Annotated in this window: 53 protein-coding genes, 5 tRNA genes and 1 riboswitch (1 of these 59 running past the window's edge); of the genes, 33 read left to right on the top strand and 25 right to left on the bottom strand. The window is 53.2% G+C overall.

Going from position 1 to position 57,671, the window contains the following annotated elements; all coding sequences use genetic code 11:
* The 10 genes from gcvPB to K9G39_RS07140 all read right to left on the bottom strand — a co-directional run.
* A protein-coding gene (gene gcvPB, locus K9G39_RS07185; protein WP_292004245.1) for an aminomethyl-transferring glycine dehydrogenase subunit GcvPB crosses the window boundary here: on the bottom strand, positions 1-910 show its 5' portion. The gene continues 551 nt to the left of window position 1, outside the view; the window shows 910 of its 1,461 coding nt (coding positions 1-910); it begins with the start codon at positions 908-910; the stop codon falls past the left edge of the window.
* Between the two features lie 97 nt (positions 911-1,007).
* Positions 1,008-1,829, bottom strand: coding sequence for a ribonuclease III (gene rnc, locus K9G39_RS07180; protein WP_292004244.1), 822 nt, complete (start codon positions 1,827-1,829; stop codon positions 1,008-1,010).
* A gap of 16 nt (positions 1,830-1,845) precedes the next feature.
* Positions 1,846-3,099 (bottom strand): beta-ketoacyl-ACP synthase II, encoded by a 1,254-nt coding sequence (gene fabF, locus K9G39_RS07175; protein ID WP_292004243.1) that lies wholly within the window; start codon positions 3,097-3,099, stop codon positions 1,846-1,848.
* A gap of 52 nt (positions 3,100-3,151) precedes the next feature.
* Positions 3,152-3,388 (bottom strand): acyl carrier protein, encoded by a 237-nt coding sequence (acpP, locus tag K9G39_RS07170; protein ID WP_292004242.1) that lies wholly within the window; start codon positions 3,386-3,388, stop codon positions 3,152-3,154.
* A gap of 87 nt (positions 3,389-3,475) precedes the next feature.
* Positions 3,476-4,213 (bottom strand): 3-oxoacyl-[acyl-carrier-protein] reductase, encoded by a 738-nt coding sequence (gene fabG / locus K9G39_RS07165; protein ID WP_292004241.1) that lies wholly within the window; start codon positions 4,211-4,213, stop codon positions 3,476-3,478.
* Positions 4,214-4,258: 45 nt separating this feature from the next.
* Entirely contained in the window at positions 4,259-5,167 is a 909-nt protein-coding gene (fabD, locus tag K9G39_RS07160) for an ACP S-malonyltransferase (protein WP_292004240.1), read from the bottom strand.
* 34 nt (positions 5,168-5,201) lie between these two features.
* Positions 5,202-6,191 carry a beta-ketoacyl-ACP synthase III gene (locus K9G39_RS07155; protein ID WP_292004239.1) on the bottom strand — a complete coding sequence of 330 codons (990 nt, stop codon included), beginning with the start codon at positions 6,189-6,191 and terminating at the stop codon, positions 5,202-5,204.
* Positions 6,192-6,283: 92 nt separating this feature from the next.
* Positions 6,284-7,309, bottom strand: a complete 1,026-nt coding sequence (gene plsX / locus K9G39_RS07150) for a phosphate acyltransferase PlsX (RefSeq protein ID WP_292004238.1) — start codon at positions 7,307-7,309, stop codon at positions 6,284-6,286.
* Positions 7,310-7,332: 23 nt separating this feature from the next.
* On the bottom strand, positions 7,333-7,524 hold the full coding sequence (gene rpmF, locus K9G39_RS07145) for a 50S ribosomal protein L32 (RefSeq protein WP_012465151.1): 192 nt from the start codon (positions 7,522-7,524) through the stop codon (positions 7,333-7,335).
* A 25-nt stretch (positions 7,525-7,549) separates the two neighbouring features.
* A complete protein-coding gene (locus tag K9G39_RS07140) occupies positions 7,550-8,077 on the bottom strand; it encodes a DUF177 domain-containing protein (protein WP_292004237.1) in 528 nt (175 codons plus the stop codon).
* Positions 8,078-8,264: 187 nt separating this feature from the next.
* Between K9G39_RS07140 and K9G39_RS07135 the strand changes: the two genes are divergently transcribed.
* The 5 genes from K9G39_RS07135 (at position 8,265) to K9G39_RS07115 (ending at position 12,280) form a co-directional block, all read left to right on the top strand.
* Positions 8,265-8,336: transfer RNA gene (locus tag K9G39_RS07135), tRNA-Asn, on the top strand.
* 78 nt (positions 8,337-8,414) lie between these two features.
* Positions 8,415-8,843: a GIY-YIG nuclease family protein gene (locus K9G39_RS07130; protein ID WP_292004236.1), complete on the top strand. Its 429-nt coding sequence runs from the start codon at positions 8,415-8,417 to the stop codon at positions 8,841-8,843.
* Between the two features lie 54 nt (positions 8,844-8,897).
* The gene (locus K9G39_RS07125) at positions 8,898-9,557 is read left to right on the top strand and encodes a uridine kinase (RefSeq protein ID WP_292004235.1); all 660 of its coding nucleotides are present in this window, start codon (positions 8,898-8,900) and stop codon (positions 9,555-9,557) included.
* Positions 9,558-9,661: 104 nt separating this feature from the next.
* Positions 9,662-11,881 carry a PAS domain S-box protein gene (locus tag K9G39_RS07120; protein ID WP_292004234.1) on the top strand — a complete coding sequence of 740 codons (2,220 nt, stop codon included), beginning with the start codon at positions 9,662-9,664 and terminating at the stop codon, positions 11,879-11,881.
* Between the two features lie 12 nt (positions 11,882-11,893).
* Complete coding sequence (locus tag K9G39_RS07115) at positions 11,894-12,280, top strand: response regulator (protein ID WP_292004233.1); 387 nt, start codon at positions 11,894-11,896, stop codon at positions 12,278-12,280.
* A gap of 57 nt (positions 12,281-12,337) precedes the next feature.
* Here the strand turns inward: K9G39_RS07115 and rd are convergent, their stop codons facing one another.
* Positions 12,338-12,514 (bottom strand): rubredoxin, encoded by a 177-nt coding sequence (rd, locus tag K9G39_RS07110; protein ID WP_292004232.1) that lies wholly within the window; start codon positions 12,512-12,514, stop codon positions 12,338-12,340.
* Positions 12,515-12,764: 250 nt separating this feature from the next.
* A riboswitch (FMN riboswitch) is annotated at positions 12,765-12,918 on the top strand.
* Positions 12,919-12,972: 54 nt separating this feature from the next.
* Between rd and ribB the strand changes: the two genes are divergently transcribed.
* The 3 genes from ribB (at position 12,973) to K9G39_RS07095 (ending at position 14,844) form a co-directional block, all read left to right on the top strand.
* Positions 12,973-13,632, top strand: coding sequence for a 3,4-dihydroxy-2-butanone-4-phosphate synthase (ribB, locus tag K9G39_RS07105; RefSeq protein WP_292004231.1), 660 nt, complete (start codon positions 12,973-12,975; stop codon positions 13,630-13,632).
* A gap of 134 nt (positions 13,633-13,766) precedes the next feature.
* The gene (locus tag K9G39_RS07100; protein ID WP_292004265.1) at positions 13,767-14,261 is read left to right on the top strand and encodes a thermonuclease family protein; all 495 of its coding nucleotides are present in this window, start codon (positions 13,767-13,769) and stop codon (positions 14,259-14,261) included.
* Between the two features lie 139 nt (positions 14,262-14,400).
* Positions 14,401-14,844: a C-GCAxxG-C-C family protein gene (locus K9G39_RS07095; protein ID WP_292004230.1), complete on the top strand. Its 444-nt coding sequence runs from the start codon at positions 14,401-14,403 to the stop codon at positions 14,842-14,844.
* A 24-nt stretch (positions 14,845-14,868) separates the two neighbouring features.
* Here the strand turns inward: K9G39_RS07095 and K9G39_RS07090 are convergent, their stop codons facing one another.
* The 3 genes from K9G39_RS07090 to dapF form a co-directional block, all read right to left on the bottom strand.
* Positions 14,869-16,179, bottom strand: a complete 1,311-nt coding sequence (locus K9G39_RS07090; RefSeq protein WP_292004229.1) for a Glu/Leu/Phe/Val dehydrogenase — start codon at positions 16,177-16,179, stop codon at positions 14,869-14,871.
* 60 nt (positions 16,180-16,239) lie between these two features.
* Positions 16,240-17,097, bottom strand: a complete 858-nt coding sequence (amrB, locus tag K9G39_RS07085; protein WP_292004228.1) for an AmmeMemoRadiSam system protein B — start codon at positions 17,095-17,097, stop codon at positions 16,240-16,242.
* 127 nt (positions 17,098-17,224) lie between these two features.
* A complete protein-coding gene (dapF, locus tag K9G39_RS07080; protein ID WP_292004227.1) occupies positions 17,225-18,031 on the bottom strand; it encodes a diaminopimelate epimerase in 807 nt (268 codons plus the stop codon).
* Between the two features lie 431 nt (positions 18,032-18,462).
* Here dapF and K9G39_RS07075 point away from each other — a divergent pair, with 431 nt between their 5' ends.
* From K9G39_RS07075 to K9G39_RS07065, 3 genes are all read left to right on the top strand, one after another.
* A complete protein-coding gene (locus tag K9G39_RS07075) occupies positions 18,463-20,658 on the top strand; it encodes a photosystem I reaction center subunit IX (protein WP_292004226.1) in 2,196 nt (731 codons plus the stop codon).
* Between the two features lie 92 nt (positions 20,659-20,750).
* Entirely contained in the window at positions 20,751-21,422 is a 672-nt protein-coding gene (locus K9G39_RS07070) for a 4Fe-4S dicluster domain-containing protein (RefSeq protein WP_292004225.1), read from the top strand.
* Positions 21,423-21,529: 107 nt separating this feature from the next.
* Entirely contained in the window at positions 21,530-22,297 is a 768-nt protein-coding gene (locus tag K9G39_RS07065; protein WP_292004264.1) for a polyprenol monophosphomannose synthase, read from the top strand.
* Between the two features lie 54 nt (positions 22,298-22,351).
* Here the strand turns inward: K9G39_RS07065 and fusA are convergent, their stop codons facing one another.
* Positions 22,352-24,427: an elongation factor G gene (gene fusA / locus K9G39_RS07060; protein ID WP_292004224.1), complete on the bottom strand. Its 2,076-nt coding sequence runs from the start codon at positions 24,425-24,427 to the stop codon at positions 22,352-22,354.
* Between the two features lie 386 nt (positions 24,428-24,813).
* Here fusA and eno point away from each other — a divergent pair, with 386 nt between their 5' ends.
* The 16 genes from eno to rpoC all read left to right on the top strand — a co-directional run bounded on the left by eno (position 24,814) and on the right by rpoC (position 41,619).
* Complete coding sequence (eno, locus tag K9G39_RS07055; RefSeq protein WP_292004223.1) at positions 24,814-26,127, top strand: phosphopyruvate hydratase; 1,314 nt, start codon at positions 24,814-24,816, stop codon at positions 26,125-26,127.
* A 165-nt stretch (positions 26,128-26,292) separates the two neighbouring features.
* Positions 26,293-26,544, top strand: a complete 252-nt coding sequence (locus K9G39_RS07050; RefSeq protein WP_292004222.1) for a septum formation initiator family protein — start codon at positions 26,293-26,295, stop codon at positions 26,542-26,544.
* Between the two features lie 40 nt (positions 26,545-26,584).
* Complete coding sequence (ispG, locus tag K9G39_RS07045; RefSeq protein WP_292004221.1) at positions 26,585-28,621, top strand: (E)-4-hydroxy-3-methylbut-2-enyl-diphosphate synthase; 2,037 nt, start codon at positions 26,585-26,587, stop codon at positions 28,619-28,621.
* Positions 28,622-28,682: 61 nt separating this feature from the next.
* Complete coding sequence (locus tag K9G39_RS07040; RefSeq protein WP_292004220.1) at positions 28,683-29,456, top strand: SDR family oxidoreductase; 774 nt, start codon at positions 28,683-28,685, stop codon at positions 29,454-29,456.
* A gap of 69 nt (positions 29,457-29,525) precedes the next feature.
* Positions 29,526-29,598 (top strand) — tRNA-Thr (locus K9G39_RS07035).
* An 11-nt stretch (positions 29,599-29,609) separates the two neighbouring features.
* Positions 29,610-29,692, top strand: a tRNA-Tyr gene (locus K9G39_RS07030).
* 29 nt (positions 29,693-29,721) lie between these two features.
* Positions 29,722-29,794: transfer RNA gene (locus tag K9G39_RS07025), tRNA-Thr, on the top strand.
* Between the two features lie 26 nt (positions 29,795-29,820).
* Positions 29,821-29,893: transfer RNA gene (locus K9G39_RS07020), tRNA-Trp, on the top strand.
* A gap of 46 nt (positions 29,894-29,939) precedes the next feature.
* Positions 29,940-30,131, top strand: a complete 192-nt coding sequence (gene secE, locus K9G39_RS07015) for a preprotein translocase subunit SecE (RefSeq protein WP_292004219.1) — start codon at positions 29,940-29,942, stop codon at positions 30,129-30,131.
* Positions 30,132-30,153: 22 nt separating this feature from the next.
* Positions 30,154-30,729, top strand: coding sequence for a transcription termination/antitermination protein NusG (gene nusG / locus K9G39_RS07010; protein WP_292004218.1), 576 nt, complete (start codon positions 30,154-30,156; stop codon positions 30,727-30,729).
* Positions 30,730-30,769: 40 nt separating this feature from the next.
* Entirely contained in the window at positions 30,770-31,195 is a 426-nt protein-coding gene (gene rplK, locus K9G39_RS07005; RefSeq protein ID WP_292004217.1) for a 50S ribosomal protein L11, read from the top strand.
* 68 nt (positions 31,196-31,263) lie between these two features.
* Positions 31,264-31,953: a 50S ribosomal protein L1 gene (gene rplA / locus K9G39_RS07000; RefSeq protein ID WP_292004216.1), complete on the top strand. Its 690-nt coding sequence runs from the start codon at positions 31,264-31,266 to the stop codon at positions 31,951-31,953.
* Between the two features lie 18 nt (positions 31,954-31,971).
* On the top strand, positions 31,972-32,490 hold the full coding sequence (gene rplJ, locus K9G39_RS06995) for a 50S ribosomal protein L10 (RefSeq protein WP_292004215.1): 519 nt from the start codon (positions 31,972-31,974) through the stop codon (positions 32,488-32,490).
* Positions 32,491-32,557: 67 nt separating this feature from the next.
* Positions 32,558-32,935 carry a 50S ribosomal protein L7/L12 gene (rplL, locus tag K9G39_RS06990; RefSeq protein ID WP_292004214.1) on the top strand — a complete coding sequence of 126 codons (378 nt, stop codon included), beginning with the start codon at positions 32,558-32,560 and terminating at the stop codon, positions 32,933-32,935.
* Positions 32,936-33,150: 215 nt separating this feature from the next.
* Positions 33,151-37,056 carry a DNA-directed RNA polymerase subunit beta gene (gene rpoB, locus K9G39_RS06985; protein WP_292004263.1) on the top strand — a complete coding sequence of 1,302 codons (3,906 nt, stop codon included), beginning with the start codon at positions 33,151-33,153 and terminating at the stop codon, positions 37,054-37,056.
* Positions 37,057-37,125: 69 nt separating this feature from the next.
* The gene (gene rpoC / locus K9G39_RS06980) at positions 37,126-41,619 is read left to right on the top strand and encodes a DNA-directed RNA polymerase subunit beta' (RefSeq protein ID WP_292004213.1); all 4,494 of its coding nucleotides are present in this window, start codon (positions 37,126-37,128) and stop codon (positions 41,617-41,619) included.
* 89 nt (positions 41,620-41,708) lie between these two features.
* On the opposite strand, the gene accC is transcribed toward rpoC, so the two are convergent.
* From accC to efp, 3 genes are read right to left on the bottom strand one after another with little or no spacing between them, the layout of a single operon-like run.
* On the bottom strand, positions 41,709-43,052 hold the full coding sequence (gene accC / locus K9G39_RS06975) for an acetyl-CoA carboxylase biotin carboxylase subunit (RefSeq protein WP_292004212.1): 1,344 nt from the start codon (positions 43,050-43,052) through the stop codon (positions 41,709-41,711).
* A gap of 22 nt (positions 43,053-43,074) precedes the next feature.
* Positions 43,075-43,563 (bottom strand): acetyl-CoA carboxylase biotin carboxyl carrier protein, encoded by a 489-nt coding sequence (accB, locus tag K9G39_RS06970; RefSeq protein ID WP_292004211.1) that lies wholly within the window; start codon positions 43,561-43,563, stop codon positions 43,075-43,077.
* 53 nt (positions 43,564-43,616) lie between these two features.
* Positions 43,617-44,183 carry an elongation factor P gene (gene efp / locus K9G39_RS06965; RefSeq protein WP_292004210.1) on the bottom strand — a complete coding sequence of 189 codons (567 nt, stop codon included), beginning with the start codon at positions 44,181-44,183 and terminating at the stop codon, positions 43,617-43,619.
* A 143-nt stretch (positions 44,184-44,326) separates the two neighbouring features.
* On the opposite strand from efp, the gene K9G39_RS06960 reads away from it, so the two are divergent.
* Together K9G39_RS06960 and K9G39_RS06955 are read left to right on the top strand one after the other, a co-directional pair.
* Complete coding sequence (locus K9G39_RS06960; RefSeq protein WP_292004262.1) at positions 44,327-44,656, top strand: HU family DNA-binding protein; 330 nt, start codon at positions 44,327-44,329, stop codon at positions 44,654-44,656.
* A gap of 136 nt (positions 44,657-44,792) precedes the next feature.
* Positions 44,793-45,797, top strand: coding sequence for an acetyl-CoA carboxylase carboxyltransferase subunit alpha (locus K9G39_RS06955; RefSeq protein ID WP_292004209.1), 1,005 nt, complete (start codon positions 44,793-44,795; stop codon positions 45,795-45,797).
* A 116-nt stretch (positions 45,798-45,913) separates the two neighbouring features.
* Here the strand turns inward: K9G39_RS06955 and K9G39_RS06950 are convergent, their stop codons facing one another.
* From K9G39_RS06950 to K9G39_RS06940, 3 genes are all read right to left on the bottom strand, one after another.
* Positions 45,914-46,942 (bottom strand): 2-oxoacid:ferredoxin oxidoreductase subunit beta, encoded by a 1,029-nt coding sequence (locus tag K9G39_RS06950; RefSeq protein WP_292004208.1) that lies wholly within the window; start codon positions 46,940-46,942, stop codon positions 45,914-45,916.
* A 2-nt stretch (positions 46,943-46,944) separates the two neighbouring features.
* Positions 46,945-48,828 carry a 2-oxoacid:acceptor oxidoreductase subunit alpha gene (locus tag K9G39_RS06945; protein WP_292004207.1) on the bottom strand — a complete coding sequence of 628 codons (1,884 nt, stop codon included), beginning with the start codon at positions 48,826-48,828 and terminating at the stop codon, positions 46,945-46,947.
* Positions 48,829-49,051: 223 nt separating this feature from the next.
* On the bottom strand, positions 49,052-49,324 hold the full coding sequence (locus tag K9G39_RS06940) for a hypothetical protein (protein ID WP_292004206.1): 273 nt from the start codon (positions 49,322-49,324) through the stop codon (positions 49,052-49,054).
* Positions 49,325-49,576: 252 nt separating this feature from the next.
* On the opposite strand from K9G39_RS06940, the gene alaS reads away from it, so the two are divergent.
* Genes alaS through K9G39_RS06920 form a run of 4 tightly spaced genes read left to right on the top strand, consistent with a single transcriptional unit; the run spans position 49,577 to position 54,477 of the window.
* Positions 49,577-52,243 (top strand): alanine--tRNA ligase, encoded by a 2,667-nt coding sequence (gene alaS, locus K9G39_RS06935; protein WP_292004205.1) that lies wholly within the window; start codon positions 49,577-49,579, stop codon positions 52,241-52,243.
* A gap of 21 nt (positions 52,244-52,264) precedes the next feature.
* Positions 52,265-53,623: an FAD-dependent oxidoreductase gene (locus tag K9G39_RS06930; protein WP_292004204.1), complete on the top strand. Its 1,359-nt coding sequence runs from the start codon at positions 52,265-52,267 to the stop codon at positions 53,621-53,623.
* A 23-nt stretch (positions 53,624-53,646) separates the two neighbouring features.
* On the top strand, positions 53,647-54,141 hold the full coding sequence (locus K9G39_RS06925; protein WP_292004203.1) for a ferredoxin family protein: 495 nt from the start codon (positions 53,647-53,649) through the stop codon (positions 54,139-54,141).
* 27 nt (positions 54,142-54,168) lie between these two features.
* On the top strand, positions 54,169-54,477 hold the full coding sequence (locus K9G39_RS06920; protein WP_292004202.1) for a 4Fe-4S binding protein: 309 nt from the start codon (positions 54,169-54,171) through the stop codon (positions 54,475-54,477).
* Positions 54,478-54,532: 55 nt separating this feature from the next.
* On the opposite strand, the gene K9G39_RS06915 is transcribed toward K9G39_RS06920, so the two are convergent.
* The 4 genes from K9G39_RS06915 to serB form a co-directional block, all read right to left on the bottom strand.
* Complete coding sequence (locus K9G39_RS06915) at positions 54,533-55,489, bottom strand: HipA domain-containing protein (protein ID WP_363319369.1); 957 nt, start codon at positions 55,487-55,489, stop codon at positions 54,533-54,535.
* A gap of 4 nt (positions 55,490-55,493) precedes the next feature.
* On the bottom strand, positions 55,494-55,817 hold the full coding sequence (locus K9G39_RS06910; RefSeq protein ID WP_292004200.1) for a HipA N-terminal domain-containing protein: 324 nt from the start codon (positions 55,815-55,817) through the stop codon (positions 55,494-55,496).
* 3 nt (positions 55,818-55,820) lie between these two features.
* A complete protein-coding gene (locus K9G39_RS06905; protein ID WP_059138877.1) occupies positions 55,821-56,027 on the bottom strand; it encodes a helix-turn-helix transcriptional regulator in 207 nt (68 codons plus the stop codon).
* 310 nt (positions 56,028-56,337) lie between these two features.
* The gene (gene serB / locus K9G39_RS06900; protein ID WP_292004199.1) at positions 56,338-57,555 is read right to left on the bottom strand and encodes a phosphoserine phosphatase SerB; all 1,218 of its coding nucleotides are present in this window, start codon (positions 57,553-57,555) and stop codon (positions 56,338-56,340) included.
* Between the last annotated feature and the right edge of the window lie 116 nt (positions 57,556-57,671).

Genomic DNA, 57,671 nt, shown 5'->3' with positions numbered 1-57,671 from the left:
GAAGCCGTTCGACAACCGGCACAGGGAGGTAGGGGATGAGCTTTTCGCTCACGCCGACCGGACCGCTTCCCGGCCCCCCGCCCCCGTGCGGAGCGGAGAAGGATTTGTGGAGGTTGTAGTGTACGACGTCGAAGCCCATGTCGCCGGGACGGGTGATGCCAAGCAGTGCGTTCATGTTCGCTCCGTCCATGTAGAGCAGGCTGCCGTTTTCATGCACCATCCGCGAGATGGTCAGGATATCCTTTTCAAAGAGGCCTATAGTATTCGGGTTTGTGAGCATGAGTGCAGCTACATCACCGTCAAGTTTCGCCTTGAGATCCTCGATATCGGTGCGGCCGTCGGATGCGCCTTTCACCGATACGATTTCGTAGCCGGCGATAGCAGCAGATGCAGGATTGGTGCCGTGAGCCGAATCAACGACAAGCAGTTTTCGGCGCCTGGAGCCTCTTTCCTCGTGGTATTTTTTTATGAGAAGAATTCCGGTAAGCTCCCCGTGCGCACCGGCTGCCGGCTGCAGGGTAACGGCAGCCATACCGGCAATTTCGGCCAGCATGCCGCCGAGCTCGTACATCATCTGCAGGGCGCCCTGAACCGTCTCTTCCGGCTGAAGCGGGTGCAGTTCGCTGAACCCCGGAAGGTCGCAGGCAGCATCGTTGACTTTAGGGTTGTACTTCATGGTGCAGCTGCCCAGCGGGTACATGTTCTTGTCGACATGGTAGTTCAGGTTGGAGAGCCTGATGAAGTGTCTGACCACCTCGCTTTCCGGCACTTCCGGCAGATCGGCAGGTTCTTTTCGCAGGAATTTTTCCGGAAGAACGGCTTTCACTGACAGTTCGGGAATGTCGTTGCGTGAGAGGCTGTACCCTTTGCGGCCTTCCCTGGATAAATCGAAAATCAGTTTTTCTCTCATGGTTGCACGGCGTCGTGAGGTGTCTGAATGGCTTGATGATAGGCAATATAGAGCACTGGGGTGAAATGCTCAAACCCTGAGGGAGTTAAAAGAATCTTTACGCCTCAGGCGAAGGGTGTTGGCCGGCCTGCAGCAGCGTAACGAGGGCTTCTCTGGCGGCAAGCTGCTCCGCGTCCTTTTTTCTGGGTGCGGTTCCCCGCCCGCAGACGATGCCGTCACAGGCCACTTCGATCGTGAATATCTTTTCATGTTCGGCTCCCTCCTGCGCAATGACGGTGTAGGCCGGAGGAGGAATGTGATGAGACTGGGTATATTCGATCAGGCGGCTTTTGTAGTTGTGTTCCGAAGCGACAATACTCTTGAAATCCACATGTCCGATAACCTGTTTCATGACAAACGAACGGGCGGCATCAAGTCCCTTGTCGAGATAGATGGCTCCGGTAAGCGACTCGAATGCATCGGCCAGAGCAGATTCACTGCAGCGTATTTTGTTTTTGTCGGCTGATTCCCCGATGATGAGATACTTCCCGAGTCCCATGCCCAGAGCAAAGCCTGCAAGCGATTTTCGGTTGACGATTTTTGAGCGGTTGCTCGACAGGTCGCCCTCGGCGCTTTCAGGGAAGGCGCGGTAAAGATATTCCGAAATGACCAGATCAAGTACGGCATCACCGAGGAATTCGAGGCGCTGGTTGGACTGGGTTGACGATGTCAGTGGATCGTGTGTGACGGAGCGGTGTGTGAATGCCGTCAGGTAAATCTCCGGGTTATTTCCCGGTCCGCCGGTAACCTGCTGAAGAAATGCATGGAGATTTTCGGGCAGAAGAGCTTCCGGCCTCTCGACGGAAGCTTGTTCACCATTGTCGCCAGAGAGAGTACGGTGAAAGGCAAGGGATGTCAGTTTCTGCCAGAACTGCTCCATAAGCGGAGGATCATAGTCAGAGATTGGACGCGTTTTTGAAAATCAGGGTTGCGTTATGGCCGCCGAAACCGAATCCATTGTTGAGCGCGTAACCGATCGATCGCTTTTTCGGCTTGTTGGGCGTTATATCGAGATCGATCTGGGGATCGAGATTATCGTTATTGATGGTCGGTGGAACAGTGGCATTCTCCATGGCCAGCAGGCAGACGATCGATTCCACGACGCCGGCTGCTCCGAGCAGATGGCCGGTCATGGATTTTGAAGAGCTGATGCTAAGCTTCGGGGCATGTTCGCCGAACACCTTCTTGATAGCAGTTATTTCAGCGATATCGCCAAGAGGTGTTGCCGTGCCGTGCGTGTTGATGTAGTCGATCCTGTCCGGGTCGATACCCGCGATTGAGAGCGCGGCTTTCATGGCGTTTACCGCTCCGGCTCCTTCCGGATGCGGCGCAGTCAAATGATAGGCATCGGCAGTTGCTCCGACACCGGCGATCTCACCGTAGATTTTTGCTCCGCGTGCTTTTGCCGATTCAAGGGTTTCAAGGATGAGCGATCCGGCGCCTTCTCCCATGACAAATCCGTCGCGGTCGCGGTCGTAGGGGCGGGATGCCTTTTCAGGTCTGTCGTTTGCTGTCGAAAGGGCGCGGGCCGAATTGAACCCGCCGACACTCATCTGGGTGATCGGGGCTTCCGAACCGCCGCAAACCATGTAGTCTGCCATGCCGAGCTGCAGGATCATCCACGCATCGATAATGGCGTGCAGGGATGTGGCGCAGGCTGAAGCCGTCGCATGGTTGGGGCCCATAAGGCCGAATTTCATGGAAATCTGTCCGGCTGCGATGTCGGGGATCAGCATGGGAATGAAAAACGGGCTGATTCTTCTCGGTCCCCGCTCGAGATAAGCTCTGAACTGCTGGTCGTAGGTGGTCATGCCCCCTATGCCCGAACCGTGCACGACGCCGATCCTGAGGGGATCGATTGCCTGCAGGTCAAGCCCCGAATCTTTCAGGGCCTGCTCTGCGGCAATAACGGCATATTGACAGTACGGGTCCATGCGGTCGGCTGATTTCCTGTCGATATAATCAACTGCGGAAAAGTTTTTCAGCTCGCAGGCAAACGTGGTCGCAAAATCAGATGTATCGAAATAGGTAATAGGCGCAGCGCCGCTTCTGCCCTCGACCAGCCCGGTCCAGAACTCGTCCTTGCTGAGACCTATGGGGGCTAAAACTCCGATTCCCGTAACGACAACTCTTTTGCGTTCCTGACCCATCTGTGCGATTTTAATGTTGTTTCAGGCGGTGATGCCCGAAGAGAAAGTACAGTTACTTTTTAACGATGTAATCGATAGCCTGCTGAACGGTGCTGATCTTTTCAGCATCTTCATCAGGAATCTGAACACCGAATTCGTTCTCGAGTTCCATGATCAGTTCGACGGTATCGAGAGAGTCTGCGCCGAGGTCATCGGAAAACTTCGATTCCGGTTTGATCTGGTCTTTGTTGACACCCATTTTACTGACAATAATATCGTATACCTTATCTCTGATTTCGGCGTCGCTCATTGTTGTGTTCTCCTTTTTGGTGGTTTGTTATGGATAAAAAAAAATAAAATCGTTAAGTAATATACAAAGAAAATAGGCTTGCCCAAATTACATGACCATGCCGCCACTGATGTTGATTACCTCTCCGGTGATATAGGCGGCATCGCTTCCTGCCAGGAACGAGACGACCCTTGCAACATCTTCGGGCTGACCGAATCGAGCCAGCGGTATGACGGCAAGCATTTTATTGCGTACCTCGTCGGTGAGTGCATCGGTCATTTTCGATGCTATGAACCCGGGAGCCACGGCATTGACACGGATATTGCGTGAAGCGAACTCCTTTGCCACCGATTTGGTGAAGGAGATCACTCCTCCTTTCGATGCGGCATAGTTTGCCTGTCCGGCGTTGCCCATAAGGCCGATAACCGAGGCGATGTTGACGATTGCGCCCGAACGCTGCTTCATCATGATACGGGTCACGGCTTTCGTACAGGCAAAGGTGCCTTTCAGGTTCACGGTGAGTACCGCGTCCCAGTCTTCTTCGCTCATCCGCATCAGGAGCCCGTCACGGGTGATGCCGGCATTGTTGACAAGAACGTCTATTCTTCCGGTGGTTTCGGCGATTTCTCCGAAGACCTCCTGTACCGCAACGGTATTGGTGACGTCAAGCTCCCGGCACCAGACTTCGCGTCCTCGATTTCTGACTCCCTCGGCGGTTTCAGCCAGCCACTCCTCCTTGATGTCACAAACGACCACTCCCGCGCCTTTTTCGGCGAGATCGAAGGCTATAGCCTGCCCGATCCCTCTTGCCGCGCCGGTAACCACTGCAATTTTTCCTTCAAACATGGTAGGTTCTCTTCTGTTAATGAATATGCCCTTTTTCACTCAAGTTCAGATAAATCGACGGATATCCTCAGCGGTATCGATGCCGCTGCCTGTGACCGATTTATCAATCCTTTTGATCAGTCCCTGCAGAACCTTCTGCGGGCCGATCTCGATGAACTCCCTGATGCCGTTGCCGACCATCGACTCTATGGACTGTGTCCAGAGAACCGGGCTGGTTAGCTGCATGATCAGGTTTTTTCTGATTTCAGGAGCGGCGGTGACCGGCATGGCAACAGCGTTCATGCAGACCGGAATCCGGGAGTCCCTGATTTCAACATTTTCGAGGGCGGCAGCAAGTTGCTCTTCGGCAGGTTTCATCAGGGGCGAGTGGAATGCACCTGATACGACCAGCTCCTTCGCCATTCTCGCGCCATGCGAAGGGGCCAGTTCAATGGCCTTTTTTACCGCGGCAACATCACCTGAAATAACCACCTGACCCGGAGAGTTGAAGTTTGCCGCCTGGACGACTCCGGCTGAAGAGGCCTCCGCCAGCAGGTTTTCAACAGCGCTGTCCTGCATGCCGATAAGGGCCGCCATGGTGCCGGGATTCTGCTGTCCTGCATTCTGCATCAGTTCACCTCTTCTGGCCACGATGCGCATGGCGTCATCGAAACTGATCGCTCCTGCAAAGCAGAGCGCGCTGTATTCGCCGAGACTGTGCCCTGCCGTCATGGCGACGCCTTCGCTGTCGAGCAGCGACGCTATGGCGATACTGTGCAGGAAAATGGCCGGTTGGGTATACCGGGTCTGTCGCAGTTCCTCCTCACTGCCGGTGAACATGATGTTGCTGATGGAGAATCCAAGGATCTCGTCGGCTTTCCGCATCAGCTCTTTTACTGCCGGAAAGGCTTCGAAGATATCCCGGCCCATGCCGCAGTATTGGGAACCTTGTCCCGGAAAAACAAATGCTTTCATGAATGCCCTGTTTCTGTGCTGAGGTAAGTGTCTGTTACTGCCATTTGATGTACATGCCGCCCCAGGTGTAGCCGGCCCCGAAACTGACCAGAACAAGGTTGGAGCCCCGGTTCAGTTTCCGCTGTTCATCCAGTTCTGCAAGGCAGATGGGAATCGTGCCGGCAGTGGTGTTGCCGTAATGGGCGATGTTCGATATTACCTTTTCCATGCCGAGGCCCATTCGTTCGGCGGTGGCCTGGATAATGCGCTGGTTTGCCTGGTGGGGAATCAGCCATGCGATGTTTTCGGCATCGAGATTGTTGCGCTGCATGATCTCTGCAGCGGTATCGGCCATTGCGGTGACAGCCGATTTGAAGACCTGGCGTCCATCCTGGTGGATGAAATGCATGCGCTTTTCAACGGTCTCATGGGTCGCTGGATGGAGGCTTCCTCCTCCGCTCATGAGCAGATGATCCTTGCCGTTGGTGCCGTCGGAATAGAGTCTGGCGTCAAGAATGCCGTAGCCTTCCGACTCGGCCGGTTCAAGAAGAACACCTGCCGCACCGTCTCCGAAAAGTATGGCCGTCGAACGGTCGGTATAATCGACGATGGACGACATCTTGTCTCCTCCGATGACCATTACCTTTTTGTGTGCCCCTGATTCAATAAAGCGGGCTGCGGTATTGAGTGCGAAAATAAATCCGGAGCAGGCCGCATTAAGGTCGAAGGCCCACGCACCGGTCGCTCCGATTATGTCCTGGACAAGGCAGGCTGTCGAAGGGAACAGCATGTCGGGCGTCATGGTCGCAACAATGATGAGTTCTATCTCCTCAGCGCTGATTCCCCGTTTATCGAGAAGCTGTTTTGCAACTTCACCGCACAGGAACGATGATGCCTTGTCGGGATCTTTCATGATCCGTCGCTCACTGATGCCGGTTCTTGAACGGATCCACTCGTCGTTGGTTTCAAGCATCCGCTCAAGGTCGTGATTGGTGACCACGCCGTCGGGTAAATATTTGGCTGTTGCCGTTATTGCAGCTTTCATGCGTTCTATGCGGTTATTTCATACAGGATTGTTCTTGATCAGCTGCCTGGCAGCGAGCCATGCGGTTTCGGGTTGTGACGGAAGAACAGGTATCAGGCTTCGGAAAGTACCTCGGCAATGCGGGCGTTGACCTGTTTTTCGATCATATGCTCGGCCATGAAAATCATGTTCTTGATAGCTCGTGACGAAGAGCGCCCGTGACCGACAATTGAGATGCCGTCCACTCCGAGAAACGGAACGCCACCGAATTTTTCCACGTCGAAAGGTTCGAACATGCTTTTAAAGAGCTGAGTGGCAAGGGCTGCTGCTTTTTCATCGAGATCTCCCGCGCCAACCAGCTTTTGCACCGCCGGCTTGAAAAGCGAACCCAGAAATCCGGGAATGCTTTCGCCGAACTTCAGGATGGTGTTGCCGACAAGTCCATCACAGACGACGATGCTGACATTACCCTTGAGTATGTCGTGGCCTTCGATGTTGCCGGCGAAACTGATTTTCCCCTTGCTGTCGGCCTCTTTGAGCAGCTTATATGCCTGTTTCAGTACTTCGGAGCCTTTGCCCTCTTCTTCACCGATGTTGAGAAGACCGGTTACCGGGTTTTCGATACCGGCACCATAGCGCTGGTAGATGGTCAGCATTTCGGCGAACTGAACCAGATGTTCAGGTTTGCAGTCCATATTGGCGCCGACATCGACAATGTTGGTGAGGCCGTCCTGTATTCTTGGAAAGTAAGCGTAAATCGTCGGTCGCAGTACTCCCGGCAGTCTGCCGAGTACAAAGAGCGATGCGGCCATCTGGGCCCCGGTATTTCCGGCGCTGACATAGGCATCGGCCTCTTTGGCTTTGCACATTTTCAGTCCCCTGACCAGAGATGATTCCTGTTTGGTTTTAACGGCAATGGCAGGAATGTCGTCCATGGTCACTACTTCAGGAGCGTGCATGAATCTGAGGTTCAGGCCTTCGGTGTCCTGCAGCGCAAGAAGGGGTTCAACTTTTTCGGACTGTCCGATCAGCACAACAGAAAATCTGTTACCGCTTTCCCGTAAAGCCTGAATGGTTCCCTCGATTACACAGGCGGGAGCATTGTCTCCGCCCATGGCATCAACAGCAATGGTCAGCATGAAGGGGTTGTCCTGTGGTGTTATCAGCTGTTGGCGGATTTGGTGACAACGGCTCTGCCGCGGTAGTGGCCGCAATGGCGGCAGGCACGGTGCGGAAGGGTAGGCTCTCCGCAATTCGGGCAGACAACGGTCGTTGCCGCTTTCGTGCGGGCGTTGAACTGGGCGCGTCTTTTATCCCTTCTGGATTTAGACATTTTGGCTTTTGGATTTGCCATGGTTGTCCTCTGATTTTATAGTCGGTTAACGATACTTGTTTTTCAGCTGTTCAAGAGATTCCTGCCATGAACTTCTCTCATCGACAGGGAATTCATCCTTTCCTGATTCGTTGCTGTAAAGCCGGCAGTCCGGATTTCCGCTGCAGGTAACCTTCATCGGCAGAGAGAGCAGCAGGGTTTCGCGCACATCCTCCGTCAGATCGATGGATACCGTATTCGTGTCGATCAGGCGGTGATCCTCATCGATGTCTTCCGTGCTCTCTTCTTCAGTACTGTATAAATAATAAACCCGGTACTCTCCCTTGATTTCCCTTTCCAGGGGTGCAAGACAGATATCGCAGGTGAAATCGGCTACCGTCGCAGTCCGTATGGTGACCGTCAGTTCATTTTCGGTCTTGTCTGCAATTGCTGTTACGGTAATATCCCTGGCAAATACGTTTTCAGCCAGTTCCCGGCCCCTGAAGTCTCCGGCTCTGCAGGTAAAATCAAATGTATGGGTTCCCTGCATAAGACCCGCGATCCGGATCTCTATCAATGCCTTTTCTTTATGCATATACCCCCCTTTTCAGTAAAAGAACACCAATGTACAAAAATTATTATGGAAAATGAAAGACGCATGACCTGCAAACGGGAGAAAAATCGAAAAAAACAGGGAGGCTTCGTTTGGAAATCACGAAAAGGGTCGTATATTTACAACCCGTTCGCCGCAGAATCGACAAGATTCGAAAGATTCGGGAGATTCCGCGATAGCTCAATGGTAGAGCATTCGGCTGTTAACCGAAGGGTTGTAGGTTCGAATCCTACTCGCGGAGCGCAAAAAGGCAGAAGTAACATAACGAGCTTCTGCCTTTTCCTGTTTATTGCGCCCCCGCAAATCAAGCGAGATTCCGATGACATTGTCTGACTCGGCAATCTGCTATGTCTGTATCCTTTATTCCGAACGGGGTGACCGATGCTATATAGGGATACCTTCTGATTCCGTGCGCCGTCTTGTATCACATAACAGCAGGGAGCGTGGCTTTACGTCACGATATCGTCCGTGGAAGCTGGTGTTCATGCGGCAGTATGCATCGCGATCACCGGCACCGGATGCCGAAAAAACGCTCAAGAGCAGGAAACGCAGGGTGATTATTGAACATCCTGTATCCGGGACAGTTCCGTTGCAGCGGCTGTTATCCCGACCTTTCGGAATGCAGGTTCGAATCCTGTTCGCGGAGAGTGACCTTCATTCCGGAAGGGGGTTCCGAATGATCATACGTTTTTTCTATATTACCGGTACGTTGCAGTGTATGTCGGCCGCTTCTTCCTTTCTGCAATGATACCCCTTGCCTGTCGTGTGTCTTTGACTTGCAACATGATAATCCCCAAATACCGTGTTAAGTGACATTCTGCTAATCAGCAACAAACACAAAAAAGCCGCCGAGGCGATTTCCGAAAGAGTGCTCGTTGAAAGAGAGGCAAAAGAGGAAAAGTGTCCCGGGTACCGGTTCATTGTCGCTATTTCGGGAGAGTCCGGTGCGGGGAAATCCGAGCTTGCCCATTCCCTTGCCCTTGTACTGAAGAAAGCCGGGATAAGGGTTAAGATTCTTCATACCGACAACTACTACAGGGTGGAGCCGCAGAAGAGGCGTGAGGAACGCGAGCGCAACAATTTCGAATCGGTCGGTCCAGACGAGTATGATCATGCCTGGCTCCACCGCAATATTGAGGATTTTCGTAAAGGCCGCAAGGCAAGTATGCCCTGTGTGGATATTATCACCGAAGAGGTCGATCTTCTGATTACCGATTTTTCCCCCATTGAACTGCTCATCATTGACGGGCTTTACGCTATTTCAACAGACGGCATCGACCTTGGCGTGTACATCGATCTTACCTATTACGAGACAAAAAAGAACCAGAGGCTCAGAGGAAAGGAATCAACCGACGAGCATCGATGGAAGGTGCTTGAAAAAGAACACCAGAGTGCTCTGAAGCTGAGGCGTCTTGCCAATACCTTTGTCAGCAGGGAGTACAAGGTGCTTTTCTGCGACTGAGGAGGCCTGCCTTTGGCAGGGGAAAGTTCTTCAGGGTTTTTCGGTAATGGTTCCTCTCCTTTCCGGCGGGTATTTGATCAGGCAACCCACCAATCAGTTGCCCTATGCGGAATATTGACGATCACACAACGGTTTTGATTGCCGACGACAGCGAGCTGGTACGAAATACGGTTTCCCGTATTGTAGCACGGCTCGGTTATCATCCGGTTACTGCATCCGGAGGGAATGAAGCCGTTTCGATGCTCCAGTCCTCACTGTTCGACGCGCTTCTTCTCGATATCACGATGCCGGGAAAAGATGGTATCGATGTGCTGCGTTTTCTGATGGAGAACAATTATGCGCTCCCGGTTATTATGATATCCGGTTCCGGAGATATAGACCAGGTGGTGCAATGCATCAAAATCGGCGCGTATGATTACCTGACCAAGCCCGTCGATGCCCAGCGGCTGGAAATCGTTCTGAAAAACGCTTTTTCGGAATCCGCACTCCGAAGGAAGGTGCGGTTGCTGTCGGCCGCAGTCGATCAGAGTCCTGTGGCGGTCGTCATTACCGATAACAGGGGGCATATTGAGTATACCAATCCGTCGTTTACGGCTTTTCGGAATGCTCTGAGCGAAAGCAGTGCGCCACAGGAAAATATTTTCGACGACGAGGCTCAGCCGGAAAGCCTGTCGATGAAATTCAGGAATTCCATTGTTTCAGGAAAGGTCTGGCAGGGGGATTTCTGCAATCATAAGCGGAACGGGGAACTTTCCTGGGAGCATGCCATTATCAGCCCGGTTGCAAGTCAGGACAAGTCCGTATCCCATATTCTTGCGTTTATTCAGGATATTACGGAAGTAAGAAAAAACCGGGAAGCCCTTCTGAAAAGCAATCGACGGTTCAGGGAACTGGCCGATCTTCTGCCGCAGCCGGTTTTTGAAACCGACCGTAAAGGCTTTATTACCTATTCGAACCGGGCGGGGTTCAGCACCTTCGGGTACAGCAGGAAAGAACTGAAGCGGGGTCTTCATGCACTTCAGTTTTTTGCTCCCGAAGATAAAAGTCGCCTCATGCACGCTCTTCGCGTGAAAAAGACTTCCAGACCTCTCGGTGCTCATGAATTTACGGTGTTCAGGCACGATGGCGCAGGATTTCCTGCATTGGTTTACAGTGCGCCGATAACCGGAAGAAACGGTTCGGGAGGGTTCAGGGGAATAGTGATCGATATTACCGAACTGAAGGATACCGAGCGAAAACTTCGTGAAAACCGGAAAAAATATCTTGATCTTTTTCAGGCTATTCCTGACGCCATTATTGTGGCAGATGCCGAAGACGGTGTTCTTGTCGAGTGGAACCGTCAGGGTCAGCTCTTTTTCGGATACACTCCCGAGGAGTTTTCCCGTCTGCATATCGGAGACCTTTATCCTGATGAGCTTCGTGATGAGGGGGTGGCCTACTTCAGGAATGCCTGCAACGGGAGGGCGGGAACACTGGAAACCCAGATCGTGACCCGCCATGGAATACGCATCGATGTGCACATCAGTTCAGCGACGTTCACGACGGAGCATTTTCACCGTTTTGTCGGCATTTTCCGAGACATCACCCAACAGAAGCATTCAGAGAGGCTCGTCAGGGACAATATCCGGATGAAAAACGATTTTATTTCCACGGTATCGCATGAACTGCGTACGCCGCTTTTTTCGATTCTCGGGTTTACCGGTACGCTTCTCCGGGAACAGGATGAACTCGAACGTGATACCAGGATGGAGTTTATTTCGATTATCCACGAAGAGAGCAAAAGACTTTCCGCCCTGATCGAGGATGTACTGATGATATCGAGAATTGATTCAGGCAGGGTTTCCTACAAAAAAAGCGAACTTGATCCTTCAATCACCATTTCGGATGTATGCCGGAGTCTGAAAATCAGGGCAGATGAAAAAAACATCGAACTGCGTCTGAGGGTGTGTGCACCGATGGAGCATATTTTTGCCGATCAGGATTCCCTGAAACAGGTTGCCATCAACATCATAGGCAATGCGCTGAAATTTACGCCCCACGGAGGGCTCGTTCAGGTACGTCTGTCCTGTGATGCCCAGTCGCTGCTCTTTAGTGTGGAGGATAACGGTCCGGGCATTCCGGCAGAGGATATTGAAAAAATATTCGGAAAATTTTTCAGGGTTGAACGTCCCGGAGATGCCGTCGATGGAACAGGCCTCGGGCTTTCCATCGTGAAGGAGATTGTCGCAGCTCATGATGGAACGGTCGAGGTACACTCCATCCCGAACCGGAGTACGGTATTCCTTGTCAGACTGCCGTTATTGATGAAACCATGCTGCAAGTAAACAGGAGCGCTCATGAAATCGCATACCATACTCATTGTCGATGATTCCGCTAACATCAGGCGTCTTCTTGCCCATAACCTCGGCAGGAAGTTTACCGTTCTTACTGCCGGAGATGCGGCTGAAGCACTCGATATTCTGGCTCGGGGTGAAAAAACCGACCTGCTGGTTGTCGATATCACCATGCCCGGTATGGATGGTTTTTCGTTGACGGCTCTCATCAAAGGCAATCCTGCATACGAGGGCATTCCTCTTGTCATGCTTACAGCGAAGGACGGCAGTGAAGATCGTGAAAAAGGGCTCCAGCTCGGTGCAGCCGATTACATTACCAAACCGTTCAATCTTGAGGAATTTGCCGAAAGGATAGAGGCTCTGCTCAAACGAGGCTGTGATATGGTTTGAAAAACGGGTAAAACAGAAACAGCGCCTGTTGAGGCGCTGCATCTGTTTCAATGGCAATTACCTTGCGCTGCGTTCGTCGTAAGGTTCGAACAATGTTTTATCTACGCCGCATACCGGACAAACCCAGTCATCCGGAATGTCTTCGAAAGCGGTTCCCGGTTCAACCCCGCCGTCAGGATCGCCTACTTCAGGATCGTAGACATAGCCGCACGGTACACATACCCATTTCTGCATATTGTTATCTCCGTTTATGTTTGGTGTTCTGGTTGTGAAACGTTCTTTACAGGGCGGTAGGGCAACCTCCTACAGTTTCCGTATACTGTCCTGCCGGAAAAATAACATTTCCTGAGCGGAAAAAAGTTCATGCTCTGATGTATCAAAAAAGTTTTCATGTTCAGCGTATCTCCCTGAACATGAAGGTGCGACGTTTCAGGGCTTTGAAGATCGGTTTCCGGCGCGTATCTTTTCATGTTATTTTTTCAAGCTTGTTTCTCAGGGCGGGGCGTGATTCCCCACCGGCGGTATTCCGGGAGCTTTATCCGGAGAGCCCGCGAGCGCTTCCGGTGTATGGCGGAAGGTCAGCAGATTTGGTGAAAAGCCAAAGCCGACGGTCAGAGTCCGGATGAAAGAGAATGAGAATGCCTCAAGGGCATTCCTGCGCCCTGATTCATGCAATTTTTAATACAGCAGCCATGAATCAGATGCTTTCCGAACAATCCCGCAGTGCTTTTTCCCGTGTCGAGCAGGCGCTTCTTTCCCTCCGCAAGGGACAGGGAGTGCTTGTTGCTGATGATCCCGGTCGCGAAAACGAGGCCGATCTCATTTTTCCGGCAGAATCCGTCACGGTTCCGCAGATGGCCATGCTCATTCGCGAGTGCAGCGGTATTGTCTGCCTATGCATGACCGAAGAGAAGATCCGCTCCCTTGAGCTTCCCATGATGGTTGAGCACAATACCAGTGGATTTCAGACTGCATTCACCGTTTCCATCGAGGCCGTCGAAGGGGTTACGACCGGCGTTTCCGCCGCTGACCGGGTGAAAACAGTCAGAACCGCTGCTGCTGAAAATGCCCGGCCATCCGATCTCCGCCGTCCGGGCCATATCTTTCCGCTCAGGGCAAGGCCGGGAGGCGTACTTGAACGTCCCGGCCATACCGAAGCCACGGTCGATCTCATGAGGCTTGCCGGTCTTAACCCTGCAGGGGTACTCTGCGAGCTGACCAATCCCGACGGGACGATGGCCGGTATCGAAGAGACCGTTGCCTTTTCACGGCAGTACGGGTTTCCGGTACTGACCGTAGGGGATATCGTGGCTTACATCGAACAGAGTGCCTTTGAGGCTTCCGTGAGGTGAATTCAGGCGGCTGCGCACCGGGGTTTCATCCGGTGCGGCAGCTTTTTTCCCGGAAAAACCGGCTGATCGCATGACCTGAGAGGAAAAAACGCCGTCGAGCGTCTGTTCATGAAATTTCAAGTAGTTCATTAGTGATGGTTTACCCCCGGTTTCGCTGTTTCGTTTTCTTTTTTCTGCTGATTTTTCTCCGCATATCCTCTGCTCATGCCCTGGAACTCGAAGGGCGGGTTGTCAGGGTCAGGGACGGCGACACCATCGTGATGCTCGATGCCGGCCGTGAACTTCACGTTATCCGTCTGGCTCACATCGATACCCCGGAAAAAAACCAGCCCTACGGCAACAGGGCAAAGCAGTTCGTCTCTTCGCTGGTTTACGGAAAAACGGTAAGGATCGATGTGACGGACCGGGACCGGTATGGGCGTCTCATCGGGGTGGTCTATATCGGCGCTACCAATGTCAATCTCCAGCTGGTCAGGCACGGATATGCCTGGTGGTACAGGGAGTACTCCAGGGATGTTTCCTACGGACGCACGGAACTCGATGCGTTCGAGCGGCGCAGCGGCCTGTGGGCCGATTCCCGCCCGGTTCCTCCCTGGGAGTGGCGGCGGAAAAAACGTGAGGCTTCGTAGTTGCCTCTTGCAGGGAGGATTGTCGTTTTCCGGAGAGATTTTTTGCCGGAAGCAGGAATAATAATAAAGCGGAGGGGGTTTTCCTGAATCCTGCCGGGTGCGCCGGCTGCTGAACGATATCGGAAAGGAGGATATAACGATGACAAGAGGTGACCATGCGGTTTCGATTTTTTCGGAAGGGTACAACTGTGCCCAGTCGGTATTGTTCGCCTTCAGCGACGATCTCGGAATAGCGGGGAATACCGCACTGAAGATCTCCTCGGGGTTCGGCGGCGGGATTGGACGGATGCAGGAGGTCTGCGGTGCCGTGACCTGCGGCATCATGGTTATCGGTGCCAGGTATGGCCGTGGGGAAGGCGACGACAGGTCGGCTTCGGTCATCATATACGCAAAGACCAGGGAGCTCATGTGCCGGTTTGCCGAACGGCACGGCTCCTGTTGCTGCAGCACTCTGCTGAACGGATGCGAGCTCATGATCGACGAAGGACGAAAGTCTTACTCTGATAACGGGTTTTTCAGCAAGGTATGCACTCCCTGCGTACGCAGCGTTATCGAGATACTCGAGCATATATTATTATTATAATAATACCCGTTGGCCGGGCCTGCGTCATATCCACCCTCTCAGCTTCATGGCATCCGCCACGCGTCCGACACCTACGATATATGCTCCGAGGCGGTTATGAACGTTGTATCTGCCGGACGTTTCGTTCACGCTCCGGAATGCGGTTTTCATCTTTTTTTCAAGCCGCCGGTATACCTCATCCTCGTCCCAGTAGTATCCGTAGGTGTTCTGAACCATTTCGAAGTAGGATACCGTGACGCCGCCTGCATTGCAGAGAAGGTCGGGTATGACGAGGATTCCTTTGCTGTAGAGGATGCTGTCGGCTTCGGGAGTGGTCGGTCCGTTTGCGAGTTCCGCAACGATTTTCGCCCTGATGTTTTCTGCGTTCGAGCCGGTTATCACCGATTCCATCGCTGCCGGAAAAAGTACGGCAACGTCGAGTTCAAGCAGTTCTTCGTTCGATACCGCCAGGGATCCGGGAAAGCCGGTTACCGAACCGGCAGCCTCCTTGTGGGCACTGACTTCGGCGTGGTCGAGACCTTCGGGATTGTATATGCCGCCTTTAGAGTCCGATACACAGACCACCTTCATGCCGAGCAGTTCGGCGGCAAGTTTATGTGCATGACTGCCTACGTTGCCGTATCCCTGGATTGCAGCTTTTTTTCCGGAAAGGTTCAGGCCGATGACCTCGGAGGCTTCCCTTACGCAATAGATTCCACCCCGTGCCGTGGCATCTCCTCTCCCTGCCGATCCACCGATGGCAAGGGGCTTTCCGGTTATGACTCCGAATTCGTTGTTTCCCTGCATAAAGGAGTATTCGTCTGCCATCCAGGCCATAATCTGGGGCGTTGTGTACAGGTCGGGCGCGGGAACGTCTTTTTCAAGGCCAAGCATACGGCCGACCTGACGGATATAGGCGCGTGAGAGGCGTTCGAGTTCGCCGCTCGACATGGATTTCGTATCGCAGATCACCCCGCCTTTTCCTCCCCCGAGAGGCAGGTCCATGACGGCTGTTTTCCAGGTCATCCATGCTGCCAGCGCCCTTACCGTATCGATGGTTTCATCAGGGTGAAAGCGGATGCCACCCTTGTTCGGCCCGCGCGCATCATTATACTGTACCCTGAAACCATGAAAGATTTTTGTGCACCCGTTATCCATTTTAACCGGCATGGTGACGTGGAGTTCCCGGAGCGGCCAGCGGAGCAGCTCATGGGTAGCAGGATCGAGTTTCATGATAGCTGCTGCTTCGTCAAGCTGTTTTCGGGCAAAGATGAAAGGGTTACGCTCTGATGCGGATTCCGTCTGCATAAGCATGTCGGGAAGTGTGCACCGAACGGATTCGTTTCTTTCGATCATGGGTTGTGGCGTGGTTTAACTCGGGAAGAAAGCCGCGCAAGCGGGGTTGAATTAACTTGCTCAGGACTCGAAGAAGATGACGGTGCCAAAGCCTACGACACTCATTTTGTCGTCATAAGGGCCTTCGCCACTGTTGTTATAGCACAGTTTTTCGGCCTGCCAGCCAAGCTTTCCTGCTATGACCAGCAGGGTTTTCAAGGCATCGGGACTGCAGTAGAGGCTTATCTCGCCGGTAGTGCCGTGATTGATGGTTCTGCGTTCGTGCTCTTCGAGACCATCGATGTTACCGCTTACGACATGCTCAAGGGTCAGGCGATCTATCGTATTGGCATCGCGGTATGCGGGATAGTGCGACAGGTCGGTACTGACAACGATCAGGTCGTCATCTTCCAGCAGGGAGAGCAGCAGTTCGGCTGTTTTTTGGTGGATATCCCCGGTGTTTTCGCCGAAAAGCATGGGGAGGATGGAGAATCCTGGTTTGAGTGTGCGCCGCAGAAAAGGTAGCTGGATTTCCAGCGTATGGTCGGAATGGTGGGCGATATTCAGCTCGTGAATCAATTTCGGTTCCTTCTGCAGGAGTTTCCGGTTCAGGGTCGTATTGACAGGGATGTTGCCGAGAGGAGAGTGCCATGCTTTATGCGTGTCGAGCGCGATGCCTTCGAAAAGATAGGCATGGGCATTGCCCATGAGAAAAACAGTTTTGAACGAGTGGCCGATTATGGCTTTGTAGGCACATGCTGCGATTGCTCCGCTGTAGAGGTAGCTCGAATGGGGAGTGATGATTGCCCTGATTTTTTTTCTTTTTTCGTATTCAGGTGCAGCATGTTGAAGCAGGGTGGTGATCAGGGTTTCAAGTTCTCGGGTATCTGCAGGATAAAATGCCTCGGCTACGGCAGGATATCGTATTTCAGGATTCATGAATGGTTGTGCGGGAGTTTGCTTGCCGGTCTTTTAAAAAGATAGGGAGGATTTTCCGTTTTTTCGAGTATTTCCCCGTGAATGCCCTCTGGGAAAGTAATCCGTTACGCACTACGGGGAGAAGAAGCTACGGGAGTTCGACCGTGCCCTGGTAGATGATTTTTGCCGGGCCGCAGAGGGTTACGGTTTTCAGATTTTCACTGAAGGCGACTTCAAGGATGTCGCCGCTCCGGACTTTAACCTTCACGGTGGGCGAGGTTACCTTCCCAAGCCGGTAGCTCATCAGCGCAGCAGCAACCGCTCCGGTGCCGCAGGCAAGGGTTTCATCCTCGACGCCTCTTTCAAATGTTCTTACACTGAGACTGTCCGGAGAGGTTATTTCAAGAAAGTTGACATTGGTTCCCTCCGGAAAAAGATCCTTTCGGTGCCTTACCGTGCATCCCTCGGTATAGACATCGAGACTGTCGAGTTCACCAGGGGAGGTATAGATTACAGCGTGGGGGGATCCCGTGTTGACATAATGGCAGAGGCCTCCTTCCACAGGCAGACCGTCACGGAAATCCTCAGGGTCGAGCATGTGCAACCTTACCAGCTCAGGGCCGATGATGGCCGCATCATAGCGGTTGCCGTTTGCCTCGAAAGAGTAGCGTCCCTTTTCTGCAGACGGAACTCCTGAGGCATAAGCGAAATAGGCTGCACATCTTCCTCCGTTGCCGCACATCGATCCCGGCAGTCCGTCGGCATTATAATATTGCATGCTGAAGTCGAAGCGTGCCGATGGTTCCATGAGGATGAGGCCGTCGGCACCTATTCCGGTTCTTCTCCTGCACAGGGCATTGATTTGATGCCCTGTGAGCTGCAGGGCCCTGCTCCTGTTGTCGATGACGATAAAATCGTTTCCAGCTCCCGAGAGCTTTGTGAAATTGATCTGCATTCAGTTATCTGCCGGTTGTTGCGGGGTCTGTTTTTAGTGTCTTGTCCGGGGTCCATTCGATGAACCACCAGGGGTTCCGGTAAGTTAGAATGGCTAAAATACAGCCGCTGCGGGTGAAAGCCGCGCCAAAAAAATTTATTAGTTAAATAATTTTTCTTATTTTGTCTGCTACTATGTCAATTGATTTGTCGGGCATGCGACTTGTGACGGCAATAGTGATTGATTTTGTTCTGTATTCCTTGCTGATTTTTATGGAATTCGCACATGATAGCAGCCCAGCGCTGTTGATCCCGTTCAAGAGCAGCATTGATCCATGTGCTTTTTTATCTGAAATCCGGACTGGTGGCTACCAGGCTTAGTAAGGCACAACGCACAGATTTTCTTTTCGGTTTCTTCAACCTGAAATACGACCAAACAAAGGAGAGAATACAATGGCTGAACAAGTGAATCCTGCAGGAGTCAAGCCAAAGGGATCTGTCCCACCTCCCAAGGGGAATGCTCCTTCTCCCAAGGGAAACGGCGCACCCGGCGGTCCGTCCGTTATCAAGGAACAGGACGCTGCCAAAATGAGGAGATTTCTGTTCCAGAGGACAGAAACCAGAACCACGAAGTGGTATCAGGTCTTTGATACCGAAAAGCTGGACGACGAGCAGGTAGTCGGCGGCCATCTTGCGCTTCTTGGCGTCATGGGTTTTCTGATGGCCATCTACTACATTTCCGGAATCCAGGTTTTTCCGGGCGGTTATGCGGGTTTTCACGATAACTGGTTCTACCTTACCATCAAGCCGAGGATGGTATCCCTCGGTATCGACACCTACAGCACAAAAACCGCCGATCTCGAACAGGCGGCGATCAACCTTCTCGGGTGGGCTCTCCTGCATGTCGTTTCCGGTTCCATTCTGCTTTTTGGCGGATGGAGACACTGGACGCACAACCTGACCAACCCCTTTACCGGCAGGGCTGGTAACTTCCGCGACTTCCGTTTCCTCGGCAAGTTCGGAGATATGGCTTTCAACGGCACCAGTGCAAAGACCTACAAGGACGCCCTCGGCCCTCACACCGTATACATGTCGCTGCTATTCCTCGGCTGGGGTCTTGTGATGTGGTTCGCTCTCGGTATTCCTCCCGTACCCGATTTCCAGACCATCAATTCAGAGCCGTTCATGTCGTTCGTTTTTGCGGTTATCTTCTTCGCGCTCGGAATCTACTGGTGGAATAACCCTCCCAATGCAGCCATTCACCTCAATGATGACATGAAAGCTGCATTTTCGGTTCACCTGACCGCTATCGGCTACGTAAACATCGCGCTCGGCGTCATTGCTTTCGTGGCTTTCCAGCAGCCATCTTTCCATGCCTATTACAAGGAACTTGACAATCTCGTATTCTATCTCTACGGTGAACCATTCAACCGTGTCAGCTACGACTTCGTTCAGGAAGGCGGCAGAATCATATCCGGCAAAAAGGAATTCGCCGAATTCGCTCCTTATGCAATTCTTCCAAAGAACGGTCAGGCATTCGGCATGTCGAGGGTGGTCATCAATCTGATTACCTTCAACCATATCATCTGCGGCGTTCTCTATGTTTTTGCAGGTGTCTATCATGGCGGTCAGTACCTCCTCAAGATTCAGCTGAACGGTCTGTACAACCAGATCAAGTCCATATGGATCACCAAAGGCCGCGACCAGGAAGTTCAGGTCAAGATTCTTGGTACCGTCATGGCACTATGCTTCGCCACCATGCTTTCCGTTTATGCGGTTATCGTCTGGAACACCATCTGCGAGCTGAATATTTTCGGCACCAATATCATGATGTCGTTCTACTGGCTGAAACCTCTTCCGATGTTCCAATGGATGTTTGCCGATCCGAGTATCAACGACTGGGTTATGGCTCATGTCATTACTGCCGGTTCGCTGTTCTCCCTTATCGCGCTCGTGCGTATCGCATTCTTCTCGCACACCTCTCCACTGTGGGATGATCTCGGTCTGAAAAAGAACTCGTATTCTTTCCCCTGTCTCGGCCCGGTTTACGGTGGTACCTGCGGCGTATCCATTCAGGATCAGCTCTGGTTCGCCATGCTTTGGGGAGTCAAGGGTCTTTCAGCTGTCTGCTGGTATATCGATGGCGCATGGATTGCTTCGATGATGTACGGTGTGCCTGTTGCCGATGCGAAGGCATGGGATTCGGTTGCCGGACTGGCTCATCACTATACCTCGGGCATCTTCTATTATTTCTGGACGGAGACCGTGACGATCTTCTCGAGCTCTCATCTTTCGGTGATTCTCATGATCGGCCACCTGATCTGGTTCATCAGCTTTGCCGTATGGTTTGAAGATCGCGGTTCCCGTCTTGAAGGTGCCGATATCCAGACCCGCACCATACGCTGGCTTGGCAAGAAGTTCCTCAACAGGGACGTGTCTTTCCGCTTCCCGGTTCTGACGATTTCCGATTCGAAGCTTGCCGGTACCTTCCTGTATTTCGGCGGTACCTTTATGCTGGTCTTCCTCTTTATCGGTAACGGTTTCTATCAGACAGATTCTCCGCTGCCTCCTCCTGTCGCTGATGCTACCGTATCCGGACAGCAGATGCTGACACAGGTTGTGGACTTCCTGATCAAGCTGGTTGCCTGAGTTTAGTCCATCCCGGGGGGCCTCAAAAACCCTCCGGATCTCTTTTGGCCTGTCAATACTTTTACCATTGTCAATTTAAGAGGAGGGTTTTTATGGCCGAGCCTGTTAAACAGCCAGATATATCTCCAAAGCCTGCCGCTCCAGCAGCGAAAGCAGCACCGGCCGCACCCAAAGCTGCCGCGCCGGCTGCAAAGCAGGATCAGGCTAAACCGAAGGCATCAGCGCCGAAGCAGACATCAGGAAAGCCTCGCCTTGAAGCCTTGAATGTCAATCTTGGAAGAACCGGTATCCGTCAGGAATCCGCGCTTCCCGTAAAGAAAGCAGCTCCGAAGCCTGCGCCAAAACCGGCACCGGGGGCAAAGCCTGCAGCCCCGGCAGCAAAAGCCGCACCGGCATCGGGAGCCGCTCCTGCCGCAAAAGGGGCGCCGGTTGCCAAGCCTGCGGCTCCAAGAGCGAAAAAGCACTATTTCATTATTGAAAATCTCTGTGTAGGATGCGGACTTTGTCTTGATAAATGTCCTCCCAAGGTCAATGCCATCGGCTACAAGTTTTACGGAGATGTTCAGGAAGGAGGATTCAGATGCTACATCGATCAGGTTGCCTGCATCTCCTGTTCGGCCTGCTTCTCCGGTGACGAGTGTCCGTCGGGGGCCTTGATCGAGGTACTGCCGGATGGTCAGGTGCTCGACTTTTCCTATACGCCTCCCGAAAGGCTTGATTTTGATCTTCGCTTTCTTCACCGCTTTCATCGGGAAGTCCGTTAGGAACGTTCGCGTTTGCATGAAATACCACAAAAGCATTGCCCCTGTCAGCGGGCAATGCTTTTTTTTTGAAGAGTGACTATTGCATTATGACGGAAATCACATCTCTGATGACCTCCTCCGCCGAATCCCGTCCGTTTCCGCCCGAAGGTGGAGACCCGGATATCCTTGTCATCATTCCAACCTACAACGAGTCCGAAAATATATCGAGGGTGATTGAAAAGGTGTTTACCCTCTATCCTTCAGGACTCGATATTCTGGTTATCGACGACAAATCGCCTGACGGAACGGCAGCAATCGTAACCTCCCTGCAGCCCGGAAGGCCCGGTCTGAGGCTCATGGAAAGAAGCGGCAAGCAGGGTCTTGGCACTGCCTATCTTGCAGGATTCCGTTACGCCCTGCAGAAAGAGTACCGGTTTATTATAGAGATGGATGCAGATATGTCCCATGACCCCGAGATGATTCCCTCGCTGGTAGGGGGTATGGACTCCGCTGATCTTGTGATAGGTTCCCGTTATGTGAACAATACGGTCAATGTGGTTAACTGGCCTCTTGGAAGGCTGGTGCTCTCAAAACTGGCAAGCGGGTATACCCGCATGATAACCGGTATTCCGGTTTTCGATCCTACCAGCGGGTTCAAATGCTTCAGGAGAGAGGTGCTCGAATCCCTCGATCTTCAGCGGGTTAATTCCCAGGGGTACTCTTTTCAGATAGAAATGAATTTCAGGGTATGGAAAAAGGGGTTCATTATCCGGGAGGTTCCGATAGTTTTTACCGACCGGACGGTCGGTAAATCCAAAATGACCCGAAAGAATATCCGTGAAGCGGTCTGGATTGTCTGGTGGCTTAAGATCAAGTCGATTGCGGGATTGCTTTGAGCGTCGTTCTCCGGAAGGATTTTACGCTTCCGGAGAACGTCACCGGGAAACGTTTCAGTGCTGGCGGTTTTCTGCAATGATTTCCTGCATGATCTCCTGGGGAGCCTCTTCGTAGTGGCTGAAGCCGTAGGAATATTTTGCCCTGCTTTGCGTCAGCCTCGTCAGGGAGTGGTGGAACGAGGAGAGCGAAGCCTGAGGAATCAGTGCTTTGACGATCTGAAAACGTGCATCAGTGTCCATGCCGATAATCTTGCCTCTTCTGCTGGAGATTTCACCTACGATTTCGCCGGTGTACTGCTCTGGAGCATAAACCTCCAGGGAGTAGAACGGCTCAAGGAGAAGAGGCTTTGCTTTTTCGAATGCCGATTTGAATGCCATGCTGGCCGCTATCTTGAAGGCGAATTCGGAACTGTCGACCGGATGGAAGGATCCGTCGTAGGCGACAGCCTTGAGGTCGATAACGGGAAAGCCTGCAAGAATGCCGGTCGAGATGGACTCCCGGACACCTTTCTCGACTGCGGGCAGATAACGGGTAGGAACCACACCGCCGACAACTTCGCTTGAAAATTCGAAACCGCTGTCTCTCTCTTTTGGTTCAAGTCTCAGCCAGACATCTCCGTACTGGCCCCTGCCGCCAGACTGTTTCTTGTATTTTCCCTGGGCTGTAGCGGCAACACGGATGGTTTCGCGATAGGGGATTTTTATCGGAGCGGTCTCGACCTGAACGTTGAACTTGTTCTGCAGGCGGCTGATGATGATGTCAAGATGGGTTTCGCCAAGGGTTTTAATGATCGTCTGGTTAAACTCTACATCATGGATAATGGCAAAACTCGGGTCTTCTTCATGCAGATGATGCAGACCGGCGGAAATTTTCTCTTCGTCACCCTGTGCAACCGGGATGATTGCCGAAGCGAAAACCGGCTGCGGAAAGACTATCGGACTGATCCGGCAGTTTTTACCCTTGTCGGTAAGCGTATCGTTGGTGTGGGCGTCCTTTAGCTTGACAACCATGCCGATGTCACCGGCAAGAAGTTTTTCGACAGGCAGTTTTTTCTGGCCGAGCACGGTGTATACCTGGCCGATTTTTTCAAGCTGTCCTGTCTGCACATCGATAAGTTCATGGCCGGTTTCGATATGGCCCGAATAAACGCGGAGATATGAAACCTCTCCTACCCTCGGTTCCGACATGGTTTTGAAAATGAAGGCGACCGTCGGACCTTCCGGATCGGGTTCGAGAAGGTTTTCCGTATCGTCGATCGTGCAGAGCGAATGTTCGGGCCCCCTTTCGATCGGGGAGGGACAGAGGTTGACGATGCCGTTGAGAAGCCGTTCGGTGCCGATAAGGTGTAGCGGCGAACTGCAGAATACGGGGAAAAAGGTTCTGGTGAGCAGGGCCGATTTGATGCCGGAGCGCAGTTCGTCCTCGGTGAGGGTTCCTACTTCGAAGAAACGGTTCATCAGCTCCTCGTCGGTTTCGGCGACGGCTTCTATGAGCTGCTGATGAAACTCCTCGGCCAGTTTCAGATGGACGGCGGGTATGTCGGATACGGTCATGTTGCCCGGCTTGTCCGGGTTGAATTCCAGCTGTTTCATCAGCAGCACGTCAACGAGGATATGGTGGCCGAGCCCTTCTTCAGCCGGGAACTGGATAGGAGTCACAAGGTGGCCGAAATGCTCCCGCAGCTCTTCCAGAGAGTTGCTGAAGTTCGTGCGGTCGGCGTCGAGCTTGGTCAGCACGAACATGGTCGGTTTGTAGTACTCCTGGGTATATTCCCAGACCGAATCGGTACCGACCTCAACGCCGGTTGCCGCATTGACGGCGATAAGAACGGTATCGGCTACACGCATGGCAGATTTGACGTCTCCGTGGAAGTCAACCAGGCCCGGTGTATCGATAATATTGATTTTATGGTCATTCCAGAACCCGTTAAGGATACTGGTATTGAGACTGTGTTTTCTCTGTACCTCGTCGGCTGAATAGTCCGAAATGGTGTTTCCGTCGTCGATGCTGCCCAGGCGGTTGATCACTCCCATCGAAAGGGCCAGTGATTCACAGAGCATGGTTTTACCGGATCCGGCATGGCCGGTTACGACAATGTTTCGCAGTTGTTCGGGTTGGACGGCTTGCATGGCGGCACTCCTTGGTTGAATTGATTGTTGGGCGCAACTGAAAAACCTGTTGTGTATGCTCCCGGCTTCCAGGAATCGGCGTGCATCTCCGGGTCCACTCCGGTTCCTGCGCTATGGCGGCATCGACCTCGAAGCGCATGCAACGGTTTTTCAACGGCGGCCCGTTTTCTTTGCGGGCCAGGATAAAAGAAGTCTGGTGCTGTCTGATCTCTTCAGGTGAAAAACAGCTTATCATTCAATAAACAAAAAAAAGCTTTATTTGATGGTGCGGCAGCAATGAAATCGCATGGAAATTGGATAAATTTATGCATTGTGATCCGGTAACGGAACCGCTTGTTCCGCCCGGCTTTGTCGCCTGTTTCATAAAACAAAAACCCAAATCCGCTATGCCCATAATCAGGAAAGTTCTTGCACGCCAGATTCTTGACTCGAGAGGTAATCCTACCGTTGAAGTCGATGTATACACTGAAAACTCGTTCGGCAGGGCGGCCGTGCCGAGCGGAGCATCTACAGGAGTTCATGAGGCGGTAGAGCTCAGGGACGGCGACGCAGGAATCTATCTTGGAAAAGGGGTGCTGAAGGCCGTCGGGAATGTCAATACCGTCATCAACGAGGCCCTCTGCGGCATGCTGGTGACCGAGCAGGAGGAGATCGATGAAATGCTGCTTGCTCTTGACGGCACGCCGAATAAAGCAAAGCTTGGGGCCAACGCCCTGCTTGGCGTATCGATGGCCTGCGCAAAGGCCGGCGCCGAATATTCCGGCCTGCCACTCTTCCGCTACATCGGCGGCACCATGGCCAATACGCTGCCGGTTCCCATGATGAATGTGCTCAACGGCGGCGCTCATGCCGACAATACCGTTGATTTCCAGGAGTTCATGATTATGCCTGCCGGTTTCGCCTGCTACAGCGATGCGCTTCGCTGCGGTGCTGAAATCTTTCATGCCCTCAAGGCGCTGCTCAAAAGCAAGGGACTGAGCACGGCGGTCGGCGACGAGGGAGGGTTTGCGCCTAACCTTCGTTCGAACGAAGAGGCAATCGAGCTGGTGATAGAGGCGATCGGCAAAGCCGGTTATAAAGCAGGCTCCCCGACCGACAAAGGCGGGCTCGGTGATGCCCAGGTCATGATCGCTCTCGATCCGGCCAGTTCCGAGTTCTACGATTCTGCGAAACAGCGCTATGTGTTCAAGAAATCCTCCAAACAGGAGCTGACCTCCCTTGAGATGGCCGAGTACTGGGAAAAATGGGCCAGCGCCTATCCCATTATTTCCATTGAGGACGGTATGGCTGAAGATGACTGGGAAGGGTGGAAACTGCTGACCGACAAGATCGGTTCGAGGGTGCAGCTTGTCGGTGACGATCTTTTCGTCACCAACAGCAAGCGGCTCGCTTCGGGCATCGAGCGCCGGGTTGGTAACTCGATTCTCATCAAGGTGAACCAGATCGGCACCCTTACCGAAACGTTGCAGGCTATCGATCTGGCAAAGCGCAACGGATATACCGCCGTTATCAGCCATCGGAGCGGAGAGACCGAGGACAGCACCATAGCCCAGATCGCCGTAGCTACCAATGCCGGGCAGATCAAAACAGGAAGCATGTCGCGTTCGGACCGAATGGCCAAATACAACGAGCTGCTTCGGATTGAGGAAGAGTTGGGAAGCCAGGCGAAGTACCCGGGCGGTGCAGCCTTCAGGGTATGAAAATGCAGGGAGGGAACCCGTTGATCCGGGTTCCTTCTGCGTTTCTGCAGGAACATACCGTTTTACGGATAGAATAGGTTCAGCCAATCTCAAGCCAGCAGGTACAGAGCAATGAAGCTTTTTTATGGTTTACGGGATTTTATCAGTTCCAGTCCGAAAAAATTTTTGTTTCTGATTTTGTTCGGCTTCATCGTTATCTGGTTTCTTTTCGACGATTACGGACTTCTCAAGCGCATCAGGATGGAGGCCGAATACCGTATGTTGCTCGAGCGTTCCCGCCAGGAGCAGCAGCGCATTGTCGACAACGAACAGCGTATCAGAAACGCATACAGTGCCGACAGTATCGAAAAAGCCGCGAGGGAGAAGTATAATTTCCGCAGGGAAGGGGAGACCCTCTATATTATCCGCAGCAAGTAGCCGGTCAGTCAATCACAAGAGATCAATTTTCCTTTTTTCAATGTATCACTATCGCCGTCGTTATACCAGGGAAGTCGCCTTCGGGCCCATATCGCTTGGGGGATACCAGCCGATCAGGGTGGAGTCGATGACCAATACCCATACCAGGGATACCGCTGCTTCCGTCGAACAGTGCCGGCGCCTTTATGAGGCGGGGTGTGAAATTATCCGTCTTACCGTTCCGACAGAACGGGATGCCGAAAACCTCAGGCAGATCCGGGACCAGCTCCGCCATGACCGCATCGACACGCCTCTGGTTGCCGATATTCATTTTTCGGCTCGTGCGGCCCTGAAAGCCGTCGAGTATGTGGAGAACATCCGGGTAAACCCCGGTAATTATGCCAACCGGCAGAAGTTTTCAAGCGAGGGTTATTCGGAAGATGAGTTCCGGCGTGAGCTCGATGCCGTTCGTACGGAGTTTGTGCCTCTGGTGACAAGGGCCAAAGATCTCGGCGTCTCCATGAGAATCGGCACCAACCACGGTTCCCTTTCCGACAGAATAGTCAGCCGTTACGGGAATTCTCCCGAGGGCATGGTTGAGGCGGCTCTGGAATTCGCCCGCATCTGTGAAGAGAACGGTTATTACGATCTTCTCTTTTCAATGAAGTCATCCAATGTGAGGGTGATGATCCAGGCATACCGGTTGCTCGTGCAAAAGGCCGACGGGGAACTCCGTCATGCCTATCCCCTGCATCTCGGCGTGACCGAGGCTGGTGACGGCGACGAAGGCCGGGTTAAATCTGCAATGGGAATCGGAGCGCTTCTCGAGGACGGTCTTGGCGATACCATCAGGGTTTCCCTGACCGAGGATCCGGTCAACGAGGTTCCGGTAGGTTTTGCGATCGTAAAAAAATATAACGATTACCATCTTGTGCGAGGGGAGAGCGCCCATCTTCCCGTGAAGCATGTTATCGAGAGGCAGAAGGGCTCCCGCCCGGAGCCTCCTCCTCCGTTCGACCCATTCAGCTACCGCAGGAGAGTTTCCGCCCGGGTTTTTCTTGCCGGTTTCCATGCGGGCGGCGACGAGATGCCGAGGGTTGAAACGGAAGTCTGCGGCCGGCTTTCCGATGCCGAGACGGTTTTTCAGGAGATCAACGCCCGGCTTGCCCCTGAAAAACCTCCTGATGCCATCCGTTCGGAACTTGTCGGCGTGCGTGTAGACAGCGCCGAGGACCTTGCCGCCCTCGATGTTCTTCTTGCAGGGCTGGGTGAAAACGCCCGGTTTGTAACGGCATCGACTTCCAATCCGCTGCTTTTTTCCGGAATGGCCGGAAATGTCGCCAAGGCAAGGCTCGATATCCGGGAGGGGGAACGGCTTGACCCCGATTTCATAACGGAGCTTGACTCCCTGTCGCAGGGAGCGCTGGAATTCTGCTTTCTGCATGATCAGTCGGGAGAGCGTGTTCCGGCCGAGGTACTTGTGCGTTTTGCCCGCAAGCTCAGGGCGCAGGGGTTCGAGCGGGTGTTTTTTTCCGTCATCTCCTCCTCTCCGGTGTTCGTCTACCGGCATCTTGTGAGGGAATTCAATGAGTGCGGCATCGATTACCCGCTGGTGGTTCGTTTTCATAAAGGCTGCGACGACCGGCTCGATACGCTGATCGACGCTTCGGTTCAGACCGGAACGCTTTTCTGTGATGGTATCGGAGATATCCTTGCCCTTGATACCGGGCTTTCCCCTGCCGACGAGATCGATCTTGCATACAATATTCTGCAGGGAGCAAGGACCCGTATGTCAAAAACCGAGTTCATCTCCTGTCCGGGTTGTGGCAGAACCTATTTCGATCTTGAAAAGGCAGCCAGATCGATCAAGCAGAGGCTCCTGCATCTGAAGGGGCTGAAAATCGGCATTATGGGGTGTATCGTCAACGGTCCCGGCGAGATGGCCGATGCGGATTTCGGCTATGTAGGATCCGGAAAAGGCCGTATAAGTCTTTATGTCGGAAAGGATTGTGTCGAGGAGAACCTTCCGGAGGATGGGGCGGTTGACCGGCTTATCGAGCTTATTAAGGAGAGGGGAAAATGGATCGATCCCCGATAGAGGCAATCGTGGCTGTTTTACGGAAATGATGATTCCCGGTCGGAACGGGCAGCTGTTACCGGTGACTCTCGTTACGGGAGCATCCACGGGAATAGGCAGTGCTCTTGCCGGTGCGTTTGCCGGTATGGGCAATCATCTGCTGCTGGTCGCCCGATCGGAAGACAGGCTTGCAGGGCTTGCCGAAGAACTCCGGGCCGCTCATGGCATTTCGGTGTTCAGCTGTCCTGCAGACCTCGCACTGCCTGAAAGTCCGCAGCGAATCTTCGATTATTGCCTCCAACACCATCTTGCCGTCCGGTTGCTGGTCAATTGCGCCGGGACGTCCCGTGCATCCGATTTCAATAACCTTGCCTTGCGTGATATCGAGCGTATCATGGCGGTTAACATGTCAGCCGTCGCAAGACTTGTCCACCTGTTCCTGCCAGGCATGGTTGCGGAGCAGGAAGGGGGGATCATCAACATCGCATCTCTCGGAGGTCTCCAGGGCGTGCCCGGTCTCGGTCTCTATTCGGCGACCAAATCCTTTTTGATAACGCTGGGCGAGGCGCTTCATATGGAGCTCAGGGGTACGGGAGTGAGGGTTGCTACCGTCTGTCCGGGCTTTGTCGATACCGGTTTCATGGAGAAGGCCGGACATGACCGCAGGGGTGTACGCTTACCGGTTTGCAGTGTGGATGTTGTCGTAAGGGCTGTACTCAGAGGCTACAGGCAGAATCGCATGCGTGTTTATCCGACTCCTCTTGATTTTCTCATTGTCTTTTCACAGCGTTTTGTGCCGCGACTCTTTTCCGTCAGACTATCAGGGTATCTTGCAGCGGCAAGAAATAATCAATAATTTGTTTCTTTTTTTTTGTATTTAAAAAAGCGCAGGCTATATTACCTGCCCTGTTTTTTAGAATGAGCTGCTGGTGTAGCTCAATTGGTAGAGCAGCTGATTTGTAATCAGCAGGTTGCGGGTTCGAGTCCCATCACCAGCTCTTGACATTGCGGGTAGGTAGCGAAGTGGTTAAACGCAACAGACTGTAAATCTGTCGACATATGTCTTCGGAGGTTCGAATCCTCCCCTACCCACGGAATATTTTCGCGTTGTTTTTGCAGAGGCTGATGTAGCTCAGTCGGTAGAGCACTTCCTTGGTAAGGAAGAGGTCATCGGTTCAAGTCCGATCATCAGCTCAGGGTTGTTTTGCTGGATTTGACAGACGTCAGTAGCTTAATTGGTAGAGCAGCGGTCTCCAAAACCGCAGGTTGGGGGTTCGATTCCCTCCTGACGTGCCGGTTATCATAAAGTATTTCACGATTCTTATTGCGGACTGTGCATATGCGTAAAATTACAGGTAAGGTCGGTCAGTATTATCGTGATGTTGTCGGAGAGATGCGCAAGGTTGCCTGGCCGGGCAAGGAGGAGACAAAAGATCTGACCATCGTGGTGTTGACCGTTTCCGGTATTCTTGCCTTGTTTACCTTTGCTGTTGACTGGGTAATTAATTCTGTTATGAGCCGGTTGTTATAATAACCACAGTTGAGGTACAGAGATGGGTGTGAGAAAAAAAAGTGCTGATGATCAGGTGATCCCTGTTCCGAGGTGGTACGCTCTGAGGATTTATTCCGGTCATGAGCGTAAGGTCAAGGAAGGGATCGAGGCAGAAGTGCTTCGTTGTGGTCTCGAAGAGAAGATTCTTCAGGTTTATGTGCCTTACGAGCGTTTTGTCGAGGTCAAGAACGGGAAAAAGAGAAGCCTCACCAAGAACGCTTTTCCCGGTTATGTGCTTATAGAAGCTGTTCTGGATAAACAGACCAGAAATCTTATTCTCGATATTCCCTCCGTCATGGGATTTCTCGGCGTCGATGACAATCCCACTCCGCTGCGTCCTGACGAAGTGGAGAAAATTCTCGTGCCGGAAAATGCCGCCGAGCATCGTTCCGTTGTCGAGGCTCCTTTCAGGGTCGGCGATTCGGTCAAGGTTATCGATGGCCCGTTCAGTTCTCTTACCGGAGTAGTTCATGATGTCTGTACCGAGCGCATGAAGGTCAAGGTCATGATCAGTTTCTTTGGACGCAGTACTCCTACGGAGTTGGATTTTTCACAGGTCAAGTCGGTTTCACAATAATACAAGGGCTTAAACTTTTAAGCTTCTGAATAAATAGGTTATGGCAAAAAAGGTAATCGGTTTTATCAAGCTTCAGATTCCTGCAGGTGGCGCTAATCCGGCTCCGCCGGTCGGACCGGCTCTCGGTCAGAAAGGTGTCAATATCATGGAGTTCTGCAAGCAGTTCAATGCGAAGACCCAGTCTGAGGCCGGTATGATCACACCTGTTGTGATTACCGTTTATTCCGACAAGTCGTTTACGTTCATTACCAAAACCCCTCCTGCGGCGGTACTTCTTCTCAAAGAGGCCAAACTGCAGAAAGGTTCCAATGAGCCTAATCGCAACAAGGTAGGCACCGTGACTATAGAACAGGTTCGCAGGATTGCCGAGCTGAAAATGCCGGATCTCAATGCTGTCGATCTTGCCGGTGCCGAGCAGATGGTTATGGGTACGGCAAGGAGTATGGGTATCCTCGTTCAGGGCTGAGTTTCCTGGTAAAAGCAGAGTGTGGGAGGCCATTGGCCGCTTTTTTAACCACTTTACAAGACAAAAAAATGGCTGGAAAAAAATACAGGGAAGCCCTGACAAAAATCGACAGGCTGCAGGAGTATGATCTTGCCGAGGCTGTTGCGAAAGTCAAGGAAATTACCAATGTCAAATTTGACGCAACGATTGATGTTGCCCTGAAGCTCGGTGTCGATCCGCGTCATGCCGATCAGGTTGTTCGCGGAACCGTCATGCTTCCGCACGGCACGGGAAAAACCGTTTCCGTTCTCGTTGTGTGCAAGGAGGCGAAAGCTGATGAGGCAAAAGATGCCGGTGCCGATTTTGTCGGTTTCGAAGAGTACATCGAAAAAATCCAGTCCGGATGGACCGGCGTCGATGTTATCATCGCTACCCCCGATGTTATGGGTCAGCTTGGCAAGGTTGCCAAAATTCTCGGTCCTCGCGGTCTTATGCCGAACCCGAAATCGGGAACGGTTACGATGGACGTCGCAAAAGCCGTTAAAGAGGTAAAAGCCGGTAAAATCGAGTTCAGAGTCGATAAGGCAGGAAATGTTCATGCTCCTGTAGGAAAAGTCTCCTTTCAGCCTGAGCAGCTGGTCGAGAACATTACCAGCTTCGTCAGGGAGGTGGTCCGTTTGAAGCCTTCCGCTGCCAAGGGTCAGTATGTGCAGGGAATAGCGGTTTCAAGCACGATGTCTCCGAGCGTGAGGGTCAGGAAAGAAAAATTTGTTGCCTAACATAAACGGTTTACAGTGATGAAAAGGGATAAAAAAGAGCAGATTGTTCGGGAGGTTGCCGAGAAGATCGGCAGATCCCAGGGATTATATCTGACGGAATACCAGGGATTGAACGTCTCGAAAATGGCCGAACTTCGCAATGAGTTCAGAAAAGCCGGTATCGAGTACAAAGTCATAAAGAACACCCTTGTCAAAAAGGCCCTGCAGGAACTTGCACAGGGTGACAAGCTGGCTGACGGGCTGAAAAGCACAACAGCTGTCGCTTTCGGTTACGACGATCCGATAGCTCCGGCAAAAATCATCAGGAAGTTCAGCAAGACCAACGATGCGCTGAAGTTCAAGATGGCCTCTATCGATGGTGTCGTTTATGGTGAGGACAAGCTCAACATGCTTTCGGAGATGCTCGGCAAAACCGAAAATATCGGCCGCGCAGCAGGTCTCATCAACAATGTCGTCAGCTCCGTGCCTATGGTGGTCAATGCTGTCATGAGGAGTCTCGTATCGGTTCTCGACCAGGTTGCCAAACAGAAGCAGTGATCAGTAAAAAAGTCTATTACGCACTCAAGATTATATTTAATTACACAACAAACAGGAGAGGGAAATAATGTCTATTGAAACACTTGTAGAGGAAATTGGTAAGCTTACCCTTACAGAAGCATCCGAGCTGGTTAAGGCACTGGAAGAGAAATTCGGCGTAAGCGCAGCTCCTGCTGTTTTCGCCGGTGCTGCAGTTGCAGCTCCAGCAGGCGATGTTCCTGCAGTGGAAGAGAAAACCGAGTTTGATGTTGTGCTGACCTCCGCAGGCGAAAGCAAGATCAACGTTATCAAGGTTGTCCGTGCAATCACCGGTCTTGGATTGAAAGAAGCCAAGGATCTGGTTGATGGTGCACCGAAGACCGTCAAGGAAGCGCTTTCGAAGGATGAGGCAGAAAAGATCGCCAAAGAACTCAAAGAAGTTGGCGCAGGCGTAGAGGTTAAGTGATCTTTTTTACGAGTCATTCCAACAACAAGCTCCGTCTCCCCAGAGAGACGGAGCTTTGTCCGTTTGTATTATTTTCCGACCGGATGACCGTTTCTGCTGTGATGTGAGTGAGGCTCAGCCGGAGCTTTTTTCCGGCAAAGTCTTTGCGGTTTTTTGTTATGATTTTAAATCTGTAAGAAATTCATGCAATTGATAAAAGCGAGGTGCATGTGAAAGTGGCTGATGCAACAACAACACCGTGTATTGACTTTTCCAAAATTCAAAGCATTATCGATCCTCCTGATTTACTGAAAGTTCAACTCGATTCCTTCCATAATTTTATCCAGGACAGCGTCCCTCTTGCCAAACGCAGGGATCAGGGACTCGAAAAGGTGCTTCGCAGCGCATTTCCCATAACCGATACACGTGGCCTGTACCTGCTTGAATATATTTCATACAGTTTCGATAAGCCCAAGTATACCGTTGAGGATTGTATTGAACGCGGGCTCACCTACGATGTTTCGCTCAAGGTAAAACTCAAGTTGTCCTACAAGGACGAGCCCGATGAGGCCGACTGGAAAGAGACTATCCAGCAGGAGGTTTATCTGGGCAGGATTCCCTACATGACCGAGCGCGGCACCTTTATAGTCAACGGTGCCGAACGGGTTGTCGTCGCCCAGCTTCACCGTTCTCCGGGTGTGGTGTTCAGCGAGGCTGTTCATCCCAACGGAAAAAAGATGTATTCGGCCAAGATCGTACCCACAAGGGGGTCATGGATCGAATTCCAGACCGATATCAACAACCAGATATTTGTGTATATCGACCAGAAAAAGAACTTTCTGGTCAGCGCGCTGCTTCGGGCCATCGGATTCGCCAAGGATGAGGATATTCTCAGTCTCTTCGATCTTGTCGAAGAGATCAAGCTGAGTGCCGGCAAGAAGGATCAGCTGCTTGGTCAATATCTTGCTTCCGACATTGTCGATATGCAGACCGGCGAGGTCGTCAGCGCCAGAACGGCAATCACCGAAGAGATTTTCGAGCAGATCCTTGCTGCCGGCTACAAGTCGGTGAAGGTCATGAAGAGCTACTCCGGCACCGACAAGGGGCAGGACAAGTCGATCATCATCAATACCATCCTCAACGACAGTTCCGCTACCGAAGAGGAGGCTCTCGAGATTGTCTATGAAGAACTGAGGGCCAACGAAGCTCCCGATATCGACGCCGCACGCAGTTTTCTTGAAAGAACCTTCTTCAATCAGAAAAAATACGATCTCGGTGATGTCGGCCGCTACCGGATCCGTAAAAAGCTCAGCAGAGAGTTCGAAGAGCTGGAGTCCTATCTGCCTGGCAAGGCTGGGCTGAAAGAACTTTCAGACACGATATACCAGAAAATCCTGCAGACCATCCAGTCGTTCTCCGATGAACCGGTCGGTGAGGATATTCTGGTGCTTACGCATTTCGATATCATTGCCGTAATCAATTACCTGATCAAACTTGTCAACGGACAGGCCGAGGTCGATGATGTCGATCACCTTGCAAACCGTCGGGTCCGCTCGGTCGGTGAACAGCTTGCGGCACAGTTTGTCGTGGGTCTGGCAAGAATGGGCAAGAACGTGCGAGAAAAGCTTAACTCCCGTGATTCCGACAAGATCGCCCCTGCCGATCTCATCAACGCCCGAACAGTTTCGAGCGTGGTTTCGAGCTTCTTTGCCACGAGCCAGCTTTCGCAGTTCATGGACCAGACCAACCCGCTTGCCGAAATGACCAACAAGCGCAGGGTTTCAGCTCTCGGACCCGGCGGTCTCACCCGTGAACGTGCCGGATTTGAGGTTCGTGACGTTCATTATACCCACTACGGCAGGCTATGCCCCATCGAGACGCCGGAAGGACCGAACATCGGTCTGATCTCTTCGCTTTCGGTTTATGCGGAGATAAACGACAAGGGCTTTATCCAGACCCCCTACCGTATGGTCGAGAACGGACAGGTGACCGAAAAGGTTGTCATGCTCTCTGCCGAGGATGAGGAAAACAAAATAACCGTTCCGGTCAGCATACCGCTCGACGCAAACCAGAAAATAGCCGTAGAGTCGGTTCAGGCAAGGACAAAGGGCGACTATCCCCTGGTGCCTGCCGAGGATGTCAATTACATGGATGTCTCTCCGGTGCAGATTGTCAGTGCTGCAGCGGCGCTTATCCCTTTTCTCGAACATGATGACGGCAACCGTGCGCTCATGGGCGCGAACATGCAACGCCAGGCGGTTCCGCTGCTTACCTCCGAGGCTCCGGTTGTAGGTACCGGCATGGAGGCCAAGGTGGCAAGGGATTCCCGTTCGGTCATTGTCGCCGAACAGGCCGGAGTTGTCGATGAGGTAACGGCAGATTATATACGGGTTCGCTACGATGTGGATACCGAAAACGGCGTTCATCTTTCGATGCTCGATCCGGATGAGGGTCTTAAAACCTACAAGCTTATCAAGTTCAAGCGCTCGAACCAGGATACCTGTATCTCGCAGAAGCCTCTTGTGCATGGCGGACAGCGGGTTGTCAAGGGCGATGTGCTGGCAGACAGCTCTTCAACAGAAGATGGTGAACTTGCGCTCGGAAAAAATGTGCTCGTGGCCTTCATGCCATGGCGGGGATACAACTTCGAAGATGCCATTATCCTGAGTGAGCGCCTTGTTTTCGACGATGTGTTCACCTCGATTCATGTTCACGAGTTCGAGGCCAATGTCCGCGATACCAAACGGGGAGAGGAGCAGTTTACCCGGGATATTTACAATGTCAGCGAAGACGCGCTGAGAAACCTTGACGAAAACGGCATTGTTCGTATCGGTGCTGAAGTCAAGGAGCGCGATATTCTTGTCGGCAAGATTACGCCGAAAGGCGAGAGCGATCCCACGCCCGAGGAGAAGCTGCTGCGTGCTATTTTCGGCGACAAGTCAAGCGATGTCAAGGATGCCTCGATGCATGTGCCTGCAGGCATGAAGGGCATCGTCATCAAGACCAAGCTTTTCAGCCGCAAGAAAAAAATCGGGCTTGACGTCAAAGAGCGTATCGAAGTTGTCGACAAGCGGTACGACCAGAAAGAGTACGATCTGCGCAAACGCTTCACCAAATGGCTGAACCAGTTGCTGACCGGGAAAAAGAGCTCCGGCATCTATAATGAGAAAGGGAAGGTCCTCGTAGCCGAGGGAACCCTGTTCGACGAGAGTCTGCTTGCGCGATTCAGCGGCCTGCCTTTTCTCGAGTCGATCGATTTCACAAAAGGTGTTGTGGAATCCCAGAAGGTCAACGAAAATGTTGTCCGCCTCGTCAAGGAGTTCCGGTTCATGCTCAAGGATATTGCCGATGAACGGGAAAATGAAAAATACAAACTCAATGTTGGCGACGAACTGCCTCCGGGCATCGAAGAGCTCGCAAAGGTCTACATCGCACAGAAGCGGAAGATCCAGGTGGGCGACAAGATGGCGGGCCGTCACGGTAACAAGGGCGTCGTAGGCAAGATTCTGCCGATAGAGGATATGCCCTTCATGGAAGACGGCACCCCGGTCGATATCGTGCTCAATCCGCTCGGTGTACCGAGCCGTATGAATATCGGTCAGCTTTATGAAACTTCGCTCGGATGGGCGGCCAAAAAACTCGGTGTCAAGTTCAAGACCCCGATCTTCAACGGCGCAACCTATGAAGAGGTGCAGCAGGAGCTTGAACGGGCAGGTCTGCCTGCACACGGCAAAGTCAGTCTTTTTGACGGACGGACCGGTGAAAAATTCGATGACGAGGTGACGGTAGGCTATATCTACATGCTGAAGCTGAGCCATCTGGTTGACGACAAGATCCATGCGCGTTCGACAGGGCCCTACTCGCTCATCACCCAGCAGCCGCTCGGAGGTAAAGCCCAGTTCGGCGGCCAGCGATTCGGTGAAATGGAGGTATGGGCGCTCGAGGCGTACGGTGCGGCAAATATTCTGAGAGAGATGCTGACGGTCAAGTCGGATGATGTGATCGGCCGCAATAAAACCTATGAAGCCATTGTCAAGGGACAGAACCTGCCGGAGCCCGGAACGCCCGAGTCGTTCAACGTTCTGGTCAGAGAGCTCCAGGGTCTTGGACTTGAAATCCGTATCGATGACAGGGTTCCTTAGCAGCATCCGCTTTAACGGAGGAGATCATAAAAGGGATTTAAAAAGGTCGTTTAACGAGAGGATATTGATATGATTTTTTCACAGGGAGCATCGCCGTTGAAAGGTGATTTTTCAAGGATAAAATTCAGTATAGCGTCTCCTGAAAGCGTTCTTGCCCATTCACGGGGCGAAGTGCTCAAGCCGGAGACCATCAACTACCGCACTTTCAAGCCGGAACGCGACGGCCTGATGTGCGAAAAAATATTCGGTCCGACCAAGGACTGGGAGTGCTATTGCGGCAAATACAAAAGAGTCCGCTACAAAGGCATCATCTGTGACCGCTGCGGTGTCGAGGTTACCACGAAAAGCGTACGCCGCGAACGTATGGGTCATATCTCGCTTGCCGTGCCGGTTGTTCATACATGGTTTTTCCGTTCAGTGCCAAGCAAGATCGGAGCGTTGCTCGATCTTTCGACAAAGGAGCTGGAGCGGATTATCTACTACGAGGTTTATGTGGTCATCAATCCCGGTGAACCCGGAGAAAAACAGGGCATAAAAAAGCTCGATCGCCTGACCGAGGAGCAGTATTTCCAGATCATAACCGAATATGAGGACAACCAGGACCTCGACGATAACGATCCCGGAAAGTTTGTCGCCAAGATGGGAGGAGAGGCTATTCACCTGCTCCTGAAAAATATCGATCTGAACGAGACCGCCGTAACCCTGCGCAAAGTGCTCAAGGAGAGCAGCTCCGAGCAGAAGCGTGCCGATGCGCTCAAACGCCTCAAAGTGGTCGAGTCGTTCAGAAAAAGTTATGAACCGCAGAAGAGGACCCGCAAGAAAAGTACAGGTCTGTTCCCCGAGGATGAACTTCCCGAGCCATATGTTTATGAAGGCAACAAGCCGGAGTATATGGTTATGGAGGTTGTTCCCGTTATTCCTCCGGAACTCAGGCCCCTGGTGCCGCTCGAGGGGGGACGGTTTGCGACATCCGATCTCAACGATCTCTACCGCCGGGTGATTATCCGCAACAACCGGCTGAAAAAGCTGATCGACATTCGTGCTCCGGAGGTTATTCTCCGGAACGAAAAGCGCATGCTGCAGGAAGCTGTGGACGCTTTGTTCGATAACTCCCGCAAGGCCAACGCGGTCAAGACCGGGGAGTCGAACAGGCCGCTGAAATCGCTTTCCGATGCGCTCAAGGGCAAACAGGGCCGTTTCCGCCAGAACCTGCTCGGCAAGAGGGTCGACTACTCCGGTCGTTCGGTCATCGTCGTCGGACCGGAGCTGAAGCTGCATGAATGCGGACTTCCCAAGAGCATGGCCATCGAACTCTTCCAGCCGTTCGTCATTCGCCGTCTCGTCGAGCGCGGCATAGCCAAATCGGTAAAATCGGCCAAGAAACTTATCGACAAGAAAGATCCGATAGTCTGGGATGTGCTTGAAAAGGTGATCGACGGGCGTCCGGTACTTCTGAACCGCGCTCCGACCCTGCACCGTCTCGGTATCCAGGCCTTCCAGCCGGTACTGATCGAAGGCAAGGCAATCCAGATTCATCCGCTGGTCTGTACGGCGTTCAACGCCGACTTCGACGGCGACCAGATGGCCGTGCACGTTCCGCTCTCCCAGGAGGCCCAGATCGAAGCGTCGCTTCTGATGCTTTCATCGCACAACCTGATTCTTCCCCAGTCCGGAAAACCGGTCACCGTTCCTTCGCAGGACATGGTACTCGGCATGTACTATCTGACCAAATCGCGTTCGGGCGAAGAGGGCGAAGCCAGGATTTTCTACAGTTCCGAGGATGTGCTGATCGCATATAACGAACAGCAGGTCGGTCTGCACGCCCAGATATTCGTCTGCAACAGCGGGCTCATCGATCAGAAATTCGATCCGCTCAGAGTGCTCGATACCATTGTCGATGAAAAATCCGAAAAGTACAAGTGGCTGCGTTCACAGCTCGAACAGAAAAAGATGCTGCTGACCACGGTGGGCCGGGTGATTTTCAACCAGCATGTGCCGGCATCCATCGGCTTCATCAACCGGGTTATCGACAAGAAGGTCGCCAAGGAACTTATCGGACGCCTGAGCAGTGAGGTTGGTAATGTCGAAACCGCAAGGTTCCTCGATAACATCAAGGAGGTCGGCTTCCATTACGCCATGAAGGGAGGCCTTTCCGTAGGACTTTCCGATGCGATCGTTCCCGAAACGAAGGTGCGCCACATCAAGAGCGCCCAGAAGGACAGCACCAAGGTCGTCAAGGAGTACAACCGTGGTACCCTCACCGATAACGAACGCTATAACCAGATTGTTGACGTCTGGCAGAAAACCTCGAATATTGTAGCGGAGGAGTCCTACCAGAAACTGAAGAGGGATCGCGAGGGCTTCAATCCTCTCTATATGATGCTCGACTCCGGCGCCCGAGGCTCGAGAGAGCAGGTGCGCCAGCTGACCGGTATGAGGGGTCTCATTGCCCGTCCGCAGAAATCCATGTCCGGCCAGCCGGGAGAGATTATCGAAAACCCGATTATTTCGAACCTCAAGGAGGGACTGACGGTTCTCGAGTATTTCATTTCGACGCACGGCGCCCGTAAAGGTCTTTCCGATACCTCTCTCAAGACCGCTGACGCGGGTTATCTGACCAGAAGGCTTCACGATGTAGCCCAGGACGTCATTGTGACCATCGATGACTGCGGCACCACGCGGGGACTGCATGTTCATCGCATTATCGAGGAAGAGACCAGCGGTCAGATCAAGTTCCGCGAAAAGATACGGGGCCGTGTCGCAGCAAGGGATATCTACGACAGCCTGAACAACCGCGTTGTCGTGAAGGCCGGCGAGATCATTACCGATGAACTTGCCGAGCTCATTCAGGACACCACCGGCGTTGAGGAGGCCGAAATCCGTTCGGTACTTACCTGCGAGTCCAAAGTCGGCATCTGTTCAAAATGCTACGGCACAAACCTTTCCGTTCACAAACTGGTCGAAATCGGCGAGGCGGTCGGTGTTATCGCCGCCCAGTCTATCGGCGAACCGGGAACGCAGCTCACGCTTCGTACCTTCCACCAGGGCGGTACGGCACAGGGAGGTATTTCCGAAACCGATACCAAGGCTTTCAATGAGGGTGTGGTTGAGTTCGAAGATGTCAAAACCGTCGCACACAGCAGCATCAACGATGACGGGGTCGAAGACATCCGCACGATCGTGATCCAGAAGAACGGCAAGATCAATATCGTCGATCCGGAATCGGGAAAGGTTCTCAAGCGTTATGTCATACCGCACGGCGCGCATCTCAACTGCCGTCCGGGAGATATGGTGAGAAAGGACCAGGTGCTTTTCAGCAGCGAGCCCAACAGCACCCAGATCATTGCCGAAACACCAGGTTCCGTGAGATTTGCCGATATCGAAAAAGGCGTGACCTACAAGGAAGAGGTCGATCCGCAGACCGGTTTTGCCCAGCATACCATCATCAACTGGCGTTCGAAGCTTCGTGCCAACGAAACAAGAGAGCCAAGGATCATTATCATTGACGCCAACGGTGAGATCAGGAAAACCTATCCGGTGCCGATCAAGTCGAATCTTTATGTCGAGGACGGCCAGAAGGTTCTGCCTGGCGATATCATTGCCAAGGTTCCCAGAAACCTCGACCGCGTAGGCGGCGATATTACGGCCGGTCTTCCGAAAGTGACCGAGCTGTTCGAGGCACGTATTCCATCAGATCCGGCAATCGTTTCCGAGATCGACGGTTATGTCAGTTTCGGTTCGCAGCGCAGAAGCAGCAAGGAGATCAAGGTCAAAAACGATTTCGGTGAAGAGAAGATCTATTACGTCCAGGTCGGCAAGCACGTACTTGCCAATGAGGGCGATGAGGTCAAGGCCGGCGATGCGATGACCGACGGCGCCATTTCTCCGCAGGATATTCTCCGGATCCAGGGTCCCAACGCGGTACAGCAGTATCTGGTCAACGAGATCCAGAAGGTTTACCAGATCAACGCCGGCGTTGAAATCAACGACAAGCATCTTGAAGTGATTGTGCGTCAGATGCTGCAGAAAGTCCGTGTCGAGGAGCCTGGAGATACCGATCTTCTTCCGGGGGATCTTATCGACCGCAGCGCCTTTATCGAAGCGAACGAAAATATCGCCGAAAAAGTCAGGGTTACCGAAAGGGGAGATGCTCCGTCGAGAATACAGGATGGCCAGCTCTACAAGCTGCGCGATATCACCAAGCTCAACCGCGAACTGCGTAAAAACAGCAAGATGCTTGTCGTGTTCGAGCCTGCGTTGCAGGCAACTTCCCATCCGGTGCTTCTCGGCATCACCAGTGCCGCACTGCAGACCGAGAGCGTTATTTCGGCAGCATCGTTCCAGGAAACCACAAAAGTGCTTACCGATGCCGCTGTTGCCGGAAAGATCGACAATCTGCTCGGTCTCAAGGAAAACGTTATCGTCGGCAAGCTTATTCCTGCAGGAACCGGTCTGAAGCGTTACCGCAGCATCAGGCTGAACGGCGAGACGCAGAAACCTGCTGAAACTGCGGAACCTGCCGCAGCCGTCGCCGAAGGCGAAATCGAGGCGCCCGGCATCTGACGGGTGCAGGAAAGAAAGGTAAAACAGAAGAGGCTGTCTCGTAAGCAAAAACGAGACAGCCTCTTCTGTTTACAGCCGGATGTTTCCGGTCACATCTTTTCGAACCTGAAGGAGTCGAGGAAACTCGTATCGAACTCGCCGCTCCGGAAGACCGGTGAATGCATGACCTGCTTGTGGAAGGGTATCGTGGTTTTCACACCCGCCACGATAAACTCGTCGAGCGCTCTTGACATTCTCGAAATGGCCTCCTTGCGGGTGTTCGCGGTGACGATGAGTTTGGCGATCATGGAGTCGTAATTCGGTGGAACAACGTAACCAGCGTAGGCGTGAGAGTCCACTCTGACACCGTGTCCCCCCGGAGTGTGAAACACTTCCAGCTTTCCCGGTGAAGGACGGAAAAGATGTTCGGGATCTTCGGCGTTGATGCGGCACTCGATGGAGTGGCCTTTCGGGGAGAAGGTGAGGCCTTTTATTGAGGCCCCGGCGGCAATCCGGATCTGTTCCTTTACGATATCGACATCATATCGTTCCTCCGTAACCGGGTGCTCAACCTGGATACGGGTGTTCATTTCCATAAAGTAGAAGTTTTTGTGGCGGTCGAGCAGAAACTCGATAGTGCCGGCTCCCTCGTAATTGATAGCCCTTGCTGCAGCGACGGCAGCATCTCCCATTTTCTTTCTCAGCGTGTCGTCTACAGCCGGGGAGGGGGTCTCTTCGATCAGTTTCTGATGACGGCGCTGAACGGTGCAGTCCCTTTCACCGAGGTGCATGGTGTTGCCATGCTGATCGGAAAGGATCTGGATTTCGACATGCCGGGGATTTTCAAGATATTTCTCGATATATACCCCACTGTTGCCGAAAGCCTGTTCGGCTTCGCTTCTTGCGGTCATGAGCGCTTTTTCGAGCTGGCTTTCCTCATTGACCACCCGCATGCCTTTTCCTCCTCCGCCTGCGGTAGGTTTGATGATGATCGGATAACCGGTGCTCTTTGCCGCCACGAGAGCGCCCGGCAGATCGCTGACCAGTCCCTGACTGCCCGGAACGACAGGAACCCCTGCAGCAATCATGGTGGCTTTTGCCGTGTTTTTGTCTCCCATCTGGTTGATCATGCGAGCTGTCGGCCCGATGAACTTGATGTTCAGCGAAGAGCATACTTCAGCAAAGTCTTCGTTCTCGGCCAGAAAGCCGTATCCGGGATGGATGGCATCAGCACTGGTCAGCTGGGCAGCTGCAATGATTCTCGAAATGTTCAGATAGCTCTCTTTCGAGGGCGGCGGGCCAATACAGATGGCTTCGTCGGCATATTTTACATGGATGGACTGAGCGTCGGCAGTCGAATAGACCGCGACGGTACTGATGCCCAGTTCACGGCAGGTCTGCATGACACGCAAGGCTATTTCGCCCCGGTTCGCAACAAGTATTTTTTTAAACACGGCGGGATTGATGATGAAAGAATTACGGTTTAATGCGGAACAGCGGCTGATCGTATTCGACAGGCTGGCCATTTTCAACGAGAACTTCAACAACGGTTCCGGAGACTTCGGCCTCGATTTCGTTCATGAGCTTCATCGCTTCGATGATGCAGAGCACATCGCCTTTATGAATGGTGTCGTTGACACCCACAAAGGGAGCTGAATCCGGTGAGGGGGAGCGATAGAATGTACCCACAATCGGCGAACAGATGTCGATCAGTCCGGACTGAGGTTCGGCAGGCTGTTGCAATGATCCCGGAGCCGCGGCATTGCCTGATGAAACCGTTGGCTGTGCAGCAAGAGGCGCTACCGGCTGGGTTGCCGGAATGGAATGTCCAGGCTGCATCTGCACGGCCGTTCCGGTTACAAAGCGACGGAGGATGATTTTGAAGGAACCCTCTTCGATGATGGTTTCCTGCAGATCAGAGCTGTTGACAACGTCAATGAGCTGTTTGATTTCATTCAGGTTCATGGTAGTGTATCCTTAATAGTTAAACACAAGGGACTTTATGGCCGCTATGATGATTATTTCTTGACGCGTTCAATATACTCTCCGGTACGGGTATCCACCCGGATAACACTGCCGCTCTGAATGAACATGGGTACGCTGACCTCGGTGCCGGTTTCAACCGTTGCCGGTTTCGTGCCGCTTGTTGCACGGTCGTCTTTTGTCGCCGGACTGGTTTCCGTGACTTCAACTTCGACAAAAGTAGGCAGTTCGACGTCGAGAATCGAGCCGTCATCGGAAAAAACGATGAAAACCATAATGCCGTCCTTGAGAAAGCGTGCCGATGAGCCGATAGTGAGTTCCGGAACGTTGATCTGGTCGAAGGTATCGGTATCCATCATGACGTAATCAGTGCCGTCACGGTAGAGGTACTGGTACTGTTTGCGTTCCGTGACAATCAGGTCGACCGATTCCGTGGCGCTGAACCGGTACTCGACATTTCTGCCGCTTTTCAGATTCTTCATATTCGCCTGGTAGAATGCCCGGAGATTGCCCGGAGTACGGTGGACAAGGCTTTCGATAATATGAGGTTCTCCCTTGAAGCGGACGATGGAGCCTTTGGATACGTTGCTGATGGATGTCATATGCGGTCTGAAGAGAATTACAGTTGACAAAAAGAACTTAAATATAACATCGCACAGGGATGAATTCAAACTGTCGCCCCTTAAAGAGGGTGATTGCTGAAAAAGTCATTGCATCTTTACCGGTCACTGTTTAAATTCACTGAATTAGTAGCTCTGAAGATAAAAATGCTTTTCCTCCAACAATAACAATATGTCATATGTCAAAAGCCGAGTTAGTAGAAAAAATAGCCTCCCAGGCAGGATTGACAAAAGCCGATGCAGAGCGCGCTGTAAATGCGTTTATCAATGTCGTAACATCTTCATTGAAAGAGGGGGATGACGTTACCCTGGTTGGATTCGGTACCTTTACCACAGGTGACAGGGCTGAGAGACAGGGCAGAAATCCCCAGACCGGAGAATCGATCACCATCGCAGCCAAGAAAGTCGTGAAATTCAAGCCGGGCAAGGCACTTAAAGATGAGGTCGGAGCCTGATCCTCAGCGGTCTCAGTTAAGATTTTTACAGAGAAGTCCATCATCTGCTCAGGCGTGGTGGACTTTTTTTATCAATACCGGGAGGCCTTGAAAAGCCATTGCTGGCAATGCGGGGCGTCCTCCTATTTTTTCGGTTATGGCAGGAAAGGTTGTGCTTGATTTTGAAAAACCGCTTTTTGAGCTTGAAGCCAAGCTCAATGAGATGCGGGTCTGTCTCCGGGGCAGCGCAAGAGAGCAGAGCCAGCAGGAGGCGGATACCCTTCATCGTGATATCGAGCTTCTGGAACAGAAGGTCGATACGCTCAGGCGCTCGATTTATAAAAATCTTACCCGGTGGCAGAAAGTACAGCTTGCCCGCCATCCGGAGCGTCCTTTTTCCCTCGATTACATCTACATGATGACCCGCGATTTTGTCGAGCTGGCCGGTGATCGTCATTTCAGCGACGACAAGGCCATTGTGGGTGGTTTTGCGCGTCTTGAAGAGAGCGGCGGGGATTTCTCAGAGACAGTTATGATTATCGGTCACCAGAAAGGACGGGATACCAAGTCGAACCTTTTCCGGAACTTCGGTATGGCGCAGCCCGAAGGGTACCGCAAGGCGTTGCGTCTTATGAAACTTGCAGAGAAGTTCCGCAAGCCGGTCATTACGCTCATCGATACTCCAGGAGCATTTCCTGGCATAGAAGCCGAGGAGCGCGGGCAGGCTGAAGCTATTGCGAGAAACCTGTTCGAGATGGCCCGTCTCACCGTTCCGGTCATCTGTGTCATCATCGGAGAGGGTGCAAGCGGCGGTGCGATCGGCCTTGGGGTCGGCGACAGGATCCTCATGTCGGAAAACAGCTGGTATTCGGTGATCTCTCCCGAAAGCTGCTCCTCGATTCTCTGGAGAAGCTGGAACTTCAAGGAGCAGGCAGCCGAAGCGCTCAAGCTTACCGCAGACGACCTCCTGGAACAGGGGATTATAGACCGGATCGTTCCCGAGCCGCTTGGCGGAGCCCACACGGACCCGGAGGCCATGGCCGGAACGCTCAAGGCCATGCTTGTCGAAGAGCTCCGCACTCTGCTCCTGAAAGAGAGCGGTGAGCTGGTGCGGCAAAGGGTTGAAAAATTCTCCTCCATGGGCGTCTGGAACGAACAGTAGCAGACGGAGTGTTCCGCTGAACCGCTGCACTCTCCACCCTGCAATACACATAACGAAAAAGCCGGCATCGATATGCCGGCTTTTTCGTTATGTGCCCTGTTCTGTTGTAACAGGCGTTATTCGATGGTCCAGGTGCTGCTGCCGGCCAGCAGCTCTTCGAGTGTTCCTTCTCCGTTCTCCTGTGCCGCGGCGATCTGCTCCGTGAGAGCGTCTTCATAGGTGTACCGGTCTTCGACGTAAAAGATGCCGAAAGGCCTCGGGAGAAAATCCTCCGAAGCATCGGGATCGTCGAAGAACCTTGAAAGCATGTTCGCCTTGATGAAATCTTTTTCATCATGTATCCAGAGATCGTTTTCCGAAACCGACGAACTGCCGAGATCGACGACGACAGGCTTGAAGCCGTCCAGCCTGATTCCCTTGTTGTTATCCTTGCCGAAGACCAGCGGTTTGCCCTGTTCGAGATAGATTGTGGTATCGGCTTTCCGTTCCTTGTTGCTGAACGCGTCGAATGCGCCATCGTTGAAAATGGGGCAGTTCTGGTAGATTTCGATCAGGGAGGTACCCTTGTGCTCGGCCGCGCGCTTGAAAATTTCGCGCATGATTTTTCCGTCACGATCCATGACCCTTGCGAAGAAGGTTCCTCCGGCGCCAAGCGTCAGCGCCGCGGTATTGATCGGGTGGTCCACAACGCCGTTAGGCGAGGTGACCGTTTTCAGGCCGACTTTCGAAGTCGGGGAGTACTGCCCTTTGGTAAGGCCGTAAATCTCGTTGTTGAAGAGAATGACGTTCAGGTCGAGATTTCTCCGGACGGTATGGATGTAGTGGTTGCCGCCGATGGAGAGCGCGTCGCCGTCGCCGGTTCCTACCCATACGCTGAGCTCGGGTCGTGAAGTCTTGATGCCTGAAGCCATGGCGAGCGCCCGGCCGTGGATGCCGTGTACTCCATAGGTGGCTACATAGTAGGGAAGCCTCGACGAGCAACCGATACCTGAGACCACAACAACCTCTTCTGTTTTCAGGCCGAGGTCGGCCATGGCGTTTTTAAGTTGCTGCAGGACGGAGAAGTCACCGCATCCGGGACACCATTTCGGTTCCTGGTTCGATGTAAAGTCCTTTGCAGTCAGTTGTGCGAGTGTATCGGTCATGATTAAAGCTCCTTTAAGATATCGGTGATTTTTGCTTCGATTTCCATTTCGTTGAACGGCAGGCCCTGTACCTTGCTGAACCCGACAGGTTCGAAGAGGAATTTGTCCCTGATCATGGAGAGCAGCTGTCCGCAGTTGTTTTCAGGAATCAGCACTTTCTTGTAATTGCTCATGATCTCGCGAAGATTTTTCGGGAACGGGTTGATATAGCGCAGGTGGGCGTGTGCGACGCTGCAGCCACCTTCGAGCACCTGTTCCACGGCTTTTTTGATGGCTCCGTAGGTCGATCCCCATCCGAGCACCAGAACGTCGCCTTTTTCCGGACCGTTATCGATGGTGAGGTCGGGAATGATGTCTGCCACCCTGGCCACTTTCTCGGCCCGCAGTTTCGTCATGAGCGCATGGTTTTCGGGATCGTGCGAAACGTTGCCGGTCTCATGCTGCTTTTCCAGACCGCCGATACGGTGTTCGAGGCCTTTTGTGCCGGGAATCGCCCACTGGCGGACTCCGCGTTCGTCGCGCTTGTAGGGGAGGTATGCAGGATCGTCGGCGTTTCGCGCAGGCGAAAAGACCGGCGTGACCGAAGGCAGCTCGTCGGGTGAAGGAATCAGCATCGGCTCGGAGCTGAGCGCAAGGGAGCCGTCGGTAAGGCAGATGACCGGAGTCATGTACTCGACGGCGATCTTTGCGGCTTCATAGGCTGCATAGAAACAGTCGACCGGCGACTTTGCCGCAATGACCGGCATGGGGGCTTCTCCATGGCGTCCGTACATGGCCATCAGGAGGTCCGACTGTTCGGGTTTTGTAGGCAATCCGGTCGATGGTCCGCCTCTCATGACGTTGATGATGACCAGGGGTACTTCAAGGATGACGGCAAGCCCCATTCCTTCCGTTTTAAGGGCAAGTCCCGGACCGGAGGTGTTGGTGGCCGCGAGTGCGCCGCCGTAAGCCGCTCCGATGCTGGTAAGCACACCGGCAATTTCGTCTTCAGCCTGGAAGGTCTTGACGCCCCATTTTTTCAGTCCGGCAAGCGTCTGCAGGATCTCCGTAGCCGGGGTGATGGGGTAAGAACCGAGGAACAGTTTCAGTCCGGCTTTTTTGGCTGCGGCCGCAAGACCGATCGCCGAGGCTTCATTGCCGGTCACGCGGCGGTAGACGCCGGGTTTCTTGTCTGCAGGTGCGACGCTGAAGCGTCCGTGCTGCGAGAACATTTCGGTTTCGTCGCCGAAGTTGTATCCTGCCTGAACTGCCTTGATGTTTGCTTCTGCAATGTCAAGCTTTTTGCGGAACTTTGTTTTCAGGGTCTTGATCGTGGTTTCGAGCGGAAGGCTGTAGAGCCAGTAAAGCACGCCGAGCACGAACATGTTCTTGCACCGGTCGATGATTTTTGTGCTGAGGCCGGTTTCGGCAAGGGCTTTGCGGGTAAGGGAGACAACCGGGATCTTGAAAACGGTATAGTCTTTAAGGGTGCCGTCCTCGAGCGGGTTGTTCGCCTCTCCGTATCCGGAAAGATTCAGGTTTTTTGCGTCGAACCCGTCCGTATCGGTGATGATGATGCCGCCGTGATGCAGGTTTTTCAGGTTTGCCTTGAGCGCAGCGGCGTTCATGGCGATCATGACGTCGAATTTCGCGCCGGGGGTATACACCCCGGTTGTGCCGAACTGCAGCTGGAATCCGGAGACGCCGGATACGGTGCCTGCAGGCGGACGGATTTCAGAGGGAAAGTTCGGAAACGTATTGAGGTCGGATCCGTAGACGGCAACGGTGTTGGCGAACTGGGTGCCTGTAAGCTGCATGCCGTCTCCCGAATCGCCTGCGAAAAGTACTGATACGCTGGTTTTTGCGGTTACCATATCGTCTCTGTTTAAGATTGTTGTGTCGCTCATTCGATCGTTTTCCTGCTGTTTAATAACTGTTTATAAAACCACCAGCCGGAAAAATTCCCGTCAGACAACAACGAACACACCACCGGTTCATTGTATACATGCGGCTGCTGGCAAATGGTGATATGAAAAACAAACGGAGGGAAGAAAACCGCAGGCTCGATAACCTGTCAGGTTTTCAGCAAAAGGGTAAATATAGGCCTATCAGAAGTGACAAGCAAATATTTCAGGCAATATTATTGTTATCGTCCTTGACGACAACAATATTGTTGACTTTGAGATATTCCTGCCATTCGTTTTCCTCTCTTACCGGGCAATCGGCCGAAAGATCGCAGAAATCGCACCGCTGCATGCCGTACATCTGTTCCATCCAGCAGCCGTTCGTGCTTTTTTTGACCTCATTGACATAATTGGGATTTTCCTTGACGATTCTGGCGGATATATCCATGAGTTCCAGAATATCCCTGCGTCTTTGTTCATCTTCAACGCCCCAGCTCATAAACGGATTCCTTGGTTAAAACCGGTGAAAAGCAAGCTCTTTCAGGTACACCTTCGAATATAAATCTTTTTCATGAATCATTGCACGAAATGCCCCGGATACAGGGGGTGAAGACGGGAAAACCAGCCATGTTCCGGGGGAAAATTAAGTTGGCATCACGCAGGAAAAAAAGTTAAATTTGTGCCCGTAAGAGGCACCTGCCCTGCATTGCCGGGGTATCGGGGAGCATACCGCAACAAGAAAAAACCTCTCATGAAATCCAGGGAAATCAGGCAGTCTTTTTTAGATTTTTTTGCCGGCAAAGACCATAAAATCGTCCGTTCGGCTCCGGTCATTCCGGCAGATGATCCCACACTGCTGTTTACCAACGCAGGCATGAACCAGTTCAAGGATGTGTTTCTCGGAAAGGGAACACGCCCATACCTGAGGGCTGCCGATACGCAGAAATGCATCAGGGCCTCGGGCAAGCATAACGATCTGGAGGATGTCGGACGCGACACCTACCATCACACCTTCTTTGAAATGCTCGGCAACTGGTCGTTCGGCGACTACTACAAGAAAGAGGCCATTACCTGGGCGTGGGAGCTTCTGACATCGGTCTGGAAACTTCCCAAAGAGCGGCTCTACGTTACCGTCTATCAGGACGACGACGAGAGCTTCATGATCTGGCAGGAGGATACCGACATTCCGAACGACCACATTCTCCGGTTCGGAGAAAAAGACAATTTCTGGGAGATGGGCGAAACCGGTCCCTGCGGGCCATGCTCGGAAATTCATATCGACCTTACCGAAGACGGTTCCGGAAAAGAGCTCGTCAATGTCGGGGACTATCGGGTAATCGAACTCTGGAACCTTGTCTTTATCCAGTACAACCGCCAGGGAGACGGCCGCCTTGAGCCTCTGCCGCAGAAACATGTCGATACCGGCATGGGTTTCGAGCGGGTAGCCGCCGTGATGCAGGGCAAGTCTTCCAACTACGATACCGATGTATTCACCCCTCTTTTCGACCGGATCACCGAACTTACCGGAGTGAGCTATAAAGCCTCCATGGACGATCCCTGCGATATCGCCATGCGGGTGATTGCCGATCATGCCAGAACCCTGACCTTCGCCCTTGCCGACGGCGCCATGCCCTCCAACGAGGGGCGCGGCTATGTACTTCGCCGGATACTGCGGCGCGCGCTGCGCTACTCCAGAACGCTCGGCTGCAGCGAGCCGCTGCTCCACCAGCTTGTCGGCACCCTTGCCCTTTCGATGGGCGACGTCTTTCCCGAGCTGCAGAAACAGCAGGAGACGGTTTCCAGAATCATCCGCTCCGAAGAGGAGAGCTTTCTTGCCACGCTCGACCGGGGCATTGAAATTTTCAACGAGGTCATTGCCTCAGCAAAGGCTGCCGGTCTCCGGGCAATAACAGGGGATGACGCCTTCAGGCTTTACGATACCTTCGGATTCCCGCTCGACTTGACCCGGCTGATGGCATCCGAAGCCGGATTCGGGGTCGATGAAGAGGGGTTCGAACACTGCATGCAGGAGCAGAAGAGCCGTGCCCGGCAGGACAGGAAAGACAAACAGCACCTGCAGGACGAGGACGGAGAGTGGCGATGGTTCTCCCTGGAACGGGCATCGGTATTCACCGGCTACGATTCGCTCGAAGAGGTCTCCTCCATTACCGGGGTGAGTGTTTCGCCCGACAGGATTTTCGTCGTGCTCGACCGGACGCCCTTCTATGCCGAAAGTGGCGGCCAGTCCGGCGACCGGGGATGGATAGAAACCGCGGAGTACCGGCTGAAGGTATCCGACACGCGCAAGGACGGCGACGCCGTCGTGCATGTTGTCACCGAAGCCCTCGATACCGTCCGGGACAGCGCAATCGATCCTGCCGATGTGTCGTTCGACGCCGGTAAGCTTGCCTGCAGGGCATCGGTCGACCGGCACAACCGCCAGGATGCCGAGCGGAATCATACCGCGACGCACCTCCTGCATGCCGCGCTGCGCAGGATTCTCGGCCAGCATGTCCAGCAGAAAGGCTCGTTCGTCAGCGCCGAGCGCCTCCGGTTCGATTTCAGCCATTTCGCAAAACTCACCGGAGAGGAGCTTCTGGCCGTCGAAGCCGAAGTCAACGAACAGATCCGGAGCGCCGAACCGGTGCTCAAACATCAGGACATTCCCTACGACGAGGCTATCGGCAAGGGCGCCCTTGCCTTTTTCGGCGACAAATATGCCGACAGGGTAAGGGTTGTCGAAATTCCCGGTCTCTCCATCGAGCTGTGTGGCGGAACCCACGTGGACAGTATCGGCCAGATCGGTCTCTTCAAGATTGTCAGCGAGTCGTCGGTAGCATCCGGCGTGCGCCGTATCGAAGCGCTTACCGGCAAGGCTGCCGAGCAGCTCATGTGGAAGGAGTACCGCGAACTGCAGGATATCCGCCATATGCTCAAGCTCAAGGCCGACGAAGCGGTTATGGGCAAGGTGGCCGAACTGGCCGAATCGAGGAAGGAACTTGAAAAACAGCTGCAGGAGTACCGGAGCGCGGCATTCTCAGCAACGCTCCAGCAATCTTTCGAAGCTGCCGAAACGGTCGGAGGGATTCGCCTTCTGATGCTGCGGATCGATCCTGTCGATACGGAGACCTTGCGCCAGGCAGTGCTTGCCCTGCGTGAACGGCATCCCGCATCGGTGGGGCTCATCTGCTCGGAAGAGGGGGGCAAGGTATCGCTGGCCGCTTTTTCCGGTCAGCAGGCCATCAGCGGATTCGGGCTCGATGCATCGAAGCTTGTCCGCGAGGCGGCAAAGGCCGTCCAGGGCGGCGGGGGCGGCAAACCGGAATTCGCTACGGCCGGAGGTAAGGAGCCCGCAGGAATAGAAAACGCTTTTGATATATTTGCAGGTCTTGTTAAAGAGAAAATTACGGCAGATTAACCCGAATACCCCTGAATACTCATGCAAAAAAATGTTGATGTCCTTATAATTGGTGGAAGTGCTGCAGGTATCGTTGCCGCTTCGACCGGAAAGGCGTTTTACCCTTCGAAAAGCTTCCTGATCGTGCGCAGGGAGGCCGAAGCTGTCGTTCCCTGCGGAATACCCTACATTTATGGTACTCTGGAGAGCATCAGCCAGAACATCATTCCTAATGCGCACATCGAACAGGCCGGCGTCGAGCTTTTTATCGATGAAGTCGTCGCCGTCGATTGCAGCGCCAAAGTAGCCACTACCGCCGGCGGTACCCGCATAACCTTCGACAAGCTTGTCTTTGCGACCGGCTCCATGCCGAAAGTCCCTTCATGGCTGAAAGGCACCGGTCTTGACAATGTGTTTACCATTCCCAAGGACCGTGACTATCTGGAGCATCTTCGTATCAGACTGGAGCAGTGCACCAATATCGTCATCATCGGGGGAGGATTCATCGGTGTGGAAATTGCCGATGAGCTGCGCAAGAAAGGCAAGCGGATAACCCTGGTCGAGGTATTGCCCCATCTTCTGCAGGCAGCTTTCGACCCCGACCTGTCGGTGAAAGTTGAGGAGATTCTCGCCAAAGAGGGCATTACGCTCCGTACCGGTGAAAAAGTACAGGAACTCGCCGGCGAAACGACGGTTTCTCACGTGCTGCTCGAAAGCGGCGACCGGCTCGATGCCGATGCGGTGATTCTCGCAACCGGCTATGCTCCGAACGTCGAACTTGCGCGCAATGCCGGCGTCAAAATCAGCGAACTCGGTGCAATCAGGGTTGACGAGTACATGCGCACCGAAAACAAGGATGTTTTCGCCATCGGCGACTGTGCTGAAAAGTTTTCGTTCATCACCCGTATCGCAAAGGGACTGATGCTTGCCGCCACGGCATGCTCCGAGGCCAGAATCGCCGGCATGAACCTCTACGGGCTTTCACGGCTGAGAACCTTCAGCGGCACCATTTCGATATTTTCAACGGCAATCGGAGGCACAACCTTCGCGGCAGCAGGGGTTACCGAACACCTTGCCCTCGAGCGCGGGTTCGACGTCATATCGGCATCGGCCGAAGGCATCGACAAGCATCCGAAATCGCTGCCCGGCACCAGCAGCCAGTTCGTCAAGCTCATCGTCAACCGTGAGTCCGGTCTTGTGCTTGGCGGAGCGGTGGTCGGAGGGGTAAGCGCCGGTGAACTGATCAATGTCATCGGTGTGATCATCGAAAACAAGATGACCATTCACGAGGTGCTCACCCTTCAGGTCGGCACCCATCCTCTTCTGACCGGTCCCCCGACAGGGTATCCTCTCATCAAGGCGGCCGAGGCGGTGGTGAAAAAACTTCGACTCTCGCGATAGAGCGGAACAACAATTGAAGGCTTATGCTGGTTTTTGACTGTTTTTTCGGGCGATGCGAAAAGCCCTCGTGCGACGGATGCCTCTTCAAACCCGTGCGTTCATTTCGGCTGACGCTGAAGTCACGCGCCATGGAGAAGTGCGAAGACGATTCGGTCGATACCGAAGGGGTGTGGAAAAAACAGGTGGAGAGCGTGCTTGCCGGCAATGCGCCCGAAGCGAAGCAGCCGTCGGTAAAACGAAAGAAACGGCTGCTCGCCCCCCGCGAGGAGATCGCCTGGTTTCCCACCATCAAGGCCGACCTCTGCAACGGCTGCGCCGACTGCAAGGTGCTCTGCAAACCCGGCGTGTTCGAGCCCGGTCCGCCGGATCCCGAAGGGATACACCGCCCAAAGTTCCTCGTGGCCCATCCCTACAAATGCCTTGTGCTGTGCGACCGCTGCGTGCCCATCTGCACCTCCGGCGCCATAAAGCTCCCGCCGAAAGAGGATTTCGAGAAGTATATCGAGTATGTGGATTGAGAGGATGAATACTAAACGGAGCGACTCATGAGCGGTTCACCGCCACCTGCAAGGAAAAAGAAACGCCTGCTTGCTCCGCGCGAGGAGATAGCCTGGTTTCCCGTTATCGATGCGGAACTCTGCAACGGCTGCGAAGCGTGCGCCGACCTCTGCCGGCCCGGCGTGTTCGAGCCCGGCCCATCCGATCCCGCGGGGGTCTGCCGCCCGAAAATGAGCGTCGCCAACCCGTTCAACTGCATCGTACTCTGCACCCGCTGCGAGCCGGTCTGTCCCTCCGGCGCCATCACCCTGCCCCCGAGTGCGGATTTCGAGAGGTTCGTCGAATACGTCGATTGAGCGGCAGGCCCGATCGGCGTGATTCTGTCGTCAATGTGGTTTCCATTTCAGCTGTTCACGCATCCAGCCGGATCTGATGACATTTTTTCCTGATCAGCTCCTTGTAGGTCGCCTGATTTTCATGGTCAAGAAAACTCTTTTCTATCAGCAGATCCCACAGAGGCAGAACATTTCTGAACTTCCTGAACATTCGTTCCTGAACCACCTCGTCAATCGTCAATACGCCGAAAGCCGCTCTGAAATCGTTCAGCGTGATCCTTGTTTTCTTCCCGTCAAGCGTCAAGGCAAGGTCTTCCTTATCGGAAGGCATAACCAGTCCTGTCGAGACGAGATCATAGGCCGGGGCAAGGCTGTAGCCCCCTTTTGCTTCGATATCGATCAGTGAAAAATTCTTCAGATGCATATCCGCATTTCCGGAGAGAAAGCAGAACAGCACGATCTCAAAAAAATTGATGACATCGAGACCGGGATTTGCAGAGTAACGATGTATGGCTTTCGCTATCTGTTCATATGAACCGTGATATTTATTCTCCGTGAGACGTCCGGTGATCTGGCACATATCCTCCATGTGCAGCTTGCCTTTCCCTGTGCGATCAATACGGCGCGTCACGTATGCAAGGGCTCCCGAGCGCATGCGAATCAGGGAGTGCGGAACCGTATCGATACGCGCCGCTTCTGCCATGCGCATTGTCAGGTCCTCTATTTCCGGCAACTGCCGAAATCGCTGCGAAGGAGGCTTGAGTATGTACCCTCCCCACAGGCCAACAATGGTGAATCGCTGCGGAGCATCAGCCTTTCCGGCCGGTTCCAGATGCAGCGACAGTTTCGGCTGCACCCCCGTAATGGCGGTCTGGCTCCGGATGACCTCCAGAGCGAGCTCGTCGAGCTGGTTTTCATCATAGGGTAACTGTGGAGGGAGAGGCGTTCCGAACATTTTCCGGCTGCATTTCCGATGGAAATCTCCCTCCCCGGAGGCCAGCGGCTCATAGCAATAAAGACAGCGACGATCCATCGGCTCACTCCATGATTACAGGATGTACACTCACCGCCCCGATGCAATCCCTGCAGCAGTTCAACAAGAGGCCCATACGATCCCGCGGATCGAGCTTCCAGTTCCTTTCGGCAACGGCAAGCAGCCACCCTTCGGGTATCAATCCGTCAAAAAAAGGAAACATGGTTCTGCTCGAATATGCAGCAGCCCGCAACGGGAGCGTCAGACTTACCGGTTTGGCATCCTTCGAGTCCAGGTATGCCTGATCATACAGAAAATGATAGCCCTCTTCATCCTGAATGAACCAGCCCGCAGTTCGGTCAAGGTACCGTATTTCGGCTTTTTGCATACGCTATGCCTCCCTTTCCGGCCTGACAGGCGCAAGTACGAACCCGAACAGGGCAAGCACCTGGTTCACCTTGTCCATCCGCAATGTTTTTTTTCCCTGTTCAAGATCACGGATAAAACGAAGACCTGTACCGGCTTTTTCTGCCAGTTCCGGCTGGGTCATGCCCAGGGCCTTTCGCCTGTCGCGGACAAATTCAGCTATATCCTTCATGATTCCTGTGATACCTTATCGGGTATACCGTGTATGGTTTATAGTTAATCTATACCTTTTCGGGTATAATAACAAGTAAAAACGGTAAAACCATACCCTTTCGGGTATAATAAGACTATGGGGGAATGTATGTGCATGCCTCTGCCATCGTAACGCATCGAAAACAGCCTGAAAATGGCGAAACGGCATCGTAAGAGGTGCCGATATGGTAGTGCAGTGCTGATGCCAACGACATTAAGTCTTAACGGAACTGAAATGCCTTCCTGCCGGGAAAAGCTCTGGAGGGCAGCTCGATGATTTGCTGGCGATCCTACTTCGCCAGCTCGTCGCGGTCCCTGAATCCCATCAGATAGAGGATTGCGTCGAGGCCGAGGGTGGAGATGGCCTGTTTGGCCCGTTCGCGCACGATGGGCTTGGCCCTGAAGGCGATGCCGAGACCGGCCTTGCCGAGCATCGGCAGGTCGTTCGCGCCGTCACCCACGGCGACGGTCTGTTCGAGGCTGATGTTCTCTTTTTCGGCAAGCAGTCCGAGCAGTTCGGCTTTGCGGGCTCCGTCCACAACCCTGCCGAGCACCCTGCCGGTCAATTTACCGTTTTCGATTTCGAGGGTGTTGGCGTAGACGTAGTCTATCGAGAGTTTTTTCTGCAGGTAGTGGCCGAAATAGGTGAAGCCGCCGGAGAGGATGGCGGTTTTGTAGCCGAGCCGCTTCAGGTTGCCGAAGAGCCGTTCGGCCCCTTCGGTGAGCTGCAGCCGCGCGGCGATGCTCTCCATCACATGTTCATCGAGCCCCCTGAGCTGCGCCACCCGGCGCTCGAGGCTTTCGTTGAACTCCAGTTCCCCCCGCATGGCCTGTTCGGTGATGGCCGAAACCTCCTCGCCGACTCCGGCCTCCTTTGCAAGCTCGTCGATCACTTCCGAGGTGATGAGGGTAGAATCCATATCGAACACCACCATGCGCCGGTTGCGCCGGAAAATGTTGTCCTCCTGGAAGGCGATGTCGATACCGAGGCTGTCGGTAATGGCCAGAAGCTGTTCGCGAAAGAGGTTTTCGTCGGAGAGGGTTCCCCTCAGGGAGAACTCCACGCATGCGCGGGTGTGGTTGTCGCCGTTGTCGAGCGGTATGCGGCCTGAAAGGCGGCTGATGGTGTCGATATTGAGCCGGTGGGCCGCAACGAGAGATGATACCCGTTCGAGCTGCTCGGCCGAAATCTTGCGCGACAGCAGCGAGAGCAGGTATCGGGGCTTGCCCTGTTCGCCCACCCAGCCGTCGTACTCGTCGTCGGCCACCGGCGTGAAGGTGATCTGTATGCCGAGCGTATGGGCGCAGAAGAGCAGGTCCTTGAGTATGGGCGAGGATGCCGATTCCCTGGGCACCTCAACCAGCATGCCGAGGCTGAGATGGTTATGGATGACCGCCTGGCCGATATCGAGTACCGGCACGTTGTAGCCCGAAAGAATGGCCGCTATTTTCGAGGTAAGCCCCGGTTTGTCAGGGCCCGTGATATTGATGAGGAGCAGTTCGCGCATGGAGTGGGCGATAGAGGGGTACAGGCAAAACCCTGTCGTGTAATGGTTTGTTAACGCACCCCGATTTTCGGTAAAAACATCAGTCAAGATAGTGTTGTTTCGGCAACCTTCAAAAA

It is taken from the genome of Chlorobium sp. (genome assembly GCF_021740465.1).
Classification (GTDB): domain Bacteria; phylum Bacteroidota; class Chlorobiia; order Chlorobiales; family Chlorobiaceae; genus Chlorobium.
The sequence above is the reverse complement of the archived record's forward strand: the minus strand, read 5'-3'. Positions and strand labels throughout refer to the sequence as shown.

Coding starts and splice junctions, on each gene's coding strand:
- rnc (WP_292004244.1), bottom strand. CDS start 1,829: ATGGAGCAGTTCTGGCAGAAACTGACATCCCTTGCCTTTCACCGTACT.
- fabF (WP_292004243.1), bottom strand. CDS start 3,099: ATGGGTCAGGAACGCAAAAGAGTTGTCGTTACGGGAATCGGAGTTTTA.
- acpP (WP_292004242.1), bottom strand. CDS start 3,388: ATGAGCGACGCCGAAATCAGAGATAAGGTATACGATATTATTGTCAGT.
- fabG (WP_292004241.1), bottom strand. CDS start 4,213: ATGTTTGAAGGAAAAATTGCAGTGGTTACCGGCGCGGCAAGAGGGATC.
- fabD (WP_292004240.1), bottom strand. CDS start 5,167: ATGAAAGCATTTGTTTTTCCGGGACAAGGTTCCCAATACTGCGGCATG.
- K9G39_RS07155 (WP_292004239.1), bottom strand. CDS start 6,191: ATGAAAGCTGCAATAACGGCAACAGCCAAATATTTACCCGACGGCGTG.
- plsX (WP_292004238.1), bottom strand. CDS start 7,309: ATGCTGACCATTGCTGTTGATGCCATGGGCGGAGACAATGCTCCCGCC.
- rpmF (WP_012465151.1), bottom strand. CDS start 7,524: ATGGCAAATCCAAAAGCCAAAATGTCTAAATCCAGAAGGGATAAAAGA.
- K9G39_RS07140 (WP_292004237.1), bottom strand. CDS start 8,077: ATGCATAAAGAAAAGGCATTGATAGAGATCCGGATCGCGGGTCTTATG.
- K9G39_RS07130 (WP_292004236.1), top strand. CDS start 8,415: ATGACATTGTCTGACTCGGCAATCTGCTATGTCTGTATCCTTTATTCC.
- K9G39_RS07120 (WP_292004234.1), top strand. CDS start 9,662: ATGCGGAATATTGACGATCACACAACGGTTTTGATTGCCGACGACAGC.
- K9G39_RS07115 (WP_292004233.1), top strand. CDS start 11,894: ATGAAATCGCATACCATACTCATTGTCGATGATTCCGCTAACATCAGG.
- rd (WP_292004232.1), bottom strand. CDS start 12,514: ATGCAGAAATGGGTATGTGTACCGTGCGGCTATGTCTACGATCCTGAA.
- ribB (WP_292004231.1), top strand. CDS start 12,973: ATGAATCAGATGCTTTCCGAACAATCCCGCAGTGCTTTTTCCCGTGTC.
- K9G39_RS07100 (WP_292004265.1), top strand. CDS start 13,767: ATGGTTTACCCCCGGTTTCGCTGTTTCGTTTTCTTTTTTCTGCTGATT.
- K9G39_RS07095 (WP_292004230.1), top strand. CDS start 14,401: ATGACAAGAGGTGACCATGCGGTTTCGATTTTTTCGGAAGGGTACAAC.
- K9G39_RS07090 (WP_292004229.1), bottom strand. CDS start 16,179: ATGATCGAAAGAAACGAATCCGTTCGGTGCACACTTCCCGACATGCTT.
- amrB (WP_292004228.1), bottom strand. CDS start 17,097: ATGAATCCTGAAATACGATATCCTGCCGTAGCCGAGGCATTTTATCCT.
- dapF (WP_292004227.1), bottom strand. CDS start 18,031: ATGCAGATCAATTTCACAAAGCTCTCGGGAGCTGGAAACGATTTTATC.
- K9G39_RS07075 (WP_292004226.1), top strand. CDS start 18,463: ATGGCTGAACAAGTGAATCCTGCAGGAGTCAAGCCAAAGGGATCTGTC.
- K9G39_RS07070 (WP_292004225.1), top strand. CDS start 20,751: ATGGCCGAGCCTGTTAAACAGCCAGATATATCTCCAAAGCCTGCCGCT.
- K9G39_RS07065 (WP_292004264.1), top strand. CDS start 21,530: ATGACCTCCTCCGCCGAATCCCGTCCGTTTCCGCCCGAAGGTGGAGAC.
- fusA (WP_292004224.1), bottom strand. CDS start 24,427: ATGCAAGCCGTCCAACCCGAACAACTGCGAAACATTGTCGTAACCGGC.
- eno (WP_292004223.1), top strand. CDS start 24,814: ATGCCCATAATCAGGAAAGTTCTTGCACGCCAGATTCTTGACTCGAGA.
- ispG (WP_292004221.1), top strand. CDS start 26,585: ATGTATCACTATCGCCGTCGTTATACCAGGGAAGTCGCCTTCGGGCCC.
- secE (WP_292004219.1), top strand. CDS start 29,940: ATGCGTAAAATTACAGGTAAGGTCGGTCAGTATTATCGTGATGTTGTC.
- nusG (WP_292004218.1), top strand. CDS start 30,154: ATGGGTGTGAGAAAAAAAAGTGCTGATGATCAGGTGATCCCTGTTCCG.
- rplK (WP_292004217.1), top strand. CDS start 30,770: ATGGCAAAAAAGGTAATCGGTTTTATCAAGCTTCAGATTCCTGCAGGT.
- rplA (WP_292004216.1), top strand. CDS start 31,264: ATGGCTGGAAAAAAATACAGGGAAGCCCTGACAAAAATCGACAGGCTG.
- rplJ (WP_292004215.1), top strand. CDS start 31,972: ATGAAAAGGGATAAAAAAGAGCAGATTGTTCGGGAGGTTGCCGAGAAG.
- rplL (WP_292004214.1), top strand. CDS start 32,558: ATGTCTATTGAAACACTTGTAGAGGAAATTGGTAAGCTTACCCTTACA.
- rpoC (WP_292004213.1), top strand. CDS start 37,126: ATGATTTTTTCACAGGGAGCATCGCCGTTGAAAGGTGATTTTTCAAGG.
- accB (WP_292004211.1), bottom strand. CDS start 43,563: ATGAACCTGAATGAAATCAAACAGCTCATTGACGTTGTCAACAGCTCT.
- efp (WP_292004210.1), bottom strand. CDS start 44,183: ATGACATCCATCAGCAACGTATCCAAAGGCTCCATCGTCCGCTTCAAG.
- K9G39_RS06955 (WP_292004209.1), top strand. CDS start 44,793: ATGGCAGGAAAGGTTGTGCTTGATTTTGAAAAACCGCTTTTTGAGCTT.
- K9G39_RS06950 (WP_292004208.1), bottom strand. CDS start 46,942: ATGACCGATACACTCGCACAACTGACTGCAAAGGACTTTACATCGAAC.
- K9G39_RS06945 (WP_292004207.1), bottom strand. CDS start 48,828: ATGAGCGACACAACAATCTTAAACAGAGACGATATGGTAACCGCAAAA.
- K9G39_RS06940 (WP_292004206.1), bottom strand. CDS start 49,324: ATGAGCTGGGGCGTTGAAGATGAACAAAGACGCAGGGATATTCTGGAA.
- alaS (WP_292004205.1), top strand. CDS start 49,577: ATGAAATCCAGGGAAATCAGGCAGTCTTTTTTAGATTTTTTTGCCGGC.
- K9G39_RS06930 (WP_292004204.1), top strand. CDS start 52,265: ATGCAAAAAAATGTTGATGTCCTTATAATTGGTGGAAGTGCTGCAGGT.
- K9G39_RS06925 (WP_292004203.1), top strand. CDS start 53,647: ATGCTGGTTTTTGACTGTTTTTTCGGGCGATGCGAAAAGCCCTCGTGC.
- K9G39_RS06920 (WP_292004202.1), top strand. CDS start 54,169: ATGAGCGGTTCACCGCCACCTGCAAGGAAAAAGAAACGCCTGCTTGCT.
- K9G39_RS06915 (WP_363319369.1), bottom strand. CDS start 55,489: ATGGATCGTCGCTGTCTTTATTGCTATGAGCCGCTGGCCTCCGGGGAG.
- K9G39_RS06910 (WP_292004200.1), bottom strand. CDS start 55,817: ATGCAAAAAGCCGAAATACGGTACCTTGACCGAACTGCGGGCTGGTTC.
- K9G39_RS06905 (WP_059138877.1), bottom strand. CDS start 56,027: ATGAAGGATATAGCTGAATTTGTCCGCGACAGGCGAAAGGCCCTGGGC.
- serB (WP_292004199.1), bottom strand. CDS start 57,555: ATGCGCGAACTGCTCCTCATCAATATCACGGGCCCTGACAAACCGGGG.